The 56665-nt window shown below is 38.3% G+C and carries 62 protein-coding genes and 2 tRNA genes (2 of these 64 running past the window's edge); 13 read left to right on the forward strand and 51 right to left on the reverse strand.

Annotated features, from left to right (window positions below; translation table 11 throughout):
- The 7 genes from infB to KGF34_RS06465 form a co-directional block, all read right to left on the reverse strand.
- On the reverse strand, positions 1-1643 hold the 5' portion of the coding sequence (gene infB, locus KGF34_RS06435; protein WP_252558471.1) for a translation initiation factor IF-2. The gene continues 772 nt to the left of window position 1, outside the view; only the first 1643 of its 2415 coding nucleotides appear in the window; it begins with the start codon at positions 1641-1643; its stop codon lies beyond the left edge, outside the window.
- A 1-nt stretch (position 1644) separates the two neighbouring features.
- Positions 1645-1962, reverse strand: a complete 318-nt coding sequence (locus KGF34_RS06440; protein ID WP_021970657.1) for a ribosomal L7Ae/L30e/S12e/Gadd45 family protein — start codon at positions 1960-1962, stop codon at positions 1645-1647.
- 15 nt (positions 1963-1977) lie between these two features.
- Positions 1978-2280, reverse strand: a complete 303-nt coding sequence (locus KGF34_RS06445) for a YlxR family protein (protein WP_022234676.1) — start codon at positions 2278-2280, stop codon at positions 1978-1980.
- A gap of 42 nt (positions 2281-2322) precedes the next feature.
- A complete protein-coding gene (gene nusA / locus KGF34_RS06450) occupies positions 2323-3540 on the reverse strand; it encodes a transcription termination factor NusA (protein ID WP_022234675.1) in 1218 nt (405 codons plus the stop codon).
- A gap of 51 nt (positions 3541-3591) precedes the next feature.
- Positions 3592-4074 carry a ribosome maturation factor RimP gene (rimP, locus tag KGF34_RS06455; protein ID WP_021970654.1) on the reverse strand — a complete coding sequence of 161 codons (483 nt, stop codon included), beginning with the start codon at positions 4072-4074 and terminating at the stop codon, positions 3592-3594.
- A gap of 326 nt (positions 4075-4400) precedes the next feature.
- A tRNA-Trp gene (locus KGF34_RS06460) sits at positions 4401-4476 on the reverse strand.
- Between the two features lie 305 nt (positions 4477-4781).
- A complete protein-coding gene (locus tag KGF34_RS06465; protein WP_252558472.1) occupies positions 4782-5213 on the reverse strand; it encodes a hypothetical protein in 432 nt (143 codons plus the stop codon).
- 101 nt (positions 5214-5314) lie between these two features.
- Here KGF34_RS06465 and KGF34_RS06470 point away from each other — a divergent pair, with 101 nt between their 5' ends.
- Both KGF34_RS06470 and KGF34_RS06475 read left to right on the forward strand, forming a co-directional pair.
- Entirely contained in the window at positions 5315-5599 is a 285-nt protein-coding gene (locus KGF34_RS06470; protein WP_252558473.1) for a hypothetical protein, read from the forward strand.
- A gap of 338 nt (positions 5600-5937) precedes the next feature.
- Entirely contained in the window at positions 5938-6081 is a 144-nt protein-coding gene (locus tag KGF34_RS06475; protein ID WP_252558474.1) for a hypothetical protein, read from the forward strand.
- 156 nt (positions 6082-6237) lie between these two features.
- Here the strand turns inward: KGF34_RS06475 and KGF34_RS06480 are convergent, their stop codons facing one another.
- The 10 genes from KGF34_RS06480 to KGF34_RS06525 all read right to left on the reverse strand — a co-directional run bounded on the left by KGF34_RS06480 (position 6238) and on the right by KGF34_RS06525 (position 13856).
- A complete protein-coding gene (locus KGF34_RS06480) occupies positions 6238-7116 on the reverse strand; it encodes a transporter substrate-binding domain-containing protein (protein ID WP_252558475.1) in 879 nt (292 codons plus the stop codon).
- Positions 7117-7145: 29 nt separating this feature from the next.
- The gene (locus KGF34_RS06485) at positions 7146-7895 is read right to left on the reverse strand and encodes an amino acid ABC transporter ATP-binding protein (RefSeq protein WP_271229679.1); all 750 of its coding nucleotides are present in this window, start codon (positions 7893-7895) and stop codon (positions 7146-7148) included.
- Between the two features lie 4 nt (positions 7896-7899).
- Positions 7900-8574, reverse strand: coding sequence for an amino acid ABC transporter permease (locus KGF34_RS06490; RefSeq protein ID WP_252558476.1), 675 nt, complete (start codon positions 8572-8574; stop codon positions 7900-7902).
- On the reverse strand, positions 8555-9214 hold the full coding sequence (locus KGF34_RS06495; protein ID WP_186935404.1) for an amino acid ABC transporter permease: 660 nt from the start codon (positions 9212-9214) through the stop codon (positions 8555-8557). The genes KGF34_RS06490 and KGF34_RS06495 overlap by 20 nt, the downstream gene beginning before the upstream one ends.
- 321 nt (positions 9215-9535) lie before the next feature.
- Positions 9536-10021 carry a GNAT family N-acetyltransferase gene (locus tag KGF34_RS06500; protein ID WP_252558477.1) on the reverse strand — a complete coding sequence of 162 codons (486 nt, stop codon included), beginning with the start codon at positions 10019-10021 and terminating at the stop codon, positions 9536-9538.
- Positions 10018-11208: an aminotransferase class I/II-fold pyridoxal phosphate-dependent enzyme gene (locus KGF34_RS06505; RefSeq protein WP_252558478.1), complete on the reverse strand. Its 1191-nt coding sequence runs from the start codon at positions 11206-11208 to the stop codon at positions 10018-10020. The genes KGF34_RS06500 and KGF34_RS06505 overlap by 4 nt, the downstream gene beginning before the upstream one ends.
- Before the next feature lie 331 nt (positions 11209-11539).
- The gene (locus KGF34_RS06510) at positions 11540-11803 is read right to left on the reverse strand and encodes an HPr family phosphocarrier protein (RefSeq protein WP_022234867.1); all 264 of its coding nucleotides are present in this window, start codon (positions 11801-11803) and stop codon (positions 11540-11542) included.
- Positions 11804-12046: 243 nt separating this feature from the next.
- A complete protein-coding gene (trmD, locus tag KGF34_RS06515; protein WP_022234866.1) occupies positions 12047-12742 on the reverse strand; it encodes a tRNA (guanosine(37)-N1)-methyltransferase TrmD in 696 nt (231 codons plus the stop codon).
- Complete coding sequence (gene rimM, locus KGF34_RS06520) at positions 12732-13247, reverse strand: ribosome maturation factor RimM (protein WP_022234865.1); 516 nt, start codon at positions 13245-13247, stop codon at positions 12732-12734. Before rimM ends, trmD begins: the two co-directional genes overlap by 11 nt.
- A gap of 72 nt (positions 13248-13319) precedes the next feature.
- Positions 13320-13856, reverse strand: coding sequence for a TetR/AcrR family transcriptional regulator (locus KGF34_RS06525; RefSeq protein ID WP_252558479.1), 537 nt, complete (start codon positions 13854-13856; stop codon positions 13320-13322).
- A gap of 231 nt (positions 13857-14087) precedes the next feature.
- Here KGF34_RS06525 and glgB point away from each other — a divergent pair, with 231 nt between their 5' ends.
- Entirely contained in the window at positions 14088-16181 is a 2094-nt protein-coding gene (gene glgB / locus KGF34_RS06530) for a 1,4-alpha-glucan branching protein GlgB (protein ID WP_252558480.1), read from the forward strand.
- 464 nt (positions 16182-16645) lie between these two features.
- Here the strand turns inward: glgB and KGF34_RS06535 are convergent, their stop codons facing one another.
- From KGF34_RS06535 to KGF34_RS06545, 3 genes are all read right to left on the reverse strand, one after another.
- The gene (locus tag KGF34_RS06535; RefSeq protein ID WP_186935408.1) at positions 16646-16798 is read right to left on the reverse strand and encodes a CopG family transcriptional regulator; all 153 of its coding nucleotides are present in this window, start codon (positions 16796-16798) and stop codon (positions 16646-16648) included.
- A gap of 77 nt (positions 16799-16875) precedes the next feature.
- On the reverse strand, positions 16876-17019 hold the full coding sequence (locus KGF34_RS06540; RefSeq protein WP_186935409.1) for a hypothetical protein: 144 nt from the start codon (positions 17017-17019) through the stop codon (positions 16876-16878).
- Between the two features lie 222 nt (positions 17020-17241).
- Positions 17242-17318 (reverse strand) — tRNA-Ile (locus tag KGF34_RS06545).
- A 252-nt stretch (positions 17319-17570) separates the two neighbouring features.
- Between KGF34_RS06545 and KGF34_RS06550 the strand changes: the two genes are divergently transcribed.
- Both KGF34_RS06550 and KGF34_RS06555 read left to right on the forward strand, forming a co-directional pair.
- Positions 17571-18860 (forward strand): DUF1015 domain-containing protein, encoded by a 1290-nt coding sequence (locus KGF34_RS06550; protein ID WP_252558481.1) that lies wholly within the window; start codon positions 17571-17573, stop codon positions 18858-18860.
- A 1-nt stretch (position 18861) separates the two neighbouring features.
- Positions 18862-19338 (forward strand): pyridoxamine 5'-phosphate oxidase family protein, encoded by a 477-nt coding sequence (locus KGF34_RS06555; protein ID WP_252558482.1) that lies wholly within the window; start codon positions 18862-18864, stop codon positions 19336-19338.
- A 316-nt stretch (positions 19339-19654) separates the two neighbouring features.
- Here KGF34_RS06555 and KGF34_RS06560 read toward each other — a convergent pair whose 3' ends face one another.
- From KGF34_RS06560 to lexA, 5 genes are all read right to left on the reverse strand, one after another.
- A complete protein-coding gene (locus KGF34_RS06560; protein WP_186935412.1) occupies positions 19655-20038 on the reverse strand; it encodes a DUF1284 domain-containing protein in 384 nt (127 codons plus the stop codon).
- Positions 20016-20573 (reverse strand): biotin transporter BioY, encoded by a 558-nt coding sequence (locus KGF34_RS06565; RefSeq protein WP_186935413.1) that lies wholly within the window; start codon positions 20571-20573, stop codon positions 20016-20018. The genes KGF34_RS06560 and KGF34_RS06565 overlap by 23 nt, the downstream gene beginning before the upstream one ends.
- 138 nt (positions 20574-20711) lie before the next feature.
- Positions 20712-21170: a C-GCAxxG-C-C family protein gene (locus KGF34_RS06570; RefSeq protein WP_195410969.1), complete on the reverse strand. Its 459-nt coding sequence runs from the start codon at positions 21168-21170 to the stop codon at positions 20712-20714.
- A 338-nt stretch (positions 21171-21508) separates the two neighbouring features.
- On the reverse strand, positions 21509-22333 hold the full coding sequence (locus KGF34_RS06575) for a ParB/RepB/Spo0J family partition protein (RefSeq protein ID WP_252558483.1): 825 nt from the start codon (positions 22331-22333) through the stop codon (positions 21509-21511).
- A gap of 233 nt (positions 22334-22566) precedes the next feature.
- Positions 22567-23190: a transcriptional repressor LexA gene (lexA, locus tag KGF34_RS06580; protein WP_186935415.1), complete on the reverse strand. Its 624-nt coding sequence runs from the start codon at positions 23188-23190 to the stop codon at positions 22567-22569.
- A gap of 258 nt (positions 23191-23448) precedes the next feature.
- On the opposite strand from lexA, the gene KGF34_RS06585 reads away from it, so the two are divergent.
- From KGF34_RS06585 to KGF34_RS06600, 4 genes are read left to right on the forward strand one after another with little or no spacing between them, the layout of a single operon-like run.
- Positions 23449-25434 (forward strand): glycoside hydrolase family 55 protein, encoded by a 1986-nt coding sequence (locus KGF34_RS06585; protein ID WP_252558484.1) that lies wholly within the window; start codon positions 23449-23451, stop codon positions 25432-25434.
- 36 nt (positions 25435-25470) lie between these two features.
- Complete coding sequence (locus KGF34_RS06590) at positions 25471-26013, forward strand: hypothetical protein (RefSeq protein ID WP_289780784.1); 543 nt, start codon at positions 25471-25473, stop codon at positions 26011-26013.
- Positions 26014-26027: 14 nt separating this feature from the next.
- Positions 26028-26297: a hypothetical protein gene (locus KGF34_RS06595; RefSeq protein ID WP_252558486.1), complete on the forward strand. Its 270-nt coding sequence runs from the start codon at positions 26028-26030 to the stop codon at positions 26295-26297.
- 12 nt (positions 26298-26309) lie between these two features.
- Positions 26310-26519, forward strand: a complete 210-nt coding sequence (locus KGF34_RS06600; protein ID WP_022234372.1) for a holin — start codon at positions 26310-26312, stop codon at positions 26517-26519.
- 344 nt (positions 26520-26863) lie between these two features.
- On the opposite strand, the gene KGF34_RS06605 is transcribed toward KGF34_RS06600, so the two are convergent.
- From KGF34_RS06605 to KGF34_RS06615, 3 genes are all read right to left on the reverse strand, one after another.
- Entirely contained in the window at positions 26864-28051 is a 1188-nt protein-coding gene (locus KGF34_RS06605; protein WP_252558487.1) for a site-specific integrase, read from the reverse strand.
- A gap of 82 nt (positions 28052-28133) precedes the next feature.
- The gene (locus KGF34_RS06610; RefSeq protein ID WP_252558488.1) at positions 28134-28310 is read right to left on the reverse strand and encodes a helix-turn-helix domain-containing protein; all 177 of its coding nucleotides are present in this window, start codon (positions 28308-28310) and stop codon (positions 28134-28136) included.
- A 13-nt stretch (positions 28311-28323) separates the two neighbouring features.
- The gene (locus KGF34_RS06615) at positions 28324-29100 is read right to left on the reverse strand and encodes a DUF6017 domain-containing protein (protein WP_117951492.1); all 777 of its coding nucleotides are present in this window, start codon (positions 29098-29100) and stop codon (positions 28324-28326) included.
- 854 nt (positions 29101-29954) lie between these two features.
- On the opposite strand from KGF34_RS06615, the gene hsdR reads away from it, so the two are divergent.
- The 4 genes from hsdR to KGF34_RS06635 all read left to right on the forward strand — a co-directional run bounded on the left by hsdR (position 29955) and on the right by KGF34_RS06635 (position 37071).
- Positions 29955-32321 carry an EcoAI/FtnUII family type I restriction enzme subunit R gene (gene hsdR, locus KGF34_RS06620; RefSeq protein ID WP_252558489.1) on the forward strand — a complete coding sequence of 789 codons (2367 nt, stop codon included), beginning with the start codon at positions 29955-29957 and terminating at the stop codon, positions 32319-32321.
- Positions 32322-32326: 5 nt separating this feature from the next.
- Entirely contained in the window at positions 32327-33841 is a 1515-nt protein-coding gene (locus KGF34_RS06625; RefSeq protein WP_252558490.1) for a class I SAM-dependent DNA methyltransferase, read from the forward strand.
- On the forward strand, positions 33838-35322 hold the full coding sequence (locus tag KGF34_RS06630; RefSeq protein WP_252558491.1) for a restriction endonuclease subunit S: 1485 nt from the start codon (positions 33838-33840) through the stop codon (positions 35320-35322). The genes KGF34_RS06625 and KGF34_RS06630 overlap by 4 nt, the downstream gene beginning before the upstream one ends.
- 72 nt (positions 35323-35394) lie before the next feature.
- Positions 35395-37071, forward strand: coding sequence for a DUF262 domain-containing protein (locus tag KGF34_RS06635; RefSeq protein WP_252558492.1), 1677 nt, complete (start codon positions 35395-35397; stop codon positions 37069-37071).
- A gap of 426 nt (positions 37072-37497) precedes the next feature.
- Here KGF34_RS06635 and KGF34_RS06640 read toward each other — a convergent pair whose 3' ends face one another.
- The 23 genes from KGF34_RS06640 to KGF34_RS06750 form a co-directional block, all read right to left on the reverse strand.
- Positions 37498-38823, reverse strand: a complete 1326-nt coding sequence (locus KGF34_RS06640) for an AAA family ATPase (RefSeq protein ID WP_252558493.1) — start codon at positions 38821-38823, stop codon at positions 37498-37500.
- A gap of 138 nt (positions 38824-38961) precedes the next feature.
- The gene (locus KGF34_RS06645; protein WP_117951486.1) at positions 38962-39321 is read right to left on the reverse strand and encodes a TnpV protein; all 360 of its coding nucleotides are present in this window, start codon (positions 39319-39321) and stop codon (positions 38962-38964) included.
- Between the two features lie 531 nt (positions 39322-39852).
- The gene (locus KGF34_RS06650) at positions 39853-40647 is read right to left on the reverse strand and encodes a hypothetical protein (RefSeq protein WP_252558494.1); all 795 of its coding nucleotides are present in this window, start codon (positions 40645-40647) and stop codon (positions 39853-39855) included.
- 7 nt (positions 40648-40654) lie between these two features.
- The gene (locus KGF34_RS06655; RefSeq protein ID WP_252558495.1) at positions 40655-41209 is read right to left on the reverse strand and encodes a type II toxin-antitoxin system antitoxin SocA domain-containing protein; all 555 of its coding nucleotides are present in this window, start codon (positions 41207-41209) and stop codon (positions 40655-40657) included.
- A gap of 181 nt (positions 41210-41390) precedes the next feature.
- Positions 41391-41597 carry a holin gene (locus KGF34_RS06660; RefSeq protein WP_252558496.1) on the reverse strand — a complete coding sequence of 69 codons (207 nt, stop codon included), beginning with the start codon at positions 41595-41597 and terminating at the stop codon, positions 41391-41393.
- A gap of 16 nt (positions 41598-41613) precedes the next feature.
- Positions 41614-41850 (reverse strand): hemolysin XhlA family protein, encoded by a 237-nt coding sequence (locus KGF34_RS06665; protein ID WP_252558497.1) that lies wholly within the window; start codon positions 41848-41850, stop codon positions 41614-41616.
- Between the two features lie 15 nt (positions 41851-41865).
- A complete protein-coding gene (locus KGF34_RS06670) occupies positions 41866-42825 on the reverse strand; it encodes an N-acetylmuramoyl-L-alanine amidase (protein WP_252558498.1) in 960 nt (319 codons plus the stop codon).
- Positions 42826-42827: 2 nt separating this feature from the next.
- Positions 42828-43040: a hypothetical protein gene (locus KGF34_RS06675; protein WP_252558499.1), complete on the reverse strand. Its 213-nt coding sequence runs from the start codon at positions 43038-43040 to the stop codon at positions 42828-42830.
- Positions 43041-43053: 13 nt separating this feature from the next.
- On the reverse strand, positions 43054-44121 hold the full coding sequence (locus KGF34_RS06680; protein ID WP_252558500.1) for a hypothetical protein: 1068 nt from the start codon (positions 44119-44121) through the stop codon (positions 43054-43056).
- A complete protein-coding gene (locus KGF34_RS06685) occupies positions 44121-45242 on the reverse strand; it encodes a phage tail spike protein (protein WP_252558501.1) in 1122 nt (373 codons plus the stop codon). The genes KGF34_RS06680 and KGF34_RS06685 overlap by 1 nt, the downstream gene beginning before the upstream one ends.
- Entirely contained in the window at positions 45242-46009 is a 768-nt protein-coding gene (locus KGF34_RS06690) for a hypothetical protein (RefSeq protein ID WP_252558502.1), read from the reverse strand. The genes KGF34_RS06685 and KGF34_RS06690 overlap by 1 nt, the downstream gene beginning before the upstream one ends.
- A 13-nt stretch (positions 46010-46022) precedes the next feature.
- A complete protein-coding gene (locus tag KGF34_RS06695) occupies positions 46023-49478 on the reverse strand; it encodes a phage tail tape measure protein (protein ID WP_252558503.1) in 3456 nt (1151 codons plus the stop codon).
- A complete protein-coding gene (locus tag KGF34_RS06700; protein WP_252558504.1) occupies positions 49462-49743 on the reverse strand; it encodes a hypothetical protein in 282 nt (93 codons plus the stop codon). Before KGF34_RS06700 ends, KGF34_RS06695 begins: the two co-directional genes overlap by 17 nt.
- An 8-nt stretch (positions 49744-49751) precedes the next feature.
- Positions 49752-50081: a hypothetical protein gene (locus KGF34_RS06705; RefSeq protein WP_252558505.1), complete on the reverse strand. Its 330-nt coding sequence runs from the start codon at positions 50079-50081 to the stop codon at positions 49752-49754.
- Positions 50081-50647 carry a major tail protein gene (locus KGF34_RS06710; protein WP_252558506.1) on the reverse strand — a complete coding sequence of 189 codons (567 nt, stop codon included), beginning with the start codon at positions 50645-50647 and terminating at the stop codon, positions 50081-50083. Before KGF34_RS06710 ends, KGF34_RS06705 begins: the two co-directional genes overlap by 1 nt.
- Before the next feature lie 16 nt (positions 50648-50663).
- A complete protein-coding gene (locus tag KGF34_RS06715) occupies positions 50664-51086 on the reverse strand; it encodes a hypothetical protein (protein WP_252558507.1) in 423 nt (140 codons plus the stop codon).
- Complete coding sequence (locus KGF34_RS06720) at positions 51083-51421, reverse strand: hypothetical protein (RefSeq protein WP_252558508.1); 339 nt, start codon at positions 51419-51421, stop codon at positions 51083-51085. Before KGF34_RS06720 ends, KGF34_RS06715 begins: the two co-directional genes overlap by 4 nt.
- Positions 51411-51758, reverse strand: a complete 348-nt coding sequence (locus KGF34_RS06725) for a hypothetical protein (protein WP_252558509.1) — start codon at positions 51756-51758, stop codon at positions 51411-51413. Before KGF34_RS06725 ends, KGF34_RS06720 begins: the two co-directional genes overlap by 11 nt.
- The gene (locus KGF34_RS06730; protein ID WP_252558510.1) at positions 51745-52047 is read right to left on the reverse strand and encodes a hypothetical protein; all 303 of its coding nucleotides are present in this window, start codon (positions 52045-52047) and stop codon (positions 51745-51747) included. Before KGF34_RS06730 ends, KGF34_RS06725 begins: the two co-directional genes overlap by 14 nt.
- A 20-nt stretch (positions 52048-52067) precedes the next feature.
- Positions 52068-53246, reverse strand: a complete 1179-nt coding sequence (locus tag KGF34_RS06735; RefSeq protein ID WP_252558511.1) for a phage major capsid protein — start codon at positions 53244-53246, stop codon at positions 52068-52070.
- Positions 53247-53258: 12 nt separating this feature from the next.
- Positions 53259-54020, reverse strand: a complete 762-nt coding sequence (locus KGF34_RS06740) for a head maturation protease, ClpP-related (protein ID WP_252558512.1) — start codon at positions 54018-54020, stop codon at positions 53259-53261.
- Positions 54017-55180, reverse strand: coding sequence for a phage portal protein (locus KGF34_RS06745; protein WP_252558513.1), 1164 nt, complete (start codon positions 55178-55180; stop codon positions 54017-54019). Before KGF34_RS06745 ends, KGF34_RS06740 begins: the two co-directional genes overlap by 4 nt.
- Positions 55181-55192: 12 nt before the next feature.
- Positions 55193-56665: the 3' portion of a terminase large subunit gene (locus tag KGF34_RS06750; RefSeq protein WP_252558514.1), read on the reverse strand. It continues 174 nt past the right edge of the window; 1473 of the gene's 1647 nt are visible here — the last part of the coding sequence; the start codon falls outside the window, past its right edge — the gene reads right to left on this strand; the stop codon is at positions 55193-55195.

The raw sequence follows: 56665 nt of genomic DNA on the forward strand, positions 1-56665 counted from the left end.
AGACCTGTAATTTCAACAGGAACCGAAGGGCCTGCCTCTTTTACTCTCTCGCCCTTATCGTTTACCATTACTCTTACTCTGCCTACGCAAGTACCTGCAATTACGATGTCACCCTGATGAAGTGTACCGTTCTGTACAAGTACAGTGGCAATAGGACCTCTGCCCTTATCAAGACGAGCCTCAATAACAGTACCCTTTGCGGCTCTGTCAGGGTTAGCCTTAAGCTCTTTCATTTCTGCAATAAGTGTTACCATTTCTAGGAGGTCGTCAAGGCCCTCTTTGGTTTTTGCAGATACAGGAATACAAGGTGTGTCGCCGCCCCACTCCTCAGGAACTAGCTCATACTCTGTGAGCTGCTGCTTTACATTCTCAGGATTTGCGCCGACCTTATCCATTTTGTTGATAGCAACAATTACAGATACGCCTGCGGCTTTAGCATGGTTGATAGCCTCTACTGTCTGCGGCATAATACCGTCATCGGCAGCAACAACAAGGATTGCAATATCTGTTACCTGCGCACCTCTTGCTCTCATAGTAGTGAAAGCCTCGTGACCCGGTGTGTCAAGGAAGGTGATAGGCTTGCCGTTGATTTCTACTCTGTAAGCACCAATGTGCTGAGTAATACCGCCTGCCTCGCCTGCTGTAACATTTGCATGACGGATAGCGTCAAGGATTGAAGTTTTACCATGGTCAACATGACCCATTACAACTACAACCGGCGCTCTCTCTACGAGATTTGTATCGTCATCTTCACTGTCGTCAATAATTCTTTCTTCGATTGTAACCACAACTTCTTTTTCAACCTTTGCGTGGAACTCCATTGCAATGAGTGACGCTGTATCAAAGTCGATTGTGTCGGTTGCTGTTACCATTGTACCCATAAGGAATGCCTTTTTAACAACCTCGGCAACAGTAGCCTTAAGTCTTAAAGCGAGCTCCTGAACAACAATTTCATCAGGAATTTGAATTGTCATCTGCTTTTGCTTACGCTCAAGCGCAATACGCTTCAAACGCTCCTGCTCTGTTTCTCTCTTGCCCTGTCTTCTGCCCTTCTGCTTTTGAGAACGGTTGGTAAACTTCTGCTTTTTAACAGTGTTGTCCGTACTTCTCATCTTTGAAGATGCGTTTGCAAGGTCATCGTACTTCTGGTTGTAACGCTCAACATCAACATTTACGGCACGAGTATCAATTACTCTGCGCTTACGTGTTGAAGTTTCTTCCTCGCTTGTAATTTCAACAGGCTTTGACTCTGCCTTTGGTTCAGCCTTTGTCTGCTTTGCAGGCTTATCCTGAACTTTATTCTGCTTTTTGCCCTCTGCCTTGTTGTCCTTATTGTCAGACTTGCGGTCATTCTTTCTGCCGTTCGGCTTGTTGTCTTTGCTGTCTTTATTATTAGCCTTTTTCTCGGCTTTAACCTCTGTCTTTGCAGGTTCTGCGGTTTTATTTCTTGACGCAAAAAACTTATCAAAATTTGCCACATTGTTTTTCTGTGTTACAGCGTCAAAAACAATATTAAGTTCGCTTTCCTCAAGAGTAGCCATAGCCTTTTTTGTAACACCGCAATTTTTCTCAAGAATATCTGAAATTTCTTTTACACTAACGCCTAAATCCTTGGCAACATCTCTTACTTTGTATTTTATCATATTATTCTCCTCTCTGTTCACCTTCAATAAGCATAGCAAGCTTATCTGCAAAACCTTTGTCCTCCACCGATAAAACTCCGCAAAGTTTGCCGAGTGAAAAACTTATTTCATCTTTGGTTCTGTTTACTTCAAGTACACGAACATTTTGCTTATGCGCCTGCAATAAAACAGGCTTTAAGCTGTTTTGTGAAAAATCATTTGCATATAAAATCAGTTTTGCCTTGCTCTTTGCCATTGAGTCAATGCAGGGGTCAGCTCCGATTACAAGCTTTCCTGCACGACGGCACAATCCGAGCAACGACAATATTCTGTCATTCATATCCGACTGCCTCCCTTAGCTGTCCGCTTTCAAGCTGTTTTCAAGCTGTTCATAAACTTCGTCGGGGATTTTGCAGGAAAACGCTCTTTCAAACCGTCTTGCCTTTCTCGCTTTTTCAAAACATTTTATGTCGTGGCAAATATACGCTCCTCTTCCCGACTTTTTACCCGTAAGGTCAAGACTTATCTCGCCCTTTGCGGTTACATTGCCGTTCTCGTCCTTGGTATCGGGAGCTTTTACTACTCTGATAAGCTCACGCTTTTCTTTCATTTCGCCACAACCTGTGCATTTTCTAAGCGGCTGTTTTTTCTGTGTCATAAAATCCCTCCCTGCATTTATATATTTATATTTTATATAAAATTATTCTTCGTTTGTATTCTCGTCAGCCTCAACATCAGCCTCGGCAGTTTTCTCGCCGTCAAGGTCAAGTGCCTCTGTATTCTCTTCTGCTGTATCGTCAAGCTCAAGTGTATCTTCTGCTGTTGTATCCTCGGCAACTTCGAGTTTTTCGTCCTCTTCATCTTCTCCGAAGAAACCGCTTTCGGGACGAATGTCAATCTTCCAGCCTGTAAGTCTTGCGGCAAGGCGGGCATTCTGACCCTTGTTGCCGATAGCAAGAGAAAGCTGACCGTCCGGAACAGTTACTCTGCAGTTCTTGTTCTCAAGGTCTGTAATTTCAACGCTCAATACCTTTGCAGGAGAAAGTGCGGCTGAAATGTACTTCTGCGGGTCATCGCTGTATTCGATAATATCAATCTTCTCACCGCCAAGCTCGTCAACAATGCTGTTTACACGAGCGCCCTTTGTACCGATACAAGCACCTACAGCGTCAATGTCGGGATTTTTGCTGACAACAGCCATTTTGGTTCTTGAACCTGCCTCACGGGAAACCGATTTGATTTCAACAACACCGTCGAAAATTTCAGGTACTTCCTGCTCAAAAAGTCTTTTAACAAGGTCTTGATGTGATCTTGAAATTATAGCACGAGGACCTTTTTCGCTTGTCTTTACATCAGCGATATAAACCTTGATGTGGTCGCCCTCCTTGAGGTTATCGTGACCGATTTGCTCGCTCTTAGGGAGCATAGCCTCGCTCTTGCCTATTCTGATAACTGCCGCACCGCTCTTAGGGTCAATTCTTTCAACAGTAGCTGTAACGAGTTCGCCGAGCTTGCTCTTGAACTCTGAAAGCGTCTGACCTTTTTCGCCTGTACGGATACCCTGACGAATAGTATTTCTCGCAGCGCCGATTGCAATTCTGCCTAAGTCCTTAGGGTCGAGCGGAATAGCAACCTTATCGTCAATATTGATTGCTTTTCTCTTAAGGACCTTCTGTGCGTCCTCAAGCGAAATCTCGTAATCAGGGTCAAAAACTTCTTCAACAACAGTTTTCATAAGTCTTACATCAAAGACATTTCTGTCCGGAAGAATTTTGAAAACCACTTCGTCGTTACCGCCGTAGTAATTTTTGCAGGCAACCTCAATACCTTTTTCGATGTTTTCAATCATATAGTCCATTGGAATGCCTTTTTCTTTTTCAAGCATTTCAAGAGCAGCAAAAAGTTCCTTAGTATTCATTTTTCTGATCATCCTTTTCTCTTATCTTAAAATTGTTTTAATAAACTGAAGTTACATATCAAAGTCGTCAAGTTTAATCCAAGACGCATCTTTTTTATTGATAGTTATATGGTTCTCTCCGTCGTGGTCGGAGATTGTTACCTCGCCGTTATCGTAAGCGTCAAGCACGCCGCCGAATTCTCTGCCTATGCCCTCGATAGGACGGAGCATTTTGACTTTGATGTCAGCGCCGATAAACTGCATAAAATGCTCGTCACGCACAAGCTCACGCTCAAGCCCCGGAGAGCATACCTCAAGGCAATATGCACTCTCAATAGGGTCAAGCTCGTCAAGCGGCTTGTCAATAGCACGGGATACATTCTCGCAATCGGTAATATCAATGCCGTCAGGCTTGTCGATATAAACTCTTAAAAACCAGTCGGCGCCCTCTTTAACATAACGCACATCCCAAAGCGAAAGTCCGAAATCCTTAACAATAGGCTCGCAAAGCTCCCAAACCTTAGTCACGGTAAGACCGCCTTTTTTCTTTGCCATAAATACCTCCTTATGAGCGTTTGCAACAAAGCATAACGCAGTTGCAAATTATTTTCGCCGTAAGCAACCGTAAAGCAATCAAGCGCAGGTTAGTTTAATGTTGCAAGTTATAACCGACCGATTACAAGTGTATAAGCCGATACAATACAATAAACATACACCACTCAATAACACCGCAGTTGCAAACAGAAAGGAGTGGGCTTACTTCCCACTCCTTACTTTACAATACTTATTGTATTTAATTATAACACCATTAATATGAGATTGCAAGGGATTTTTGAAAATTCTTTTAAATAAAAAACGGTCTTTACTCAGACCGTTTCCTTTGGCAGGGGCAGAAGGACTTGAACCCTCGGCACGCGGTTTTGGAGACCGCTGCTCTACCAACTGAGCTATACCCCTATATCTGTTTAATTTTCAAGACAAGATGTATTATATCAAACTTTGCGTAATTTGTCAAGGAATTTTTGAAAAATAAATCATTTTAATGTTGTTAGACATAAAAACACATATTTAAACAAATATAATAACATTATTACACTTCATAAAGAAAATTTGGTCTTTGCTTAATGTATTGCAATAAAATATATTAAAATTCTTGCAGACAACTATATAGGGTTATTAAATTCAAAACTTGACAGCAACAGCTTTACACGCCTTGGTACAAAAGAACCTCGCCAAATTAAATGATTTTGGCGAGGCTTTTATTAATCAATACTCTTAATTGTTTTTAATACCCATTTAAAATAAACACCGCAATTTACAAAAAGAAACTTATTATCTGTAACATCAATTGCAAGTTCTTCAATAGAATTTGCACGATAACCATACATACCAAACTCAATGTCTGACAAACCTTCGCCTATCACCAAACGATTAAAGAAATTGTGTGTATCTTTATTTATATTGACAAGTTCTTTAATATAAGCTGTGGCTTTGCGAGTTTTTCCAAGCTTATAATATAAAGTTGACAAAGGCAATAAAAATTGCGTCGATTTTTGGCAGTCATACCTTTCAAACAACTTAACCGCATATTTTTCATCTTCAAAATATGCGTAAATATGCATTAAAATAAATCTTGCACCTAAATTATCATCATTGTTCAAATCAAAAATTTCCAAGCAAGCTTCTTTTGCCATACCGATTTTTCCGCAATCCAATAACAACCGCATACGATTATAGAGCAATCTCGTCTCAAACAGTAAAAAACTCAACAGTTAAATCAAATGCCACAACCGATATGATACAACAGAACAATTGGGATCAATACGATAACAAAAAATGGGAAAGCGGCAACGAAGTGCCTGTAGCGGCAGTAGTAGTAGGCAACCGTGGCGCAGAGGGGGCTATATCTTATCCGTATGACGCAACTTTAACATCAACCAATTCAAGCTTTATTATCGCAAACAAACTCCCTGTTTATGCGGCAGGTTATAACGGACACACAGCTACAATAAACGGAATTGACTCTGCTGATGTAATTCAGAGCACAGGCTTTGGCGGTAATGTTGTAATCAACTCATAATCTGTTTATATTTACTCCTTTCCTAAATCAGTAAAATATAAAACAATAACCTCAGTTTCGGCTGCGGCTGTTGTTTTGTGATTTGACAAATCAATTTTATCAAAAACTAAGGGAAATTGCGGTTTAGTGCACAGGTTAAGCTAAATGATTTTAAAATTTAGGTCAAGCCTTTTTAAAGGCTTGCGGGTTTGGGCAGCGCCCATAATATCTTCCTATATTGCAATTAATCGGGCGCAAACAGCCACGCTGTTTGCGTGCTAAAACTAAGTTTGTTAAAAACAGGCGGTAGCCATTATAAACAGAAAAGCTAACAACATAGTCAACGCAATGCGTTGACTATGAAGAGAAGTGTATTTTCTTTTGTCGCCCTCGCAAAGGCTTTCGCCTATTTGTTCAAGCCGCCAAACAGCAAGCTGTTTGGCTATCGATATTTTGCGTTAGCAAAAAGTATTGTGGGCTTTGCCCACACCCACGGCCTTTGAAAAGGTCGACCAAACTTTTATAATTACTTGTCGAAACAATTTGCTAAACCATAATTTACTCCAACTTTTGATAAAAACTTTTAATAAAGGACCAATAAAACAACGGCAGCCGGATTAAATTCCGATTGCCGTTGTTTTATTGAATATTAAGTTAAATTATTTAGCTGTATCGTTTGTTGAAGAAGCAAGCTCGCCGCCCTCGATTACAAGCTGATCTTCGTAATCCTTACCATAGGTTTCGAGGAGTGTTGCCTCGTAATCTTTGTGGAAGAAGTTTTCTTTACCGAGTGCTTTAATTTCATCGTTAATCCAGTTAAGGAGTGTATCGTTGCCCTTTGTTACGGCAGGAGCAATTGTATCTGCCGAACCGAGTTCAGGAATACCTACAACAAAGTCACTGTTCTGGTTTGCGTATGCGATAACCTCTGTATTGTCATTTGCCCAAGCTGCGCCGCTGCCATTTTCAAGAGCTGTCTTTGCCTGTGCATATGCGTCATACTTCTGAAGTTTGATGTTCGGATAGTTCTTTGTGAGGTAAGTTTCGGCAGTTGTACCTGAAATTACAATCATACTGTCGCTTTCGTTCCAATTGTCAAGGCTTGTTATTGTTTTGCTCTTCGGAGATACAACACCGAGTGAAACGCTCATATAAGGAAGTGCAAAGTCAACCTCTTCTTTTCTCTCGTCTGTAACTGTAAAGTTTGCAAGAATGAGGTCTACCTTACCTGTCTGGAGGTATTCGATTCTGTTTGCAGCCTCAGTTGAAACAAAGTTTACTTTTACGCCGAGGTCCTCGCCAAGTCGGTTTGCAAAGTAAACATCGTAGCCCTGATACTCGCCGTTTTCGTCAACATAACCGAATGGGTTTTTGTCGGAAAATACGCCGATATTGATTGTACCCGATGATTTGATTTCATCAAGTGTTCTAAAGCCGTTAGCGGTTGAATTGTCGTTTGAACTTGAGCAACCTGCAAACACCGCTGTAACAACTAACACTGCAAGGATTGCAGAAATGATTTTTGTAATTCTTTTCATAATAATCTCTCCTCTTTCTTAAAGAAAATTTATTTTATTGAGTCAAACTCAAAAATATCAAGGAATTTTTTAGCTCTCTCGGTCTTTGGATTTGTGAAGAACTCTTCGGGTTTACCCTCTTCCACAATGTGACCGCCGTCAAAAAATACTATTCTGTCGGCAACCGCACGGGCAAACTGCATTTCGTGGGTAACAATAAGCATTGTTCTTCCCTGCTTTGCAAGTCCGAGCATTACATCAAGCACTTCCCTTACCATTTCGGGGTCAAGTGCGGCTGTAACCTCATCAAAAAGCAAAATGTCCGGGTGCATACACAAGGCTCTTACAATTGCAACTCTCTGTTTCTGACCGCCCGAAAGCTGTCGTGGATAGCTGTTGCTCTTTTCGCTTAATCCGACTTTTTCGAGCAGCTCTTCCGCCTCTTTTTTTACTTCTTCTTTACTTCTTTTCTGCACTTTTGTAGGTGCAAGCAAAATATTATCCATAACGGTAAGGTGGGGGAAAAGCTCGTAATTCTGAAACACCATACCAATTTTTTGACGAATTTCCGCTATATTTTTGCTTTTGCGGTCGATTAACTCGCCCTCAAAAGAAATTGTACCCTCCTGTATAGGCTCAAGGCCGTTTATACATCGTAAAAAGGTACTCTTGCCACAGCCGCTCGGGCCGATAATTACCACAACTTCACCCTGACGGACTGTCATATTAATGCTTTGAAGTACGGTGTTATCATCGTAACGCTTTGTAAGATTTTCTATTTTTAACAGTTCCTGCGACATTTCCTCAACTCCATTTCTTTTCAAGATGTTTTGCAACCATACTTATTGAGAAGCAAACTATAAAGTACATAATGAATACTACAAGGTACACACCGAACGCTGCGTTCGGGCTTGTGGCACGGTTTGCCTCAATAATCTGTTGTGCAACCTTTATAACCTCTACAACGCCAATCATAAGGATAAGGCTTGTAGTCTTTATCATTCTTGTAACAAGGTTGATTGAAAGCGGCAAAAGTCTGCGTACCGTCTGCGGAATTATTATAAATAAATAGGTTTGTGCTTTGCTGAGTCCGAGCGCAAGACTGCTTTCCGACTGGTGTTTCGGAATACTGATAATTGAGCCTCGCACCAAGTCGCCCATCTCTGCCGTACCCCAAAGCGTAAACACTATTACCGAGGCAACCTCGCCCGAAAGGTTAATTCCCATAGTTCTTGTTGCACCGAAGAACACTATAAAAAGCAACACAAGCTGCGGCATTATTCTGATAATTTCAAGATAAATTTTTGTTATAACTTTTATTACTTTGTTTGGTATAGTCATTACAATGCCAAGCAAAATGCCAAGCGGTATGCTAAGACCGACTGAAATAAGACTGATTTCAAGTGCAGTCCACAAGCCGCCCAAAAGGCGTATAAAGTTTGTTCCCTTAAAAAGAACATCAATCCCCAAATCCGGCATATCTCAGTTTCCTTTCCAGCACACTTCCAAGTATTGAAACAGGCAGTAGTATAATAAGATAGAACACAACAAGCATAAACAGACACTCTGTTGTTTTGTAGTAAAGACCGATTAAGTCCTTTGCAACAAACATAAGGTCCATAAGGCTTACTGCGCTGAATACACTTGTTTCTTTAAGCAAGAATATTACATTTGCCACAAACGGCGGTACACTTGTTGAAAAAGCCTGCGGCAGTATTACATATCTCATAATCTGCGGATGCTTCATACCAAGACTTAAAGCACTTTCGGTTTGAATTTTATCTACAGATTCAAGTCCGCTCCTGAAAGTTTCCGACATATAGCTTCCGCCCAGGAAAGCAAGACCGATATAGCCTGCCATTTCAGAGCTTACCTGCACGCCAACCTTTGGCAGCGCATAGTAAATAAAAAACAACTGAATAAGCAACGGAGTGTTACGGGATATTTCAATATATACCGTTGCAATCTGCCTTAGCACGGGCACTTTGTAATACTGAACCAATGAACAGAAAAGACCGATTATAATAGAAACGGCGATTCCGATAAGTCCGATTTTTAAAGTGAGCAAAGCTGCCTCTTGGTACAAAGGAAGATATTTAAAAATAAATTCCCAATTCATTTTTTCACCTTTTTCCTAATCTCTTAACATTTTATGCACAGAATAATAAAAAGCATTAAAAAAGACCGAAGAACATATGCACTCCGGTCAGTAAAACTTTATCTGGTCAAAACTTTTCGTCGGAGAGCATGGGAAATAAACACATACACATTGTGCACATGCAACAGCAACACATAGAGCTTTTTACATATGAAACAAGCTTTGTCATAAGGTTGCTCTCCTCTCTTGAAGTCCTATAAACCTAATAGGTTTTATATGTTCTGATAATACCATATTAATTGATAAAAGTCAATACATCTGCGCCAATCCGTTAAAAACTCATCAGAAATTCTTGTGATAAATATCTACGTCCAAGAGCCTGTCAAATTTGAATCCTGCGTTTTTAATTCTTCCGCCAAATTCAAATCCGAACTGTTTATGTAAATAAATGCTGTGCTCGTTCTCACTTGTGATGAGCGAAACCACAGTCAAGAACCGATTATTCTTTTGCGCCTCTTGAAGTGCATACTCAATAAGTTGAGTGCCGATGTGCCTGTTTTGACAATCGTTTTTTACATATACCGAAAGTTCGGCTGTAATGTCGTATGCATCTCTTTTGCTGTAGCGGGAAAGTGCAACATAACCGATTACATTGCCGTTTTCCTCATACACAGAGAGCAAATACTTGCCTGTATGCTCATTTAACATATCAACAAAGTATTTGTCATCTTTGGGATTTATGTCATAGGTTGCGGTAGTGTTTAAAACCGCATAATTGTAAATTTCTTTGACAGCCGGCAAATCAAGCACCGTGGCTTTTCTTATCATAATAAATTTTCCTTCTTAAATGCCTGTTCAAGGTCTGCAATAATATCTTCTGCATCTTCAATGCCGACGCTGAATCTGAAAAAGCCGTTGTGGAATTCTTCGGGATAAAGATACTGTCTTTCGTCATTTTCTCCGAGGAAAACGATAAGGCTTTCATCGTGACCGAGAGAAACTGCCGAAGTTATGACATTCAAATAGCTTACAAATCTGTTATATGTATCGTGGTCAGCCTTGAGTCCGAACGAAAGCACACCGCCGAAACCGTTTGTCATCTGCTTTTTGGCGATATCGTGGTTCGGGTGGTCTTTAAGTCCCGGATAAGCCACAAAACTTACACCCTTTACAGTCTTTAAATATTTAGCGACTTTGAGTGCATTTTCATTGTGCTGTTTCATTCTAAGCGGTAAAGTAACCGCACCACGCATAATAAGCCAAGCATTGAACGGGCTGATTGTTGCACCGAGGTTAATCTGCGACTGTGCTCTGATGATGTCGAGGTATTCTTTTTTACCGATAATAGCACCGCCCATTGCGTCACCGTGACCGTTGATATATTTTGTAAGGCTTTCAATCGAAAAGTCTGCGCCAAGCTCAACGGGTCTTTGGTTGTACGGAGAAGCAAATGTATTGTCAACAGATAACAGTGCATTGTTTTCGTGCGCAATGTCTGCAATCGCCTTGATGTCCGAAATTGTAAGTGTGGGGTTGCCCGGAGTTTCTATATGAATAAGTTTTGTGTTCGGGCGGATTGCCTTTCTTACATTTTCGGGGTCGGAGGTATCAACAATTGTTGTTTCCACACCGAATTTATTGTTTAAAAGCTCGTTTAAAAGTCTGTAAACCGCAATATAAGTAACGCTTGAGAAAATTACATGGTCACCGCTTTTGAGTAAAGCAAAGAACAGTCCCGACAAAGCGGCAACACCGCTTGCAAGCACCACGCAATCTTCGCCGCCCTCAAGAGAGGCAACTTTTTCCTGAAGATACTGCTGGTTTGAGCCTCCGTTTCTTGTATAAAGGTTTTTACCTGCACTGCTCCAGTTAAGGTCACTTGGGTCATAGGGCAATTCATAGCTGTTTGCCATAGTTATAGGCCTCTTAATTGCTCCTGTTTCGCCGTCAACACCGTTGCCTGTATGCACGGCTCTTGTCTGAAAGCCTAAATCTTTTACATTCTTTTCGCTCATATTATCACCCTTCTGATTTTAAATTTCCGCATTGTGTGCGGATATATAATAATATTACTTTAAAAAGCGGGAATTTTCCTAAAACTTAGTATTCCTACCGATAAAGTAGGTTTATTGTAACACCACCGTTTCCGTTTGTCAATAGGTTTTAAAAATCTTTTTGAAAATAATGTAAATCGGATTTGTTTTTTGTGTTTTTGGAATATTTAAAACTATGGTTTAACAAATTGTTTCGACAAGCAATTATAAAAGCTTGGTCAACCTTTAAAAAGGCAAAACAAAAAGGGCGGAAAACCGCCCTTAAATTCTGAAAGAGTATAAATTATTTAACTTATTCAGCAAAACCTGACTCAACGAGAGCAACAAGACCGTCAACAGCCTCTGTTTCGTCTGAACCGTCAGCAATAACCTTGATGGTTGTACCGCCGATAATACCAAGTGACAATACGCCGAGAAGGCTCTTTGCATTAACTCGTCTTTCTTCCTTTTCTACCCATACAGTTGACTTGTATTCGTTAGCCTTCTGAATGAAAAATGTAGCTGGGCGAGCATGTAAGCCTGCCTTGTTCTGTACTAATACTTCCTTAACATACATTTTAAAATCCCTCTCTTGCCATATAATTTAACCCGTTTTGTAATCCGACTGCATTTTGCAATCTTTTAATAAATATTATAGTATTTTTTCAAAAAAAGGTCAATAAGTTAATTAATTTTTGGTTTAATACTCACTTACAACCAAAAATTTCGGTCTGTTGTTGTGCAACTTTACTAAAACTGAAATTAAATTATATTAAGTATTGCTAAATATTATTTTGCAGCACTAAATTATTGTTAATTCTTATTGCTGTTCTTTTATCTTTTCAAGCAAGTCCGGGCGCTTTGCACGGGTTACCTCAAGACTTTTTTCTTTCTGCCACTTTGCTATGTTTGCATGATGACCGCTCAAAAGCACTTCGGGCACTTCTTTGCCCCTCCATACCGACGGTTTTGTGTATTGAGGATACTCAAGCAAACCGTTAAAATGGCTTTCCTCGGTAAAACATTCATTATTTGAAAGTACACCCGGTACCATTCTTGAAAGTGCGTCCGTGAATACCATTGCAGGAAGTTCGCCGCCTGTAAGCACATAGTCGCCGATTGAAATTTCCTCGTCTATAAATTCATCAAGCAAACGCTGGTCGACGCCCTCGTAATGACCGCACAATATGCAGACATTCTCAATCTCAGCTATTTCCTTAAGTCTTTGCTGCGTAAGAGTTTTTCCCTGCGGTGACATATAAACAAAATGCGGTCTTTTGCCGATTTTATCGCATATATCCTCAAAGCAAAGCGCTATAGGCTCGGCTTTCATCAACATTCCCATTCCGCCGCCGTACGGGGTATCGTCAACTCGTCTGTGCTTGTCAAAAGCATAGTCACGCAGTTGATGACAATGTATTTCAAGCGCACCGCTTTTTTGTGCTCTGCCGATTATACTGTCACCCAAAACAGGAGTAAACATCTCGGGGAATAAGGTTATTATATCAATCCTCATCGTCAAATATTCCTTTCATCGGGCGAATAAGAACATATCCGTCATCAACATTGGTTTCTGTAATAACCTCGTCAATAACGGGTGCAAGATATTTTTTGCCGTTGTCATCTGTTATCTCATAAACATCATTAGCACCTGTGCGCAAAACATCTGTAATTTTGCCGTAAACAGTTGCATTGTCGGCGTCTTTTACCTCAAGGCCGAGCAAATCCTGAACAAAGTTTACACCCTCGTCAAGGACGATCTCCTCTCGGTCGATATAAATTGTCTTGCCTCTCATTTTATCCGCCTGCTCAATTGTATCTATTCCGTCAACCTTGCAAAGCACAATATTTTTGTGAGGGCGTGACTTAACTTTTATGCTCTCTCTGCCCTGCTCGTCAAGATAAAGTTTTTTAAAGCAGCACAAAAATTCGGGACTGTCGCACCACGGGTCAATTCTTAATTCGCCTTTTATGCCGTGAGTGCCTACAATTTTTCCGCTGTCAAGAAATCTTTTTTTCATATATACACCATCCGTAATTTTTTCTTTCATTTGACTACATATTTTAACATAATTTTCGGCTGTGGGCAACTATTATATATGACTGTGCATACTGATAAATATTTCGCTTATAAGGTCGGCGATATATTCTTCGCTCTCTGCCATTCCGCCTCTTACCCACTTTTTTAAAATACTTGACGCACCGCTTTCGAGAAATGTAAACATATACTCAAGTTTGGTCTGCGGAATATCCTTTTTGCCAAATGCCGCACAATACTCTTTTTTGAGCTCCGCATACATTTCGTCAAGTAATTTAGTCTGGATATTGTTATTGAAAACCACTTTGTAAAAATCCGAATACTTCTTTACAAAGCGCACAATCCAAAGGAAATTCACCTTGCCGTTCTGCGTAAATTTAAAATTATAATCCTTTAATTCTTCAACATAGCTGATTTCTATTTGAGAAATCATATCGTAAACATCGGCGAAATGGTGATAAAAGGTAACTCTGTTCACTCCCGCCTGCTTACAGAGAGAGGTTACTGTAATTTTGCTCAAAGGCATTTGCTCAAGCATATCAAAAAGTGTCTGCTTGAGTGCCTTTGTGGTATTTTTTACTCTTTTATCCATAAAATTTCACCTTAAATTTTTTTGAAAAAATAAACAAATTTTAATAATTTGTAAAATAATTTACATAAAAATTAAAATTAACTCTTGTATATTTGTGTAGAATATATTATACTATAAACATATAATTAAATCAAGGGAAACACTGTAAAAGCATACTGCGGATTTATTTTTTGTAAAAACGAGCAATATGCGCCCTTTTCCCAAATTTCTTAAAGAAAAGAGGATATATAAATGGCTTTTAGTTTAAATGACAAAAGAACTCCGCTTGAACAGTTTTTGCAGGGCGAATCTGTTACAGCTTATGAATTTATGGGCTCTCATTTTGTAAACTGGGGCGACAGAGACGGCGTTGTGTTCAGAGTATGGGCACCAAACGCACTTTCCGTATCCGTTGTAGGTGATTTCAACGATTGGAACCCCGATGCAAACTATATGTATAAAATCGACAATTCAGGCGTATGGGAATTGTTTATTGAGGGTGTATGGGAATATGCTTGCTATAAATATTGCGTAGAAACTCCGTCAATGCAAAAGGTAATGAAAACCGACCCATATGCATTCCATTGCCAGACAAGACCTGATAACGCATCTCGTGTATATGAAATTCACGGTTATGAATGGAACGACAGCGAGTGGCTTGAGCACAAGAAAGCTCACCCGCACAAGAACGCTCCTATCAATGTATATGAAATGCACGCAGGTTCTTGGAGAAAATACGAGGACGGCAATGTATTCAGCTATAGAAAGCTCGCCGAGGAGCTTATTCCTTATGTAAAAGAAATGGGCTACACTCACATTGAGTTTATGCCTCTTACAGAATATCCGTTTGACGGCAGCTGGGGCTATCAGGTAACAGGTTACTTTGCGGCAACTTCCCGTTACGGTACTCCTAAAGACCTTATGTATTTTGTTGACAAATGTCATCAGGAAGGTATCGGCGTTATTCTTGACTGGGTACCTGCTCACTTCCCCAAGGACGAGCACGGTCTTGGCAGATTTGACGGTACAGGCTGTTATGAATACGAGGATTGGAGAATCGGCGAACACAAGGAATGGGGTACATATATCTTTAACTATGCACGTTACGAAGTAGCAAGTTTCTTGCTTTCATCCGCAATGTTCTGGCTTGACCAATATCATATTGACGGCATCAGAGTTGACGCCGTTGCATCTATGCTCTACCTCGACTACAACCGTAAAGACGGCGAATGGCTTGCAAATATCTACGGCGGCAGAGAAAATCTTGTTGCTGTTGATTTCTTACAGAAGCTTAACACTGTTGTGCATATGTTCCACCCGGAAGCTATGATGATTGCCGAAGAGAGCACAGCATGGCCGAATGTTACCGGTTTCCCGCCAAAGGATATGGGACTTGGATTTGACTACAAGTGGAATATGGGTTGGATGAACGATATGCTCTCATACATCAGCCTTGACCCGCTTTACAGAAATTATCACCACGATACTCTTACATTCAGTATGGTTTACGCATTCAGCGAAAGCTTTATGCTCCCTATCTCTCATGATGAAGTTGTTTACGGCAAAGGCTCGCTTATCAACAAAATGCCGGGTCTGTATGACAACAAGTTTGCGGGCGTAAGAGGATTCCTTGCTTATATGCTTGCTCATCCCGGTAAAAAACTTATGTTTATGGGCAGTGAGCTCGGACAGTTTGACGAGTGGAATTCTACCGAACAGCTCCAGTGGAACTTGCTCGGCTACGAAAAGCACCGTCAGCTTAATCACTTCTTTGCAACAGCAAATAAATTCTATTGCGATACACCTGCAATGCACGAAAACGACTACGACTGGAACGGTTTTCAGTGGATTGCTCTCGACGATTATAAGCATAGCATTATTTCTTTCAGAAGAATTGCTTATGACGGAAGCGAAGTTATTGTTGTATGTAACTTCCAGCCAATGCTCCGTGAGAACTACAAAATCGGTGTTCCGAAGTTTGGTATCTATAAAGAAGTTCTCAACTCCGAGGCAGAGGAATTCGGCGGCTGCGGTATCGTAAACGAGGGCGAATTAAAGGCACAGGATGCAGCCGATCACGATCTTCCGTACTCAATCAACATTACGCTTGCACCGCTTTCCGTAATCTACATTGAGCTTGACAAGGAACTTCCTGCACCCGAAAAGCCAAAGGAGAAAAAGACTACAAACCGCAAGGCTGCCGCTCTTAAGAAAGCAAAGGCTGAAAAAGCCGCAAAAGCTGAAAGCAAGGCAGAAGAAAAAGTCGATGAAAAGCCTGTAGTTGAAGAAAAGGAAGAAACTAAGGAAACTAAAGCTGAAGAAAAAATTGAAACAGTTGAAGAATAACAACTGATTAGGTGAATTTTTCAGTTTTTAAATTAATTTTATATTAAGGTCATTTTTGTCCGACCTCTTTATAATCGGAAATGCAGACAGGGATCTTCCCTATCTGCATTTCTTTTTGGGCTCTTTATCAAAAGTTAGGATGAATTATGGTTTGGCGGAGTGTCGGTCGGGCATTGAAATTTAGCTAACGCTAAATTATCCTCCCAAAAACAAAAAAGTTTACTCAATTTTTCAAAAATTGCGGGTTTTGGCAGCGCCCATAAAATCTTCCGATATAACAATTTATCAGGCGCAAACAGCAGGCTGTTTGGTTATCCTTAGATTGCATAAACGGAAAGTATTTGTGGGCTTTGCCCACACCCACGACCTTTGAAAAGGTCGACCAAACTTTTATAATTGATTGGCAAATCAATTTGATAAACCATAATTTATTATTGTTACCCAGATATTCAGAATAGTACCTTTTAATTTTGTGCAAAAAATGATGATAAAATCTCTCTTATTGCAGCCGCTTTTGAAAGAGTGCATTTGACTGCGTATTTTTCAATTTGAGAATTTAATTCATCATCAACCCTAACTTTTATATCATGAGTAAGATTTTCACTCGGTCTACCCATTTTGGGGTTATCTGTTTTTTTAATATAAGCCGTAAATATAACTTCCTTTCTCTTGATATTAAATATAAGGCTCTGATTTAATCGTCAGAGCTTGTTCTTTTTGCCTCGGCAATTACTTCATCAATTAACTCTTTTGCTTTATCAATATTATCACTGTCAAGCAACGCTTTGATAGATAGCAATAAAGTAAGTATCTCAAGTCTTGTCATATCTTCTTTCATTTTAATCTCCTTTCTGACGCTTGCAGTCTATTCGTCTTTGTTCACCTCTATTGAGTGTAATTATATCATGTTCTTTCAGAACTCAAAAGTCAAGCGTTTTTTTAAATTTATTTCAATGCATTTTTCTGTAGTACACTGTTTTTCCTTGTATTTCTGTGTATCACGATATAAAAACAACCGCATTAAAAAGCTGAAAAACAGTTTTCTAATGCGGTTTTTGCTTGGTGCGCCAACAGGGACTCGAACCCCGGACCGACCGGTTATGAGCCGGTAGCTCTAACCAACTGAGCTATTGGCGCGTATTTATTTTACGCAAGTGATATTATATCATATTATATCTGTATTGTCAATCTTTTCATTTAATTTTATAAGAATTTTTGTTTCTGTATTATTCAAAAAGTATATAAAAGCACTGCTTTTTGCAACAAATTTATTGAAATTCCTACATATTCGTGGTACAATATATATGATAGTATTATTTTTTCTTATAATTCTTATAATTTTATATTCCTTGTTCGGGAATTTTATTAATTCAATTGGAGGTAACGGCTATGGCAGTTATTAAAGCATTCAAAGGTATGAGATACAACACCGCAAAGGCAGGCGAAATTTCCTCTCTTTGCTGTCCTCCGTACGACATAATCAGCGAGCAAGAAAGACTTGCTTTTATTAAAGAAAACGAATACAACATTATTCGTCTTGAATTGCCAAAAGAGGGTGAAAATCCTTACGCTTGCGCAAGAGATATTTTAAAAATGTGGCAGGATAAAGGCATTTTGAAAATTGAGGATAAGCCTGCTATCTATATTTACGAGGAAGAATTTTCCGTTGGCAACACACGCAAAAGCATAAAGGGCATTATTGCGAGAGTTCAGCTTGAAGAATTTTCAAAAGGCATTATCTTACCGCACGAATTTACCCTTTCAAAGGCTAAAGAAGACCGTTTAAATCTTATGAAAGCAACAAACTGCAATTTCAGTCAGATTTACGCTCTCTATATGGACGAAAAACATACAACTCTCGCTACCATTGATGAGCAGTCAAAGGCAAAAGCCGACCTTGAATTTACAGACGAAACGGGTGTTACACATCGCCTTTGGATTGAAACCGACGAAGAAATCATTGCGAAGCTTGTTGCCGATTTTGCAGACAGAAAACTATATATTGCCGACGGTCACCACAGATACGAAACCGCTCTCAATTACAGAAATTATTGCAGAGAAAACGGCATTTCAAAGCCGGGCGATCCGCAGGACTTCCAGATGATTTACCTCGTAGATATGGAGCATCCGGGACTTGTGGTATTCCCTACCCACCGCCTTGTGAGAGATTTACCGAACTTCGACAAAGAGGCGGTACTCGAAAAGTGCTCCGAATTCTTCTACATAGACGAAAAAGAAGGCACGGACACCATGGAGGAAGATTTGAAAAAACTCTATGACGAGGGCAAAAAAGCATTCGGTTTCTATTGCGGCAAGGGCGAATGGTTCTTGCTGACACTCAAAAATATCGACTTTATGAGCCAAATGCTCCCCAATGTAAGCAAGGCGTCACAGTCGCTTGATGTTTCTGTTCTCCATACACTTATTCTTGAAAAAATCTTTGGAATTGACAAGGAAAATATGGCAAAACAGATTAACCTTACATACACAAAATTCTTTACAGAGGCAATTGACGGAGTTGACAAAGGCGAGTTTCAATGCTCATTTGTACTCAACCCTACAAGAGTTACCGAAATTCGTGATGTTGCCGCCGCAGGAGAAAAAATGCCGCAGAAATCCACATATTTCTATCCAAAAATGATTACAGGTATGGTAATGAACAATCTTGGAGTTGATTAATATGAAAGACTATGAAATCCGCAGAAAAGACAGAGCAGTTGACGAAAATGCCGCCTTAGAAATTCTGAAATCGGGCAGCTTCGGTGTGCTTTCTACCATCGGCGCAGACGGCTATCCGTACGGTGTACCCGTAAACTACGCTTACGATGACGGCAAAATCTACTTTCACTGTGCCAAAAATGTCGGTCACAAACAGGATAACCTAAGATTTTCGGGCAAAGTTTCGTTTACTGTCGTTACAAAATCAGATGTTATTTCCGAAAAATTCACAACAGGTTATGAAAGTGCCATTGCCTTTGGTTATGCGTCAAAAACAGTTACCGAAAAAGAAAAAGCACTGCGGCTTCTGGTGCAAAAATACTCTCCCGAATTTGCGGAAGACGGTGAAAACCATATAAAAGGCGCATTTGAACGCACAGATGTTTTTGTGATAGAAATTGAAAAACTTACCGCAAAAGCTAATAAAAAGACGGTTTAATAAAATTTAGGTCAAGCCTTTTTAAAGGCTTGCGGGTTTGGGCAGCGACCATAATATCTTCCGATATTGCAATTTATCAGGCGCAAACAGTCACGCTGTTTGCGTGCTTGCACTTAGTTTGAAAAAACAGGCGACAGCCATTAAAACAGAATTATTTATTTTTGAAAAGGTTGACCAAACTTTTATAATTGATTGACGAAGCATTCTTTTAAACAATGATAATCTTTTACTCTCAACTCAACAAAAATTAACAAACAGCAAAAATCCCTGTTCAGCGCTGAACAGGGATTTTTTATATGGGGATGTTGTAAGCTTATTAAATATCGTAACATTTCCACTGACAATTTTTGCAGACTTCACTAAGTTTTCCTTGTGAAATTATCCTGCTTTTTGCCATATCTTTAAGCGCAAGCCACTCGATTTCGTCACCGATTTTTAAATTATATTCTTTCAGACAAGCATTGTCAAAACTTGCCACTTTATCATTATCGGCACAAAGCTGTGATTTATTATTCGGGCATTTACTGCAAAGAACATCATTACAACTGCCCGTTAAGGTAATCAGCGGATTTTCTTTATTCAGATATTCAATTACATTTGTCATATTCTGCACAAAATCACTGCTGTAGCCTTTTCCTACGAAAAATTGTATGCAAAGGCTGTGGTGCGGTCGCAGATTAAAGCTTGATAACTTTGTCAAGACGATTTACCAATACAGCTGAAAATGCAATTTTGAGTGCGTCAGCAATAAGATAAGGAACTACGCACAGTAAAAGTGACTCAACAAGTCCCATTTTCATTTGGAACATAAACCATACTGTGCCGAATGCATAACAAACAGCAAGGCCCAAAATCATAGAAACAATTTCAACCCAAAGTTTTTTGCCGAGTTTTTCTGTCATAAGACCTACAATTAAAGCTGTAAAAATAAAGCCGATAATATATCCGCCTGTCGGTCCGAAAAGTACACCTATACCTCCGCTGAAACCTGCAAACACAGGAACACCGGCAAGACCGAGAAGTACATAAACTATAACACTGAGTGTACCTCTTTTCCAACCGAGTAATGACGCTGCAATAAATACACCGAGAGTTTGAAGTGTAAACGGAACTTCTCCGAACGGAATCTGAATTTGCGCACAAACTGTCATTACAGCGGCAAAGAGTGCCACAAATACTAAATCAAGCAAAGCGGCTTTGCTTTTTGATGTTGCCTTTGATTTTACCTCTAACATTGTTCTTTCTCCTTATCGTCAACCTATTTGGTTTATTAAGTTGACAATATTATAACTCGGTTTTACCGAATTGTCAACCTGCAATTGAATTTTGGTTGACAATTCACAAAATCATATATTTTATATAATAACAGTTGTTTAAATGAGGTTTTCTTTCTTAAGATATTCTTCAAGAATATCTGCCGCATACTTGCAAAGCTCCGGACAAGGACGCTTTTTATAGTATTCGTTGGTGCGTTCTGACGGCACATAGCTTTCTTTATTGGCTTTTTGAAGACCCAAAAGCTCTCTGCAAATAATCGAGCCGTTGTCTTCTTTAAACTTTGCGGCAAGCTCCTGAACCGATTTATAAACATTTTTCTTTGTGGTATTGTCTTTAGAATTGTCATTACCCATTGCAAGACCTATCACCATAAACATACCTGTAACAGTACCGCAAACTTCTCTCATTCTGCCCATACCGCCGCCGAACGGTTCGGAAATTTTTAATGCTGTTTCTTTTTCAAGTCCAAAATCCTCGCAAAATGCAAGCAAAACCGCTTGAGAACAATTGTAACCGTTCATAAAATTTTGCTTTGCAATATCTCCCTTAGACATACAAATCATTCCTTTTCATTATAATGTAATTTTATTTTAACACCGACTTATAATAATGTCAAAATTTTCAGAAACTTGTCCGTTACAATTATGAAAGCTTGGTCGCCCCTTTCAAAAGTTGTGGGTGTGGACAAAGCCAACGATACTGTCTGCTAACAAAATTTTTCTGTAGCCGAACAGCCTGCTGTTCGGCGGCTTGAACGAAACGGCAAAAAATTATTAATTGCGAACGCAAACAACCGTACAGTTTTTTACACTGTACGGCTGTTTGCAAGGGGTTTAGATAAGGAAATGGGTATGAGTGGAACGGATGCTTTCGCACCCTCTTGTTAGTAAATTTAAGCGGATTTATTATCGCTTGCACTTTTTTTAGGGATTTTAATTGTGTATTCGATATAGTTAGGGTTTTCACTTTTAACTGTCTTAGCGTCAATGCCTGCAAGCCGCATAGTATCTACCGCTTTGTTGATGGTGTTTACAAAAATACGCACATCTTTTATCACCGCTTTACTGCTTCCCATACTTTTAATATGCTTTGGGCAGTCATTCAAGACTTCGCCTACAAGATTGTCGGTCTGTTGAGTGTTAAGATTAAGAGCTATTACCTTGCTTAGGACTTCTCGCCTTTTGCCCTCGTCTTCTATTCGGAGTAATGCCCTGGCATGGCGCTCCGTAAGACCTGCGCTGATAATAAGCTCCTGTTCTTCGTATGTAAGGCGCAAAAGTCTTAGCTTGTTGGCAATGGTAGATTGCGTTTTGCCAAGCCTTTGAGCCGCCTCCTCTTGAGTAAGGCCAAATCTTCGGATAAGTCTTGAAATCCCGCGAGCTTCCTCGAACACGCCGAGGTCGCTACGCTGTAGATTTTCAAGGAGAGCAAAGATCGCAGACTCTTTGTCAGAACACTTAACGATTATGCAGGGGACTTTTTTTAGTCCTGCCATAACCGACGCACGAAGACGGCGTTCACCGGCAATCAGCTCATATTCACTTTGACTTGCCCTTCTGACAGTCAGCGGCTGCAAGATACCGTTTTCTGTTATGGACTGCGATAATGATGTAAGAGAGGCTTCGTCAAATTGTTTTCGAGGCTGAGCCTTGTTAGGTCGTATTCTTATTATTGGTATTTCAGTGATTTTGTTATCATTGTTAAATAAAAAAGTCAACCTTACCATCCCGTGTCTTTTAAGCATCAGGGGTTTGTCCCTGTGACATTATAATATCACATTACCAAAAAATGGTATGTCGAATTGTGTAGGCATAATTAATTTTGTTTTACAATATTGCGTTGATTTTACCGTTTTGTTGTCAAAGTATTTGGTTTTCTTTCTTATAATTAATAAATTTTTTTAATCAGTGATTACCGATTATTTTTGTTGATATAATCGAGTATAAAATATTACAACACATTACTGTAAAAGCCTACTGCTTTGCCCAGAATACGGACTTTGTTCATCTCATCTTTTTGATAATAAAGCGATTTGAAGGTAGGATTTTCGGGTCTGAGTTCTATGCTGAATTCTGTTTTATATACACGCTTTAAAGTAGCCTCATCGTCAATGAGTACCGCTGCTATCTCTCCGTTTTCTACCTCCGGCTGTTCCCTTATAAATACTATATCTCCGTCAAATATGCGAGCATTAATCATACTATCGCCTTTACATCTTAGTGCAAATGTACCTTTGGTTTTTTCAGGCATATTTATATAGTCTTCAATGTTCTCCTGCGCAAGTATAGGCTCACCGCAGGCAATTGTACCAACTAAAGGAACTTTTACCATTTCCGGCATAGATTCAATATTTTTTACATTGCTTAAATCATATTCCGCCCACCCCATTATATAAGACGGAGATGTAGATAAACAGTCGGCTATCAATTCTATTTTATCAAACGGTATATTGGTTATTATATTATTTTCGTATTTATATAATGTTTGTTTACTTATTTTGCAGGCATTTGCAAGCTCCGTTTGAGAAATCGCATTTTGTTGTCTGATTTTTTTTATACGCTCACCAACAGTCATAATATCACCTTTTTGTGTTTAAATTAATCATTTCCATAATTATATAGCCGCAAAAGTAACTTGTCAAGAAAAAATCTTATGCAACACTGTTTAAAATATCTTGACAAGTTACAAAACGCTTGCTATAATAAAAGTAACTTGAAAAGTTACGAGATAATTATAATACTTTATTCAGATAATTTAAATAAATTATCTGCTAATTTTTTGAAAGCAAAGTAACTTTTTAAGTTATACAATAATCTATTTGGAGGTATAAATATGACTAACAACAATCTTGAAAATTACGAAAAGCACTGCAATGTAGGAACTGTAAACTCAGTAACTGACTTGCTGACTTACATTGACAGTGACACACTTTACACGGGAGAAATAGGAAACGGCGAAAATAACAAAATTTCGTTCATTATGACAATCGTTAATAACATACGCTTTATTCTGACATCCGACGGTACTCTTTGCAAGTATAACGATTTGACTTCTACAAAAGCTGTAACATTTTCATACTCATCGTATTTCTCAATTCCACAGTTCTACGGAGCTGTAGGTGACGGCGTAAACGACGATACCGACGCACTGCAAAAAGCAATAAAAGAAAATAAGGTAGTATATATTCCCGCAGGTATTTATAAAATCGGTAAATTAACAATTGAAAAACCTAACCTTAAAATCTTTGGTGCGGGTATTAACAAAACCATAATCAAACACAATGATGATAAAGACAGTGAAACGAATGAATATAAATATAAAAATGACGATTGTATAATTCATATCACCGGTTCATCAAACTGCACTCTAAGCTCTTTTTCAGTTAAGGGTAAAATTTCAGAAGATGATTACAAATATCACGGTATTAAAATAAGCAACAGTAATTCTTCCGATAACACAATTGAAAACATCAATGTTTCCAATTGCCCTTTGTCCGGAATAAAATTGGAAACTACATGTATCGGCTGTCATCTTTCTAATATTCGTACATACGAAAACGGCGAGTGCGGTTTGTACAACGGAGGATACGGAAATAAAATTGTAAATCTTGATACACATCAGAACCGCAAACACGGTATTAAAATTAATATTGGCGGCTTTAACGGCACAAATATAAAATCATGGGGTAACAGAGGCGACGGTGTAAATATGGATAATACTTTAAGTAATGCCTCTTGTATTAATTTAAGTAATGTGTCTGTACAGCAAAACGGCAGACACGGACTTATGATGACTAATTGCAAAAGTTGTGTAATTACAGGTTTTCAAAGCCTTGCCAATAACTTTATTTCAGGTTCAAGACTTAAAAACGGAGAAAAGCCGTTAAATAATGCCGCCGGTATTCTTTTAACTGATAATAATCACAACAATTATATTCAAGGCAATATAACAAGCTGCTATGATTATTGGAACTCATTTGAAGAGAGTTCTATCAGAATTGCCGGCAAAAACAACATTAACAATATTATTGATGTATCTGTTTGTGATTCTCTCAAAGGTCCGGATATGTACAATGTTTGTTTTTTGCCGTATGTTTATACATATACAGACAAAAACAAAGAAAATAAAGAAGATAAATTTTACAATTATACAAATTTAAACGAGTATAACACTCTTAAGCAGAAATATGACAATCCGCTTAATATAATTAAAATTAACGGCGAAACAGTAACAGATAAATCTATGACTGACATAAAAATGATTTCTCCTGTCATCAACAACTATATGAAAAACAGCGATGGGTTAAATTACCTTACAGTAACAGATAATCTCTCCGAAAATCCGGATATTTTAAAACTTAATCTTAACGATTATTCGGAATTACCGACATATACCGTTGACGACCTAAAAGGTATCAATAACATAGATTTTGCAAAAGTTGCTTACAGACGAGGCTACAAAATTAATTTAAAAAATAATACAAATGAAGTATTATATCTGAAACTTACCGCAAAAGTAAGTGAATACAAAGCATTCGGAATCTTCCCTACCGTACAGGTTTCTTATAAAAACGAAGCGGGCAAACTTGTTTACGAATATTTAGATTCATCGTTGGACTACGGTAAAACGAATATAATCTTTAACACAAGCTATATTACAAAAAATATTGCTTTTGACATAAGCAAATATAAGGATAAGGATATAACCGTATATCCGCTACTTTGCATAACAAAGCTATCGGCTACCAATATATCCGGTAATGCCATTCAGGACACCGCTGCTATCGACATCAAAGAGTTTAGTTATAAACTTTGTTAAGGAGGCATAAATACGACAAAAATATCTTGTGTTGACATTTCTGAATTTCAGAAAGATATTAATTTCAACAAAATGAAAAATGACGGTATAAAAGCAGTCATTATAAGGACAGGCTATGGCAGAGAATCAAGTCAGAAAGACAGTATGTTTGAAAGCCATTACAAAAACGCAAAAAGTGAAAATATGATAATTCTTGAGTGCATTAACAACAAATCTCTTGATATGCCGATTTATTATGATTTGGAAGATAATTCGCAAGTTAAACTCGGCAAAACAAAACTTACAGAGATTACAGAACTATTTTGTGAAACAATCAAAAAAAGCGGTTACAATATTAATGATTACAAAGACGGTTATGCAGGTGACGGCAGTAAAATTGATGCAATTAAAGTATATTACACAACTCCTGAAAATGTTGTAAACAGTATTGGCAAGTATCTTGTTGCAAAATACCGTGTATCAGAAATTAACAAAGAGTATTTTGATTGGCAGCACGATATTCAAACATCAAACGGACAAGAAGGCTACGCAGGTGCATATGACTGTTACATAGACAGATTACAGCTTATTCTGTCTTAATTGGCGGTGTTAATATGGCAACGGAAATTATTACATCGCTCATTGTTGCTTGCGGCAGTATTATTTGTCAGCTAATTATCAATGTTTCAAATCGGAAAAAGCAAGAGAGCGAAAATGAAAAAACAAAATCGCTTATTGTTTATCGTATAGATAAACTTGAGCAAAAGCAAGATAAATACAATCATTTGCAAGAGCGAGTGTTTAATCTTGAAAAAAATTCAGCCGTTACAGATGAAGAAATCAAAGTTGCAAATCTCAGAATTGCAGACCTTGAGAAAAAATAATGAGGTAATAATATGAAAAAAATTACAAATTGGAAATCGTGGGCAAAATGTGCAGGCGTAAGAGCAGTAAAAACCGTTGCTCAAACTGCAATTTCGGTTATCGGTGTATCTGCAGTGTTAAGCGATGTGAATTGGGTTGCGGTCGCCTCGGCAAGTGTACTTTCGGGAGTTCTTTCGCTGTTGACAAGTGTTGCAGGTTTGCCGGAAATATCAGAAGAATAAGAATACATAAAATTAGCCCTTTAACTACTGTTTTTGCAGTTAAAGGGCACTTAATTACTTGCAAAGCTCATCAAGCGTAACATCTTTTATATTATAGTAAAAAGCTCCAGGATACAAGCCGTATTCTGAAGTTTTTACTTGCCTAACATTTGCCTAACATTTTTAGAATTTTATATGATTTTTAACGGGTTTTTGCGGTGATTTTCAAAAACAACAAACCGCACTAAAACGCCTGAAAATGGCTTAATAGTGCGGTTTTTCTATGGTCGAGGTGACCTTTATAAGTGGCTTAAATGCTGACTTAGTCGCAATTGACTGCGGTTTTGACAGCGATTTTTTCATTTTCAGGCGATTTGCAGGTTGTTTGCTTTCATATATTCGTCAGCAATCGCAAGGTGCTCGTTTTTAAACTTTTCAAATACAGAGCAGTAAACATTCAGCGTGATGTTTATGTCCGTGTGTCCTAAAAGCTTTTGAAGCACCTTTGCAGGCATTCCGCTTTCAATACACCTCGTTGCGTATGTATGCCTGAGTGAATGTAAATCTACCCTGCCGTACACCGAGCTGTCAAGAATGTCGTAATTCTTAATCACATTTGAGTAAACATAGTTGACTTGGTTTGAAGTGACAAGCCCGCCGTTGCTTGAAGTGAACAGCAAACCTCTTTTTCTGCCGCCTAAACATTCTTTCAAAAAGTCTGCAACATCATCGCTGATAAAAAGCGTTCTCATACCTGCGGCGGTTTTGGTATCGTTGATTACGGTGTTTCCAAATTCGCCTCTCGATACGGTTTTACTGACATTTATTGTTTTGTCGGTTAGATTGATATCCTCTGCCGTGAGGGCACAACACTCGCCGATTCGCATTCCCGTAAACATTGACAAAAGCATTATGTCGCCGTAGTGTATGTCCTCGGTTTTCAGCACATTCAAAAGCCTTATCTGCTCGTCAACCGTCAAGGCTCTGACAGGAATTTGCTTTTTTCTCGATTTCGGGCACTTGATGTCGCTCAAAGGATTGCTCTCAATGAGTTTTTTGCTAATTGCTTTTACAAATACTGCTCCCAAAAGCTGATACATCTTATTTATGCTCGACTGGGAATAATCAAGCTTTACCTTGAAAAAACCGACTATATCGTCCTCGGTGACTTCCGTAAGCTGCTTATCAGAAATATCGGAAAGCATTTTCAGAGTTTCCATTTTGCGGTCATAGGTTGACTGCCTGATTTCATTTAGGGCAAGCTGTTCCTCTATCATCTTTTCGGCAAGCTGATGAATTGTTTTTATCTCAACCTTGTTACGGTTGCGCTTTTCGAGGTTGCCTGCGAGAGCCTGAATTTGCAGCTCACGCATTTTGTCCTTGACGATTTTCTTTGTTTTTCCGTAAACGGTGCGGCGTTCCTTTTCACCGTCGATTGTCAAATAAACCTGACCTGCAAAGCGATGACGGCTTTCTACAAAATATATTGAGCCGTTGCCGTAGGTTTGTTTTTTCTTTGTGTCTTTAGCGTTTATTGTAATCCGTCCTTTCAAAACCTAAAGACAGCTTATCGTTATCCGACTGTATTTATAATACTCCAAAAGCGATAAGCCGTCAACAGATTTTCGCCTTATTTTATACTCTGCGCTTGCTGCTCCATTCTATAAAAGCCTGCTCACTGACCTTGAAGTTTTTGCCGACTCTCACCAACGGGAAATCAGCCCTCATCATAATGTTTCGGGCAGCCGGCAGACTGCATCCGAGTGCCTCGGCAACTTCTTTTGTGCCTAAAAATTTTATTTTTTCATCCATTTTGATTTCCTCCCTAATTACCGTACAAGCAGTCGGTTTCCATAGTGTCAATTGAGTTGTAGAGAGTCGTAAGCAGATAGGCTCTCATATTTTTGATTTTGCTTTTATTCTTTTCAAGCGAGCTTATTACATATTCGATATGCTCGGCGGTTACCATTGACAGTCGTTTGCGAACAGACTGTATGGGGATTTGCCGTTTGTTAATCCGAACAGTATCACTTGCGTAACAGTAAGTGTCTGTCATAAGTCTGACAATTTCGTCGAGCACACTGCCGTAATCACGCTCCGCCAGTACATCATATTCAATTTGGAATTTTATTTCATTCTCAACCTCGTCATAGTCGATTGATAGATTGGTATTACTCCTATCGGTATTATTAATTTCAGTTTTATTTCCTGCTGATTTTCCGCAGTCAGGTACACTTAATTTTTGCACTCTGCAAAGCGTATTTTCCGCACTCTTGAATGAGGCTTCTTCGCTGTCAATAAAGTTATCAACATAAATAATGTCAGGCTTGCCTTTGCCCTGCCTTAGCCTATGTATAAGCTTGAAACGTTCAAGCTCACGAAAAAGCTTCGTAGCCTTGTCATGACTGCATTTCAGCTTTTGACAGACTTCATTGTTTGTGAAGTACACAATGGCTCTGCCGTTTGAGTCAGTCATACTGTTCTGCTCCGAAAGCATTCTGCGGTCAAGCAACAGCGAGTAGAGCAGCTTTGCACCGCACGACAAGTCTATATATGCATCATCAAAGAGAGCCTTTGGCAGTTTGATAAATTTGGATTTCATATGTTACCTTCCTTTTCTTATTTTTTCCGGGGTTTTAGGGGTATCCACTAACGAGCTTTTACTGTTTTATCCGCTTGTGGATACAAACAGTCTGCTCGCTAAGATTTGTCATAGGTTTCCTTGGTTTACTTTTTTCTTTCTCTCTTTCGAGTACTGACACATTGAAAATAAGCGTTTTTCATTGTTTAGATTCACTTCCTTAGAAAATAATTTGTTAATGAATTTTCTCGAATTTGATAAAGAAAATTAAAAATATATTTCTTTATCCCCTTCACTTGTATGGACAAAATCAGTATTTTGGAGGGGGTGTATTTTCAAAAAATTTCAAAATACCCTCTCACTTATTTGGACAAACACAGGCGTTTTGTCAGGGTATTTTTGAAAAGTTTTTTATTTTTTTGTGCTATAAAAAATGAATTTTCCGTTTTCGTTTGATATTCAAATAAATATATCCCTCTACTTATTTGGAGTGGGCGAGCCTGAAATTCAACCCATGTTCTAAAAAAATTTTCTCAAAAATGAATTAAAAAAAATAACACCTGCCTTACAGCAAGTGTTGAGTTAAAAGTTTTATGCAGTTTTGCACTATCGGTAAAATATATAATTCTTTGGCTACCCGAAAAAAGGCATATCGTGATTTGCAGGACAAAAAACAAATTATAGATTTTTATTACGGAGTTGTTAAGACATACAGCTCCTTTTTTTAAAATTATGTTAGTGATATTTCTGTTCTTTTTAGTATAAATCGCCAATAATCATTGATTTATATGTCGAAATGTGTTATATTATAATAGTATAATTATATTTGCCAAAGTGATATAATGCTTAAAATGTAATACGAGGGAGGGCTGACAATGATTTTAGATAAAAAGCAGATGACTGAGGAAGACATAAAGCTACAATATATAACTCCTGCAGTACAAGCAAAATGGGGACTCGACCGTATTACGATGGAAACCAAAATAACAGACGGTCGCATCAATCTGAAAGGAAATATTGTAACCCGTGAAAAACCAAAGAAGGCTGATTATGTTCTTTACTTAACAAAAAATAAACCTATTGCGATTGTTGAAGCCAAAGATAATAATCATTTTATATCTTACGGTTTGCAGCAAGCGATTACCTATGCCAAAATGCAGGATATTCCGTTTGCATACAGTTCAAACGGTGACGGATTTCAGGAACACGACCTTCTGACTGGTTTGGAACGTACACTGCCTATGGACGAATTTCCGACTGTGGATGAACTTACTGCCAGATGGGAAAGCGAAACAAACGGCGGCAAAGGCATATCTGATAACGAAAGAAAAATAATCAATCAGCCTTACTACTCAAGCCAGAACACATATGATCCGAGATATTATCAGCGTAACGCTATTAACCGTACCGTTGAAGCAATCGCAAACGGACAAGAGCGTTTACTGCTCGTTATGGCAACGGGTACAGGCAAAACCTATACGGCATTTCAGATTGTTTACCGCCTTTTAAAAAGCAGACTCAAAAAGAAAGTTCTGTATTTGGCTGACCGCAATATTCTCGTGGATCAGTCGATTCAGCAGGATTTCTCTCCTCTTGAAAAAGTAATACATAAGATAAATTTTGCAAAAGACGATCCCGTTACCATAACTTCTCACGAGGTATATTTTTCTCTTTATCAACAGCTTGCAGGCAACGAAGAAAACGAAGATGAAGAAAGCGGTGAAGAAACAGTTGCTCGATTTGCAAAGTTATTTAATCAGGATTTCTTTGACCTAATTATTGTTGATGAGTGCCATCGAGGTTCTGCAAAAAAGGACAGCAACTGGCGCAAAATTCTTGATTATTTCTTCTCTGCTACACAAATCGGTATGACTGCAACTCCGAAGGAAACCAAATATATTTCAAACATTGATTACTTTGGAGAGCCTGTATATACATACAGTTTGCGAGAGGGTATTGAAGACGGCTTTCTTGCTCCGTTCAGGGTTATAAATATAACAACCGACATTTCAGACGGCTGGCGGCCTTACAAGGGACAGCTTGATAAATTCGGAAATGAAATTGAAGATCGCATTTATACTAACAGCGACTTTGATTACAATATTATTCTTGAAGACCGCACATACGAGGTTGCAAGGGAGATAACCGAATATCTCAAGAGTACCGACAGAATGCAGAAAACCATCGTATTTTGTGCTACTGAAGATCACGCAGAGCGTATGCGTATTGCGCTGAATAATCTCAACGCCGATATGGTCAAAGAAAATCCCGACTATGTTGTTCGTATCACAGGCTCCGATACTTACGGCAAAAGCAAGCTTGACTACTTTATTTCCGTATCTGCACCCTATCCGGTAATTGCAACAACCTCAAAGCTTCTTTCCACAGGAGCGGATTGCAAGATGACAAAGCTGATTGTTCTCGATGAAATGATTAACTCTATGACAGAATTCAAGCAGATAATCGGTCGTGGCACTCGTCTGCGTGAAAAGGAAGGTAAAAATCATTTTGTCGTAATGGACTTCCGCAATGTGACAAGACTGTTTTCCGATCCCGATTGGGACGGCCCTATTGAGATTGTAGAAGGCTTTGACCCTAATCACAAGCCGACACCGAAACCCGATACACCCGGTAATGGCAGTGATTCTGTTTCGCCACCCCCTACTGTTGACAAATATGTTGTTGATGAAAACGGCTGTGATGTTCATATCATCGGAAAGCGGGTGGAAGTTTATGACGCCCTGGGCAAGCTTCTCCGTCAGGAAAGCATTGTTGACTATACAAAGTCTAATATTCTCGGCAAATATGCTTCTCTTGACAACTTTATTTCAAAGTGGACTTCCGAAGAAAAGAAAGAAGCTATTCGGGGACTGTTGAAAGAACAAGGCATAGACCTTGAGCAAATGAAAGCGGAGCAAGGTATGACCGATGTGGATGATTTTGACTTCATTTGCCATGTCGCCTTTAATCAAAAGCCGCTTACACGCAAAGAGCGTGCGAATAATGTAAAAAAGCGTGATTTTCTGAGCAAATACAGCGGTGTTGCAAGAGAAGTGCTGGAAGCCCTCCTCGATAAATATATGAACACAGGTATTTACGAAATTGAGAAAACCGAGATTTTACAGCTTGATCCGTTTAAGAAATTCGGAAAGCCCTCAAAAATCGCCACCTATTTTGGCGGAAAAGCAGGCTACATTCAAGCTGTAAAAGCATTGGAAGAAGAACTATATAAGGCAGGTTAATTTTAATGAGCAATCTATCGGGATTTGTAAAAAGACTTCGTGACATTATGCGCAATGACGCAGGTATCAACGGTGATGCCCAGCGTATTGAGCAGATTGCATGGATGCTCTTTTTAAAAGTATATGACGCAAAAGAACAGGACTGGGATATGGATGAAGAAAACTATGTATCCATCATTCCCGAAGAATGTCGTTGGTCAGCTTGGGCGGCAGACGACCGTTCCGGCTCTGCCATGACTGGAGATACATTACTTAATTTTGTAAACAACACGCTGTTTCCGACTCTCAAAAATCTGCCTGTTACCGCATCTACTCCCATAAAAAAGGCTATTGTGCAAACCACCTTTGCCGACGCAAACAACTATATGAAAGACGGTGTATTACTCCGTCAGGTTATCAATGTCATTGATGAACTGGATCTCAGCGATTATGAGGAAAGCCACGCTTTCGGCGAGATTTATGAATCCATTCTGAAAGAACTGCAAAGCGCTGGTTCTGCCGGTGAATTTTACACACCCCGTGCTGTAACCGATTTTATGTCAAAGATGATTCAGCCGAAAATCGGCGAAAAAATGGCGGATTTTGCCTGCGGCACCGGCGGATTTATCACAAGCTGGCTGAAAGAACTGGACAAGCAAGTCACAACCACCGAGGATAAAGAAAAATACAATAATTCTATCTACGGTATCGAGAAAAAGCAGTTTCCGTATATGCTCTGCATTACAAATATGCTTTTGCACGATCTTGATGTTCCGCAGGTTTTCCACTCGAACTCCTTGCTCCACGATGTATTGGACTACACCGAGGACGATCAGTTTGACGTTATTCTGATGAATCCTCCTTACGGCGGCTCGGAAAAGGCAGAAGTAAAAAATCATTTTCCCTCTGACCTTGCAAGCAGTGAAACCGCCGACCTCTTTATGTCGGTGATTATGTACCGCCTTAAAAAGAACGGTCGTGCCGCTGTTATCCTGCCTGACGGCTTTCTGTTCGGCACAGATAATGCGAAGATAAATATTAAAAAGAAACTGCTATCCGAATTTAATCTGCATACCGTTGTGCGTATGCCGAGCAGTGTTTTTGCTCCATATACATCTATCACTACCAACATTCTGTTCTTTGACCGCACCAAGCCTACCGAAGAAACCTGGTTTTACCGTCTTGATATGCCCGAGGGATATAAGCATTTCTCAAAAACCAAACCGATGAAGCTGGAGCATTTTGAGCCTGTTATCAAGTGGTGGAACAACCGTCAGAAAATCAGCATAGACGGTTTTGACAAAGCTAAAAAATATACTGCTTACAAAACAGAAAATGGTGATATTGAGTTAAGAGATTCTAATGGTTTAGCAATTACGAATTATAACCTTGACCTTTGTGGTTATCCCCATATTGAAGAAGAAATACTTGATCCAATGGATCTTATTCAGCGTTATCAGGAGGAACGGGCGTCGCTGAACGCAGAAATTGACCGTGTGCTGGCTGACATAACCGCCATTCTCGGAGGTGGTCGGGAATGACACCGCAGGAATTGAAAGCGAGTATTTTACAATTGGCTATTCAGGGAAAGTTGGTAGAACAACGCCCCGAAGAAGGCACAGGCGAAGAACTGTATAAGCAGATTCAGGCAGAAAAGCAGAAACTTATTAAAGCGGGCAAAATCAAAAAAGGAAAGCCCTTGCCGGAGATTACGGAGAATGAAATTCCGTTTGATATTCCTGTAGATTGGATATGGATTAAGCTCGGTGAGATAGTGTCTGTCTTAGGTGGCAAACGAATTCCAGCGGGCAGAACGCTAACAGCAGACAACACAGGATATAAATATATCCGTGTTTCTGACATGAAGAACGGTAGCGTGTTGGCAGAGAATCTGCTATACGTTCCGACCGACATATATCCGTCTATTTCCCGCTATGTAATACACAAAGAGGATGTGTATATTACAGTTGCAGGAACGATAGGCAGAGTTGGAAAAATTCCTCCGGAAATCGATGGAGCCAATCTTACAGAAAACGCAGATAGACTTGTTTTTTCCATTATCGATCAAGATTGGCTGATAAAGTGTTTGGAGTCGTCTTTGGTACAACAGCAAATTATAGACGCAACAACCAAGGTTGGACAGCCAAAACTGGCAATTAAAAGGATTCAAGAACTTTTGATTCCGCTCCCACCCCTTACCGAGCAAAAGCGCATTGTAGCGAAGATTGAGGAACTGTTGCCGTATATTGACCGCTATGAAAAGGCATGGAACAGGCTGGAGGACTTAAACAAGCGTTTCCCTGCGGATATGCAGAAATCAATTCTTCAAATGGCTATTCAGGGAAAACTGGTTGAACAGCGCCCCGAAGAAGGCACCGCCGAAGAACTGTATAAGCAGATTCAGGCAGAAAAGCAGAAACTTATTAAAGCGGGCAAAATCAAAAAAGAAAAACCCCTGCCGGAAATTACAGAGGATGAGATTCCGTTTGATATTCCGGAGAGCTGGAAGTGGGTGCGTGTTGCGCAAATTGTTACACTCAACCCTAAAAATGATATAGATAACAATATTGATACTTCGTTTGTTCCTATGTCCTGTGTGTCAGATGGATTTAGGAATACTCATACTTTTGAAGTTAAAAAATGGGGAGCAATAAAAAAGGGCTTTACACATTTTGCTAATGGAGATATTGGCATAGCAAAAATCACACCGTGCTTTCAAAATAGAAAATCAGTTGTGTTTCGAGATTTGATTAACGGATATGGAGCAGGAACAACAGAATTATCGATTGTTAGAGTTATCAACAATACTGTTCTTAGAGAGTACTTGCTGTGGTTCTTTAAAACTGAATACTTTATTGCCAACGGTGTCAAGTCATTCACTGGAACAGCTGGTCAGCAGCGTATCCATAAGGACTATTTAGCAACCAGTTTACTACCTCTCCCACACCTTGCCGAGCAAAAGCGCATCGTTGCCAAGCTGGAAGAAATCCTGCCGCTATGCGAAAAGCTAAAACAATGTTAATAAAACACGAGTTATTTTTTAGCACCAGTATCTCTCGAAATAAATCATATTTAAAAACAAAGGAGTATAAAAATGTCTTTTGAAGCAAAAGAAAAATCAGTAGATAAATTACTAAATGACGCTATTTACTGTATACCAAGGAATCAGCGTAGATATGTCTGGAACACACAAAACTGGGCAGACATATATGACGATGTTGAATTAGTAGTGGATGGTATTTCACAATCCCACTTTATAGGAAGTATTGTTCTAAAAGATGAAGGAAAAGATGAAGGTTTACAAAAATACACAATAATTGACGGTCAGCAAAGAATTTTAACACTCACAATTTTTCTTGCTTCTATTATGTTTATGCTAAAAAAAAGAGGAATGTTAGACGATTTTAATGGTACATTAAAGTATCTCATTGCAAAAGATATAAAAGCAAAAGATAGAGAAATTGTTTATCCTGAATATCATCTATCTTTGCCAAAAATAGTAAATAAATTGAAAGATTGTTCACAGAAAGATTTATCCTCATATAGTATTACGGCATTTGCCAACCTGTGCACCGTTTCCCAAGCAAAAGACAAATCCATAATAAATGCTTTCAAATTTTTTGCAGGAAAGCTTCAAAATTTAGATGATGAAAAATTGCTCGCTACACGAGATGCATTGATCGGAATAGGATATGTTAATATTATTTCTTCTACAGATGAGGATTCCTATACTATATTTGAAATACTTAATGCCCGTGGTTTAGATCTGGAAGATCACGAACTGCTAAAAAACTACATAATGAGATATCTTCAGCCTAAAGAAAGAAGAGATGATGCCAAACACATTTGGGAAGAGATTGAAAATAATTTAGGCAGTAGCATTGATGACTTCTTAAGACACTATGCTCTTCATAAATACAATTACAATAACGATAAAAAGCAATCAATAAGTGTATATAAATCATTGCAAAATGCTACCCGTGGTAGGAATGTTGACAAACTATTAGATGATATAAAATTAAAATCTGATTACTATACTGCGTTCATTAACCAAACTAATTGCTTGCCTAAGGAAAAAGAAGTATTTATGTTTTTCAAAACAAAACGAGTTGTGGTTTTTCGTCCACTCCTATTAAGTTTAAGACATCTATTATCTTTAGAAATAATAAGCGAAAATAGATACCTCGAGATTTTAAATTTTATATACAACTTTTATATTTGTTATAAAATAATCGGGCAAGAAAATTCAAATATGCTAAGCGATACAGTTTACAAATATGCTTATGTATTAGAAACAAATTTCTCAGATGATAATCTTGAGGAATTTCTCAAAAATATGCGTAGTAAATTACCAACTTTAGAAGCTTTTACTAATAGCTTTAAAAACATTGGCTATTCACACTGTTGGCCAATATATAGTGATTCAAAATGCAAAGATCGTTGTCAACTTGTTTTGAATTTAATTGAGAAATACATTTCAAACCGTGATGTTAATTTGGAAGTTACTATAGAACACATTTTACCTGATTCTAATGGAATAGAAAATGCACAAATAGGAAATTTATTTTTATTGGAAGAGAATTTAAACAGACGGTGTAAAAATAAGTCTCTTGAGGACAAATACAATATTTATAACGAATCGGCTCTAATGTGTCCAAAAGGTTTTGTGCAAAGATATAAGGGAAAGACTTTCAATCCCGTAAGTAGAACTGAATTTTTATCAAAACTAATATATAATAACATATTAGGAATACCAGATGAGCAAAACTAATGATTGTTTTGTAAAACGATATTCTATTATTCAGATTATTTCAAAATAGTAAAAGGCACGTGAGTTTGTTCGCTGTGTCTGTTGTTGTTTCAAGCATTTAATCATAACCTTAATCTGCTGAGACAGTACATTTTCCTTGAGAAGTCAGTTTTTGCAAAAAAGCATATTGGATAATCGAACACTGTTGGTGCGATATAGAAAGCGTTTCTTCAAACTAACACTACCTCTTAATTTTCCACTTCGGTTACTTGTTTTTGAATATTGGTGGTCATCCGCTTTTTCGCCATTGGTGCAGAGATATATTTATGAGCTATAATTGTATTGTACTATGTATGCTATATTCATTTATTCAAATAATGTTTGCATTATAAAACCTCCTTGGGTGCGGTTACTGCATCACAAAGGAGGTTTTTGTTACTTTGAATTTTAAAAATTCAAATCTTTTGTATTAGGTGTGTTTTGAAAAAACATAATGTAATAAATTGGCAGATATGTTATCTTTCCGTTGTGCGTGACGGTTCTTTCATTGGAGAGGACATAAGCCTTTTTGATATGATAATCCTCATTCTGAACAAAGGTGTTCAGCGCACTGTGAACAGTGTAATCCTTGCCGGACTTTACCTCTATAGGCACGGCGGACAGGCTGTTGTAATCATCAATAAGATAGTCAACCTCACCCTTACTGCGGTTATCGTAATAGAACAGCTTATAGCCGTGAGCAATTAGCTCGCTAGCGACAACGCTTTCATAGACTGAACCGAGATTAACGCTCTTTTCATCATCTAAAACAGCACGGATATTGTTTCCGTACAAAATTCCCGTGAGAATTCCCACATCGTTCAGATACAGCTTCAGCAGGTTTTTTCCGGTGGATTCAATCAGCGGAAAAACCGGATTGGAGATTGCCTGAACATTCAGAGCAATACCGGCACTTATGAGGTACTCAAATTCATCGCTGTAATCGCCGAATGTTTTGCCTCTTTTATTTTCAATGTTTTGCGCCACCACACGCTTTTTCTTGTTTTCCATATTGGACGGAATAAGGTCATAAATGCGCCGGATTTTCAGTTTTTTCTCCTCGTCATACTTGGAAGCGTCAGCGGCATAATAGTCGTGAATTTCGCTTTGAATGTCACGGACAAGCTGAATGTTATGGTCATTCAGATACGAGTTCACAGCGTCCGGAAGACCGCCCACAAGCAAATACTTTCGGAACAAGTCCATCATTTTATTGTGTGTAGGCTCATCAAGTGATTCTTCACACTCAAACTTTTTACGCATTGCCGATATGGCAAATTCATTAAGTCCGTTTGCATAGAGGAATTCTTCAAAATCCAGCGGAAACATCCGTACCTTGCGGATGCTACCCATAGGGATTGAGGTCGTCTGCGACAATGTGACACCCAGCAGTGAGCCGCTTGCAATAAAGGTAAACTTTCCGTCTTGAGAAAGAAATTTCAAAAGCGTGAGCAGATGAGGATACGCCTGAATTTCATCAATAAAAATCAGCGTATTTTCTTCCTGTTTCATCTTATTACCCGCAAGCATACTGACCTGAAGATAAAAATCGTCAACAGTCTTTACCTCGGCGAAAAGGCGTTCACCCAGCGAATCCTCCACCATATTCAGCTCAATAAAGTTTTCAAACAACTTTTGCCCCACATAACGGATGATGTATGTTTTGCCGACCTGACGAGCTCCGTCAATCAGCAAAATCTTCTTGGTATCGCTTTTCAGATGTTCTTCTATCAACGTTTCAATCTTTCGGAATAACACGCAATCACCTCAAATCTGACTTTTCAATAGAATTATAGCACAATATCAATGACTTTTCAATAGAAGTAAGTCGATAATTTTATGACATTTCAAATTATGACGATTTATATTGGCTTATTTGTAAATCAATTCTTTGTTGACAATTTCCAATGCTCTGTTGCGGATTGAGTTCATCCTGCGTATCCATTCTGCTTGGTTTTCAGCTTTTAGCTGTTCGGTCACATTTTCTTTTTCGGATAGTTGCTTTATAAGCGTTGTAAACAGTTCATTCGCCTGATTATCAATATCGGATAGATACTCCACAAGTTTGCCTGAAGTCAGCAGATTATAATATCTTATCTTGTGGTATCGGAGCAAATAATTTTTATGCCGCAGTCCGAAAACGCCGATTTCGCATTTCGATTGTTGGGGGAGTTTTAGGTCTGGTAAAAGATAGTCGCCTTGTTGAGAGTAAGTAATTTTAGTATTTGTCATAATGTTGACCTCCAAAAATATTTTTTCAGTCGGACAAACGATAAGCGAATTTAGGCTGTTTTTAGTATTTTGCGTGCAATTTTTAAAAATGACTGCACTTTTGAAATTTTGAGTGTTCATTAAGCCGCTTACTGACTGCGTTTTTGACAGCACTTTTGACTGCGATTGACAGCAATTTTGACAGCACTTTATCTTAATTCAAGTGTTTTCAAATTTACTCAAATTAACTGAGCAACAGCTCATAACCCCAGTGTTTAAGCCATTTTAGAGTACTTTAAGAAAATTTGGCAAAAAATAAACGGTGGTTGAAAAACCACCGTTTTTGGTCGAGGTGACAGGACTTGAACCTGCGGCATCTTGGTCCCAAACCACAAAATCAATCTTTAAAATATCTGATAAATACTGAGTTTCTATTAATCTTGAGCCACCTGCTGAGCCACCTGAGCTTTAATATATTATAATCTAAACTCAAGTAGGACGATTTATATACCATAAAAATCCATTTTGAAGTTATTTGTAACAAGATTTTAATTAGCAACTACCTTTAAGTATATAATTAACAACAATACATATAACGAAAACAAGTGATAGAATTAAATTATACCAAAACAAATATGGATATTTGTGTAAGATTTTCATCTTATGCTTACATTCCTTACAGTTTTGACAATCTTTATATTTACAATTTATTGCCAAACTGCGTCCAGAAATTCTTGACACAGCAAACATAAGCAAGAAAATACTGTCGAATAATATAATACCGATAACACATAAATAGCTTATTTCTTTATAAAAACTTACATCATCTAAATTTGCAAAGCTCTGTGCTAAAAGTTGAAAATCAATTGAAAAACCAATCACTAAACCCGCAAATATGCCAAGTATTGTAATAACCTCTGCATGTATACTATTTATTTTATTATCAATTTCTTTCATTTCTTGCTGTTTAGTATTTACTTCGTTAAGTGTATTTTTCAACTTATCACTTATACTGGTTTCCAAATATTTTACTTTTTTCATTCGCGAGAGGCGCAATGATTCTAAGCTGACATGGTCTAAAAGTTTGTTAAGTTTCATAGTAACTACTGACGATCGATTAATTTCGGCGGAGTATTCAAATAAAACTGATAAACTTTGTTCTAACATATCACTTTCATCGCATTCTAATTCTTCGAGATATTTAGATATTTCATAATATGAATGTCTATAATCGGGATTACGATATAATTTTTCAAAATCATCATAAACAGTTTTTATACTTTTACTGTTATTAATATCCTCGATAGGTTCTTCAACCAATTTATCAAAAATATAATCTAATTCCACTATACTTTTATGCTCCTATATTTAACGGATCGTGATCAGAAAAATATTTACTAATACTCTCAATTGTAATTTCTTCATGCAATTTTGAATTTTTCCAAGGATCCTCACTATGTGTCATTCTTACTAATTCATAGGCTGTTTTATCGGCACAATGATTAAGTACATCTAAAATTAATTTTGCTTGTGCAGATTTGTCTTTCAAGAAACAATTAGTTCTATCATCTTCTTTCAAGACAATGTTTTTTGCACGGCACTCGTTGTATTCAAAGTAAATTTCTTCAATAACTGGACCATAAGGCCAATTATAAATTTTTGAATCAAAAGCAATACTATTAGTTACTCTCATAGCATATCCTTGAATATAATATAAGATTTTTTGCAGTTTAAGATTAGATATTTGTTTGTTGGCATTATTATAATACGAAATAATCCCAATAGCCAGTTCTTTTACATCCATTTTTGTTACCTCTATACAGTATCTTTCACAAATGCATAAAATTTTGTTTTTGTAATTATAACACTTTTGATATCCATTTTTCAATAATTCTTCCAATTTTTCCATAAGTTTATCACCTTTTAACATTTAGTTAATATTTTTTTATGCACTTCAACCATTACATAGTATGTCTAAAAATAATATATAATTCATAAATTAATTTTATCAAACATATGTTCTACTGTCAAGCAAAAAAATTAGCCCTCAAGTACCAGAACGGTATTTGAGGGGCTAAACTTATGTATTATTACTCTGACACTTCCGGCAAGCCTGCAACACTTGTTAAGATTGAAAGCAGTCCTGCCACTGCGCTTGCTGATACAACCGCAACCCAGTTGATTTCGCTTATGACCGCTGCTGTTCCGATAGTAGCAACTGCCGTCTGCGCTGTTGTTCTTACTGCTCTCACTCCTGCAGCCTTTGCCCAAGACTTCCAATTTGTGATTTTTCGCATTATATCACCTCCGCTTTTATTTATTTTCGAGGTCTGCTATTCTGTGATTTGCGACCTTGATTTCTTCGTCAACAACAGCCTCGTGCTGTTCGATTTTATAAACTCGTTCTATTACGCTGTTATGCTTGTCTACTTTTTTCTCAAGCTGTTCAATTTTGTACGCTGTTAGCTTACTGCTTGCAATTATGCCCAAAATTGAGCCTAAAGCACTACCGCCCAAGCCAATTAAAGCTACAATGATTTCTGTTGCCATTTTCTCACCGCCTCGTTAAGTCAAAGTAATCTGCACTCTGTCAATGGCTTTGCAGAACGAACCTGCATAGCCGTCCTGCGTACTGTCTTTTTCGTCATCGTGCTGCCAATCGTAATAGTCTTCTTTAACTGCAGAAACTCTGTATGTAGCCTTATAGTAGCTGCCGTGTGCGGATTTAACATCAGCAGGAGTTGTATAATAAATCTGTACAGCATCAATATCCATTCCGAGAATACCGGCATAGCCGTTTACATCATCATTAAGATTAAAACCTGTAACCCAGCTAAGCCAGTGACCGTCTTTAATATGCACTCTGTACTTAATCTTACCTTTTGTTACTTTGATTGCAAGACCGCTGATTGCCTCGCCGGCAATGCCTGCGAAGTCTGATAAACCTTTTACAGTTGGTAACCACCTACCGCCTGCAAATACGCAATATTCAATCGTAGGTTTATCATCTTTTTCAACTTTAGAGTCTTCTTTGCTTTCAGAGTTACTCTCAAGTTTATTTAAAAACTGTTCTTTCCACAGCTTGTCCTTTGCTGATGAACCGCACCAAAAGCCAGGGCAGATTTTACCGTTAGCATCATAATGGCGAATTACTTTGTCTTTTTTGATGTTATACTTTTTCATAAGTCGTTGAGCAAGTAAGATTACATTTTCAAGTGTCTTGCCTGTGCATTCTGTTGTTGAACCTGCAATTTCAATTCCGATTGAACGGCAATTAATATCCCAGTCGCCTGCATGCCAAGCAATATTTTTGTCAGCGACAGATCGTACAACCGTTGTATCATCGACAAAATAATGTGCAGATGTTTCAACTACATTATTCTTAAAGTAGTTACCGTTGTTTTCTGCTGTGTCGCCGTTGTTGCCGGTGTAATGAATAACAAGTGTATCAATTTCCGAAGATTTTCTGTTGCTCTCTGTGAAATTACCTTTATTGCACCATATTTCTTTAAATTTATATGACATATCTATACCTCCCATACTGCCATAATAGCGTTGTAATATTCCTCTGAAAGTTGTTCCTTTAAAATTGCTCTGTCACTCTCGCAGTTTGTATATGCGTTGCGGACATTTTCGCCGACCTGCACATCTTCGCCGCCGAGATTGATAAACTTCTGTCTTAACACGCTCACGCTGTCCTTTGTAAGCATATCGAGTGTAATTCTTTCTTTGATTTCCATAGTAATTCGCTCCTTATTTGATTATGTATGTAATAATGAAATTGATTTTTTCACCCTCGACAAATTTGTCAGTTGAGTTGATGTAAAGCCAAGAGCCGTCAAGTCTGATATTTTTTAAATTACTTGCTGTTGAATACACAGCAAAGCTCGACAACCTACTTTCGTTTTTTGCCGGGAAAGGTAAGCCTGCCATCTGAATATACGATTTATCCGCAACAAGTTTTGTAATGTTTACCGATACAGTAACCACTCTGCCGTTTTTCACATAGTTAAAACTGCCCTCGTTGCCGTCATAAATCGCCTGTCCGGGTGTAAGACTGCCCGTACCGCTCTCAACATTTGAGCTGTCATATTTTGTCGCAAGTGCCTTGTTCACATCACTTTTAAGTGTACTGATACTGCCGTAAACCGTTCCGCTTGTAACATAGTTCGGACTAGCTTGCGTGGGTTCTGAATCAAACGGCTTTTTGTCAAGCTTATAGCTAAGCGCCTTGGACACATATGTTTTTGTATATGCGTCCTCAATGCCATACCCTGCCAAGGTTGTCGCCTTATCCGCTTTAAGATTAATCTTCATTGTCACTGTTTCGTCAATGTCTGTTATTTCATTATCAATGCCAGTAAGTCTATTGCTCAAATTCTCATATGTTCCACGAGCGTCATACACTTCTTTAACTGTTTCCGCGATAGTTCCATATGTTTTCTCTGAAATTTTAGCGCTATCAGCGATAGAAGATGTCACTTGGATCTTGAGCGGCACAGGTGTATTTACAATCACTGTTCCGTCTTTTACAATGTTAAGTTCTATGCTGAGATATCCATATCTGCCATTGAAATTCTCAAGTGGAATAGTAACTATATTGTTTGTGACTGTGCAATCAACTGCATTATTGACTAAAACATCATCAATAACAAAAATCGCAGTAACTGTGCAACCGCTTAAATCGAGTTTTTCTCCACTTGCAATTATCGTTACATCAAGATATCTTGTCTTTTTGTCATTAATATTGACAATACCTGCAATTCGCTGCTCGTTGCGACTGTTGATGTCAATTGTAGCAGGAATATGTTTAAGTTTCATTATCTTCTAAATCTCCTTTTGATTTTTAAAAAATCAGACATCTTGAGATTAACTTCTCCTATGCCGATTTCTGTGTATTTTTCGCTAATGCTGTCATATACTGTTTTTGCGATTTTGCTTTCAATTTCTGAACCGTCTTTATGAACAATTGTCACTTTGTCGCATAGACTACAATTTTTCAGCGCCTCAAGTTCAGATTCAAGAGTGACTGTTATATTTACATATTCGGCTACTTGCTCTGTATCTTGTAAATATTCTTTAACTGCGTCTTCAAGCATAGTTCTTACTTCATTGTAGTTATAGCCTGTCTGTGGATCGACTTTAGTTCTTGTTATTTTACTTGAACAATCGTACAGATATGTTTTCTTTAAAGTCGCATTTAGATTTGTAAGGTAAGGTTCAGTAGCTGTAACTGTTACTTTTTTGCCGTCTGTTGTTTCGCATTCTGCGTATGGCATGATGTGCGTGTAATATTCATTAATCGAATTAACTTGTTTAAATTCAGATATATTAGAGCCAAATGCAATACGGTGAGTATCTGTGCCTCGATTTAGCAATAAATTGATGTTGAAGTTATCACAGAGCAATTCTGCTTTAAATACTGCCGTCAATCCGTTTTCCTCGTTAAGTAAAATATTCTCAAATGTTTCTGCCGAGTTAAACCCGAGTGAAAATTCTTTTTTGACTCCAATATTAGATGAGAAATTAAACCAACTGTATGGTGCATCTGAGTACCATACTTCATATTGAAGATTTGACATAATTGCTGATGGGGAATCCACTTCTGAATAGTTATAATACATCGGAACTGTACCGTTTTGGAAGAATAATCGTGATATGTGACTTCCTGAAATTGTCATATCTCCGTATTTATCAACTTCGATTTTCTCGATGTAAAAGAGTTGAGGATTGTCATGCGAGTTTGCTTTTGCTTTTATGTACGCTCCGTTTTTAATCTTATCAATCAATCTGTCAGTGCCTTTGATTTTTGCTTGAAATGTATACGCTCCGTTTCGTTCTTCTGTAACTTTAAATTCTGTGCATTCTGTAATAAAGCCATAGCCGTTATAGTCGAAAGCATTTGTTGAATTTTGAGCGTTATCATACAGCAGAGGAAACATTATAATCGCCTCCATCTTGGAATGATATTAATTTTACTGAACGCATTTTCCTTTTCTGAAATTACTTTAATTTTATTCCAGCCCGAAGTAAAAACAGGAAAGCTTGTGCAAGATATGTATGCGTTCATATCTGTTATGCCACAAAATGCAGATTGCATTTCAGAATCAAGTTCAATTAAATTTTCATTGCCAACAAAAGCAGCCTTTATTTTGATTTGTGCGTTATTAACATCAAGTGTTAAATCTTGTGAGTGATAAATACGAAAATACGGCTCTGCAGAGAACTTTTCGGGGTTATAAACATAGAATTCAGTTTCTTTTTGAGAGTTTGCCGCTGCACTAAAAGATATTGTTTTTTGCCCTTCATCACTGTACCAAAACGGCTGTCTTGTAAAATTAAGAATAGTTGATACACATTTGTCTGCCTTATATTCTATTTTATCTATGCTTTTGCATATAGCTTTTGCATAATATCCCGTGTTATATGTATCTCGTAATTCTTTGTATTTGCCGTCAAAATTTGCAAATTCTTCTGCAAGCATACGAATCAAACTTTGAGTATCGTTGTAAACAAGCCAAGGCAAGCTGTTTATTTCATACGACACATCAATATTTTCATAGAAACCATTATCGGCGATTATTCCTCCGTCTTTGCCGTATATGTCAACTATCTCAAATTTTCTGTTTGATATATGATAAAAAGGTGCATTGGCTATGCAAAATCCGAGTTTGCGCAGGCTTGTGCCGTTGTATTCTAAGTTGTGCATATAATCCGCCTCCTTAACATTCTTGGTTCAGAGTATCTATAACTGCGTGAGAAACACGCTCGTTGAAATCGTCAATATCTAAATCATTATTTATGTTGACATTTCCATAATAGTTCAGAGCAACTCTTGGAGCATTTGTGATAACTTTATTTGTTGTACTTGATGCGGTATGGTCTAAACTTTTAATGTTATTGAACTTATCGTTCAGCACATTAATATAGCCGACTGTTTCGCTAAAATCAAAGCTGCCAAGCATATCTCTTGCAATACTTTCTGTGCTTAACCTCACCTTGCTTTTGTTACCGCTAATACCAATCGCTAAGCCCTCTGTAAAATAATTACCGATTTTTTTAGCTTCCTTTGAAGGCGAATTAATACCAAGAATTTTCTTGACCGCTCCCAACGCTAAGCCACCGATACCGCAAGCGGTGTCCCATATATTTTTGATAGCGTCGCCGTTGGAAATGCCATTGATGAAACCTTGAACAAAATTATTGCCTGTGTTAAACAGAGAAACACTTTTAGCGCCGCTGCGTGCTTTTTTGCCTACTCTTGTGCCTGCATCTCGTGCTTTTTCACTGCTTTTATCAATTCCAGATGTATAATCATCTACATTTTTGCTGCCTATTTTAACTCTTTCAGATTGCTCGCTCGCAAAACCTGATGAACCCTTTTTTGCCGCTTTTTGCGATGATTGATATACGACCGTTGCGCCTTTTTCTACACCTTCGGCTACATTACTTGTTGCTTTTTCTCCTGTTTCAAGTGAACTTTGACAATATTTAGCATACTCATCTTCTGCAGCTTCAAGAAGCAGTTGCATATTTGTAAGATCATCAGCTGTGTAGTAGTCTGTTTTTCCTTCTGCGAGCGCTTGCTGAATTTCGGCAAAGCGAGAACGGTAATCTATACACTGCTGCTTTAATATTTCTCCTGTGCCGGCTTTTGCACTTATGAAATCGTTTTGAATTTTTCTTAGTGCGTCAGATGTGTCCTTTTCATTGTCATTTAAAATAGCAGTTTGCAGATTTTCATAATTTTCAATTGTTGATAAGTATGCAGTGTACGTTCTTTTTTGAGTGTCTAAAGTGGTTTTTGCTTCTTCTTCATACTCTTTTGCTTTTGAAAGTTCTTTCTCTAAATCTTCAATTTCATTCACAACATCGGCGATTTTGTATGACCAGTTCAATATTTCAGACTGGTCTTTTCCATCGTCAGCTGCTTGCTGTCGCTTGTTTTCATACTTTTTTAGCAATCTTTCTTTTTCAGCAATTAAGTCTTCCAGAGCTTTTGTATTATTAGCTTTCGTTTTATACTCTCTTTCTGCTTGCTCAACACTTTTTAGCTGACCTGTTTTACCTTGAACAGCCTCGTTGTAGCTTGAATCATAAGCTGACAATATGTTGTTGGCTTTCTTTTTGTCGATAACTTCTTGAATAGTATCTCTAAGGTTTTTATAATTATCGATAACGCCATCATTTAGCTTAATCTCTGTGCCTGTTAAATCACTAAGCTTTGTTGTAATGAATTTTGCCCTGTCTTCGTAACCACTATTAACTTTTCCGTTTTCGTCAACGATTTTTTTCAACTCTTCCCAGAGATTATCGTAATACTGATTTTCGCTTGTTGCTGTGCTTACTTTTTCATTACGCTTATCTATAAAAGTTTGATAACTGTCTGTGAGTTCTTTGTTTTTTTCTTTTGCCACATCTATTTTTTCTTGCCATTCGTCTAACTCTTGTGAATTGTCCCGGCTTGCTTCGCTCCAAGCATAGATAGTGCCTATGAGTGTTGTCGCTATTGATACTACAGCACCGATAGCATTAGCTTTTTGTGCAAGATTTAAGCCCTCTTGAGCTAAAGCAGCCCCTTCAGTAGCTGTTTTTAACACTTTATAAGAATTAACGAGCTGTGATGTAGCTGTATATAATGCGGAAATTTTCTTGCCTCCCCAAATACCTGCTGTAAGTGAGCCAACTGTTTTCAAAATCGGAATAATTTTATCGGTATTCTTGGAAGTGAAATCACAAAGCTTTTTTACTTCGGGAAAAAGAGATTTGCCGACAGGATTTATAACATCTGTTTTTATTGTTCTTCCGAGGCTTTCCCAGTCCGACTCGACATCATCGTATTTAATGTCTTTGATTTTTTGCATTGAACCTTCAACATCTTTATAACTGTCGTTAACATCACCGAGAGAAGTTATAACTTTCAGCGCATTATCTTCACCGAGGCTCGACCACACATTTGAGGCTGTTGTTAGCGCCTCTTGGTCTGTTTTTGCGTTCTTTAAATCTTTTATTACAGAATAGAAAACATCCGCTGCGGTTGCCTTACCGTCTTTCCATTTATTGAACAATGTTGCGGTGTCTTCTGAAAAACTGCCGATATTTTCCTCAATTCTGCCGTCAGATAATGATATTGTGAACTCTTTTACAAAGTCATTAACTTTATCCAGATTGTAAGCGCCGTTTTTTGTACCATTTTCGAGAATACTAAAAGTTTGTTCAGCCGAAAAACCTGCTTGTCCCCATATCTGAGAGTATTCCGCAAGGTTGTCTGCAAGCTCTCCGCTATAATTCAAACCGTTTTGAGCACCTTTTACGATTAAGTCGAACGCATCTTCGGCAGAAAGTCCCATATTAGTGACTAATCCGTTTATACCTCTTAATGTTTCATTTATATCAAAACCGTCAAAAGTATCTTGCAGAGTATATAGGTTTTCTGCCATTTCTTTAAGCTTGCTCGGGTCTGTTTCACTCGTAACCTGCTTAATTTTTGCAAGAGTATCGGCGATTTCTTCTTGCGATTCACCAAAGTTATCTTTGTATATGTCATTAATTACACTTTTGTACTTGAGCAGTTCGTCTTTCGTTAAGCCTGTTTGTGCCTGTAATGAATTGAGAGCTTTCTTTTCGCTGTTAGCACTTGTTATTGCAGCTACGGCTGAACCGCCTGCTGCCCCTAATACAGAGCCAATTCCTGCCGCTGTGTCAGAGATAACATCTTTAAGATTTGAAGCTGAGCTTTTTACATCATCAAGCTCTTTTTTAAAGCTGCTTAAATCGGTTTTTTGGCTCTTATCTTCAAGGTTTTTAAATTCGTCAGCTGTATCGGCAAGCTGCTTTTCAAAGTTTTCAAGCTGACTTTTTGCTTTTTCAACTTCACGCTGATATGCTCTGAACTGATCCGCAGATATTTCGCCGTTTTTAGCTTGTTCTTCAACTTGCTCTTTAACTTCATTAAGCTCTTGGAGAGCAGATGTACTGCTTTTAATCTGTTCACGCAAAACATCTTGCTTTTGTGCCAGCAGAACTGTATTATCCGGATCAAATTTAAGCTGATTGTTAATTGTTTTTAGCTCGCTCTGTAATGAACGTGAAGAGGATTGTATATTCTTCAACGCTTTTTGCAAGTCCGTTGTTTCACCTGCAATTTTAACTGTAATGCCTTTAATAGTTGATGCCATATATATCCTCCAATCTTTTGTAATCGCTCATCCATTCAGAATATTGTTGATAAGTAATGTTTCCGCTGTTGTATTTTTCTTCAACGAATGGCAACACTGATTTAAGTTTCAAGTATTTTTCTTCATCAGCGTGTATGTTCTGATTGCTTTTGAGCTTGTAATAAGTGTCAATATAATCTAAAATAAAACCAATTGAAAAAGTTTTCGTGTCAGCGACAGTCAGACCGCATTTGACGGCATAGGATAAAATTTCCTGTGCCGTCATTTGTACTTTCAGACTGCTGCCGCTGTTGCTTTTTTTGAGCTTGTTTTCAGTGATTCTACAATGAGGTCCACAAGGGGCTGTGCTGTTGATATTACTTCTCCAATGCTATACTGCTTTGAAAATTCTTTGATTGGTTTTATTGTATCGTCTGCAGATTTAGCCGCTGCCCATAAAATGCGCACAGTTGAGCTGTACTGTACTTTATTTGGATTAGCTGTCAACATATCTACATCTTTGAGAAAGCTGTGCCCTTTAAAATTATCTTCATAAATAAGCATAGTATATGCTGTTACTTCAACTTCGAGCTTTCTGTCGCCGATTGTAAGCGTTTTGTCCATTATTCTGCTCCCTTAACTGTCGGTATTACAACTGCTGTCGGCAATGTGTCTTCGTACGAAGTATATCTTACAAAATCATTGTCCGGGCGTGGTTTTGAAGTGATTGTAAATGTCGGAAACTGCGGATCAAAGTTACCCTCTGATGTCTTATCGTTGCGTGTGGCTCTTGTAGATGCAACGCAGTCAAAGTATGTGTCAATTTCATAGAGTTTGTCGCTGTCATAACGCTCTTTAGCAACAAGCAAAGCAAAGCGAGGCAATACGCTGATTCCGCCTTTTTCGATAAATCCACCTTCGGTTGCCTCAGCATTGCCGTACCAGTCCTTTTCAATATCATCAACGATAGCAATAAGCTCAAGACTGATGTTGTAGCCTGCATTGTTATTTGCAACTATAACAGGCAAACCGTCTGCATATACGGTAGTTGATTCACCACTTGGCTCTGCACCGACTGTTCTGCCGCCTGCTTTGTCGGACTTAAACCATTTAACCTCGCCATATGTAATTTTGCCTTCTGTTGTTTCTGTAAGCATAGCATAGCCTACTTTTGCGATTGTTTTGTTCATAAGATAATCTCCTTCGTTATTTTCTTTTAATTCCTCCACCCATTGCCTTTGAAGAGAGAATTAGTTTTTTAACTTCATTTTCAAATTCTTTGTGAATTTGCTCGCTTGCAGGAGCAATGTGCACTTTTGGCATTACAGTTCCGCCTTTTCTGCTTGCGTGAGGTTTTTCGAGCAAGTGTGTAAGCCTGTATTCTTTGCCTGAGGCAAAGACTGTCTTTTCATAGTAAGCATTAAGTTCGTTTGTAACTTTTACTTTGAACGATCTGCGATATTTTTTTCTTTTGCCAACAGGTGCCGCTTTTTTAATTGCTTCTTTAAGCTCATCTGCTTTAGTATTAACAAGTTGTATTACGCCAATTTGTATGTCTGCCGTATACCCTGCAACTTCACGAGATATAGTTTCGCCAATTCTGTCGATACCGCATTTTTTGTTGCTCATATTTTGTAATCAACTCTTACTTCATAATATGATACACACATTTTTTCTGCCGCAATCCACGCTCGGTTAGTCTTTTTCCAAACAAGATTATTGCTATTAAGCCATTCTGCAAATTTTTCTTCGCTTGCATGGTCTGTTCTGTCTGTATATAGCTCAATATCAATCTTGCTATATAAAGTAAAAATAACTTTTCCGTCTGCATATACATTTTTATCTTCATCTTTGAAATAGGCAATAAATGGAGTTTCAACTGGTTTGCTAAAATCAGCTTCGGCAACTTTGAAGTTGCAAGTTTCAAGTAAGCCGACGAATTCGTCATAATTTTTAAAAGTCATTTGCTTTCTCCTTGTATAAGCCTCGGCAGGACAAAGATAAAATAGTGCAAGGTGGATTTTTACATCTGTCATGTTGTACCTGCTCAATTTTGTATCTTGTGCAGTCAATTACCAAAGCCATATCCGGCTGAATTTTCTCATCACAATGTATATGTATCACTTTAGAAAGTTCAATATCATTTTGCTTTGCACCATAGTAACGAGTAACCCCGACTTTTTCGTTGCCAAAGCGATACTTTCGTGCTGTGTTAGCGATAATAGTATCGTTTTCGTCTGTATCAAAAACAAAAGCTACACCGTCATTAAATGTCAAAAACTTAATATCACTTTGAGTCATAAGCTTTTACCTCATATTCTTGCCTTAACATCAAAATATCCGCTGCAAAGTTGTTGTCAAACTGTTCTGTTGCGTTGCTGTAAGCATATCGGCAGTAGTCAAACAACAAACTTCTTGCTCTTGTAGAGCGTATGAAATCCTCATCAGTTAAGGCAGGATGGAAAGAGCGGAGGTGTTGCTTGCCATTTTCAATTATGATATTAATTTTTGATTTTGCGCTATCGTCAGTTTTGATGTGTTCGCTGTCAAAATCAAGCATATTAATCACATCATCAATTAACTGTGCCATAATTCAACACCTCCTGCTTATTATGTTGATGATTTAGAATTGAGAGTAACCTCGATAGCGAGCGGTTCAAGAGCGCTGATATCAAGCTTTAAGAAATCAGTTTCATCATACGAGAAACCTGTTGCGAATGTTTTAATTGTGTATACACGATTGTCCTCGAGAAACTGGTTCTGATCAGAGTATTCGAGTTTACCGCCCTTGCCTGTCGATACGCAGGCTTTGTATTTAGAAAGCTGGCCAAGAGCAGCAGTACCTACTGCAATCATTTCAGACTGAAATACTCGTGTAGGATAAGGGAAAATGTTGTTTTTATAGCTACCGTCAGTAGCGAGAACTGTAGTTGCAGGAATAACCTTCGTGAGGTAATCAACAGGATTGACAATTAAGTCAACAAACGGCACTGACTTAGTTTTGCCACCTTTGCCTTTTGCAATCTTACCAATTAGAGGCATATATGACTTAATGTCAAGTTTTGTAACTTTAGTCGCTGTCTTGTCAGGAAATGCACCTGCGGTTACTGCGCCGTTAATATTCTTGAGAATACCCACAGGCTTGTTTTTGCCGTCACCATTGATAAAACCGTCTTCAAGTCCGTAAGCAAGAGCGTCAGCAAGAATTCTGCGAACATAAGCGTCAATGTATGTAGCTCCGAGTTCAAGCATATCCTTTGGAACAGGAATAAATGCTGTAAGCTTTGATGCCGAGAAGTCTTTTTCTTCGATAGTGCCAGCAAGTTCCTGTGCAATCTGAGAATTAAGAGCGCCCCAAGCCGCCATCTGCTTTGTATCAGTTGCAAAAATTGCTTTCACTGAGCCGTAAGTGTTTTCAATATTGATAGCATCAAGAAGTGGATGCTCATTTGAAATGTCTTCAAGAACTGTATCAATTACAGTCTGCGGAATAGTTACATCAAGACCTGCAAGGCTCTGCTTAACATCGACCGACTTAGATGCAGTTTTAATGTTGTTGTAAAAGGTCTGCTCAGCTGATGTGAGCTGGCGGAACCCTCTTTTTGCAAGGATAGCGTTGTCGGCGGTCGCACCTACTTCCGCTGCTGTGTCGATAATAGCCTGCTGAAGACTTGTAGCGTACTGCTCAAACGCAGATGTCATCTTAGCTTCGTCTTTGTCTGCGAACGCTTCCTTCAACTGCTTTGCAAAATTTGTTTTTGCATTGTTGATAAAATCAAGATTTTTCATTTTTAATCTCCTTTATAAATAGTTTTTGTTTTTGAAAAATGTTTCAAAAAAATCAAAGCTGTCTTTTTCGTGCTGAGTGAGGTTTGGTTCCTGTAGCTTTTTACCAAGCATTTTTGTGAGTTCTGCCGCTGCTTGTTTTGCTTTAGGATTTTTTCTCTGTTCAGCCTGTTCGATAACTTCTTTTGAATCCGTTAAGTCAACAGGGTCGAGAATTTCATCACACAAGCCGAGTTCGAGTGCCTCCTGTGCAGTAAGGAATGTTTCAGCGTCAAGTAGTGGCTCGAGCACATCTCTCGTAAGCTTATCGCCTGCGTGTACAAGATATGAATTTGTGCTTGCTTCGCTGATTTTATCAAGCTGTTCGGCGTATTCTCTATGTTCCTTAGCGTTACCGTAGCAAGCACCGATAGCGTGATGAATCATCATTGTTGTATTAGACGGCATTATGATTTTATCCGCTGCCATAGCTACTACACTTGCAATTGAACACGCCATACCGTCAATATACGCAGTAACAGGTACATTCTGCCTTTTTAACAGATTGTAAATAGCAACACCTTCGTCAACATAACCACCAACTGAATTGATGTACAGTTCGATACTGCTAATAGCCCCCGCTTTATCAACTGCTTTGCGGATATACTCTGCACTTGTAGTTGAACCGTAGTAATAGCCCCAACAGTCTAAATACCCCGGTTCAATTTCACCGTACAAATAGATTTGCAAGACATTTTCATCCGCAATCTGCCTGATTTTGTAGTTTCTTTCTTTCACTGAGTTTCACCACCTTTCAATGTTTCATCTGCTGTCTGATAGTTCTTTGTAATGTAATATTTCTGTGCCCATTCTTCTTCGCAAGGCAGCATATTACAATACTTTTGAGCCTTGGCAGGGGAAAGAACACCGCTTGCTATTGATTTGTCAAGATTATTTGCATTGCTTATCGCATCTATATGCTTAACGGTTGTTGTATCAATAAGCATATAATTGCCTTTTAAAAATTCGGAATTTCCAAATTTCTTTTTTGTAATTTCTTGTTCGAGCATTTGAGCAAGAGGATCTATTGCATTTGAGATAGCACAATCCATAGCGTCTGAAAGCATAGATGCCTCGCCACTAAGGATAGCCGGCGGAATGTGTAAAGCGTTTCCAACAGTTGCATATGCCTCTGCTCTTAGCTTTTGAATATCGGTAATTTCACTGTTTGTAGTTTTCCCTGCCTCTGTTGCAGGCTCTGTATACTTCATTCCTTTGAAAATAGGTAGTACAGCATTTTTTGACTCATAATATTTTTTGAACTGCTTTCCGAGAATTTCAGAAAATGTTTCGTTAAAATCTTTATCGCCAAAGTTGAAGTTTTCAAAAGTTACTATACCTTTATGCCCTGCGGCTTTATTGTAGCGCTCTTGAGCAGACATCATAAGCTGCTCGTATGTAGTGCACATTTCGGCTAATAAGCCTCTGAGAGCAAAGCTGTTGTACTTTAAATAAATTACTTCACTTTCACTAAAAGTACGCTGATATGTAAAATTTCGGCAAGTTACACTTGTAAAAATATCATCAAAAACAGCATATTCCGTTTTGCAATAGCTATCTGCAATAAGCAACTGATTATCAGCAGTTGAAATAATTAACAATTCGTTGTCAAAGATTAATTTTGAAATTGCCTGCGTTAAAAACTCGACTTTCGTCTGATGTTTGTTCGGTGCATAATTCCATAGATAGTATTCAAGCCCTTTGTACTCCTTGTTATCAATTACAGTAACAAATTCGCACTTGGCAATGCTTTTGGCTATAAAATCAATTGCAGTAAACAGTGCAAGTTCTGTTAGCCTAAACCGCTGCTCGGCGGCAGAATAACTATCATCAAAGCTGTTGTCATTTTCTTGAGGGGCTGCTTTAATTTTTCTGCGGAAAAAACTAAAAATATTCAAAATATCACCACCTTATATGCTGATAGCTTTAAAAAATTTCTTAAAATTGTCTGTTGAAATAGGCTGGCTTTGTCTGAGCAAATCTAATTGTGTATATGCTGCTACAAAAGCCATAAAGCCGTCTGTTTTTCTCGACTTTGGCTCGATTTTGCCGTAGCTGATATTGCCATTTTTATCCTCTGTTGCAGATGTATTGTTCGTGTACCAACGCATTAACGCCGAATCACCCCATACGATTTTATGGTTTGCAAAATCAGACGCTATCAGCGGAGCTACCAGCATTTTATCTGACGGCCGAACGAGTTTTAAGTTATTAAGACCCTTGCGGTCACACTCAAATCCACACTCCAATAGAGGACTTTTGAGCAAAGTGTATCGGTAGTTATCCAACGCTCCTGCTATGATGTTGTAGTGCTTTTTCTGTTCTTTGAGCCATTCTGCAACAATTTGTGGCGATATTTCTGCACCATCAACTCGTTGTAGGTCAGGCTGTTTATCATACGGAAATTTAATTCTGCTGAGGTCAGCGGATTGTGAGCAATACCACGACATCGGTTTCCAAACAATTTCGTTATCAATCATAAACAGCAAACCTGCTCCGAGAAAATCTGTTGTTTTAGTATAGTCAAGACCAAATACACAAGTTTTGCCTTCCAAATCGGGTAGCGGTCTGTTTGTGGCTTTTATGTTTTCCCACGCTGTAACCGGGTGCATTTCTGTACCTTTGGGGATATTCATACGCTTAGTCATAAAAGATGAATTGTTTACTTTGTCACGCTTCCAATCCTCAAATTCCTTTTGAATTTCTCTTAACAAATTTGGAAAATATTGCAACGACGGATTTGCTTTGTACCAATTTTCTTGCTCATATACCTCTTTTTCGTTGTCTAACCTGCATATGAAATAAAGAGTGCCGTTGTCAGGTGCATCACCATTCAGCACTTCAAGACCTGCGGCAAGCTCGTTGTCAAGTGGCCCGTCCCGAACATCTCCCATAGTTGTAATTGTTGTTCTGCGTGGCATAGCTTTTTTACCTAAGCCTGTTGTGAAAACATCAATGAGCTTATAATTTTCATATGCGTGCTTTTCGTCAAAATCTACTTTGCCGGGTCTGCCTCCGTCTTTCGTTTTGCTGTTTGAAGTTCTGTATCTGATTGTTGAATTAGTCTTTATGTTCGTAATCTCTGTTTTATTCCACTTAAAATGCCGCTGCATTTTTGTAGAATTGTTTTCCAAAATCTCGTAGATGTCATTAAAAGTTGTGCTTGCTTGCTCTTCTGATGTTGCACAAATGTCAATGTCATAATTGCGTATGCCGTTGACAGGCGTGAGCAGAGAAAAATCTTCAAATGCAAGATAGCCGTTTTTTCCTGCACCTCGCCCGACCACACAAACTAAATCGGGAAATCTTAATACGCCCGGTGCGGAATATGTGCAATTGTGCAGAATAAAACAAAACTTTTCCCATGCAAATAATTCGTATGG

Source organism: Ruminococcus sp. FMBCY1 (assembly GCF_023921805.1).
Lineage (GTDB): Bacteria > Bacillota > Clostridia > Oscillospirales > Acutalibacteraceae > Ruminococcoides > Ruminococcoides intestinale_A.

What these genes read in the sequence shown, in the direction of transcription:
- rimP (WP_021970654.1), bottom strand. Translation starts at nt 4,074, where the DNA reads ATGGCAAAGAAAAAAGGCGGTCTTACCGTGACTAAGGTTTGGGAGCTT.
- KGF34_RS06615 (WP_117951492.1), bottom strand. Translation starts at nt 29,100, where the DNA reads ATGAAATCCAAATTTATCAAACTGCCAAAGGCTCTCTTTGATGATGCA.
- KGF34_RS06485 (WP_271229679.1), bottom strand. Translation starts at nt 7,895, where the DNA reads ATGTCGCAGGAACTGTTAAAAATAGAAAATCTTACAAAGCGTTACGAT.
- glgB (WP_252558480.1), top strand. Translation starts at nt 14,088, where the DNA reads ATGGCTTTTAGTTTAAATGACAAAAGAACTCCGCTTGAACAGTTTTTG.
- KGF34_RS06710 (WP_252558506.1), bottom strand. Translation starts at nt 50,647, where the DNA reads ATGAACAAAACAATCGCAAAAGTAGGCTATGCTATGCTTACAGAAACA.
- KGF34_RS06465 (WP_252558472.1), bottom strand. Translation starts at nt 5,213, where the DNA reads ATGGCAAAAGAAGCTTGCTTGGAAATTTTTGATTTGAACAATGATGAT.
- KGF34_RS06445 (WP_022234676.1), bottom strand. Translation starts at nt 2,280, where the DNA reads ATGACACAGAAAAAACAGCCGCTTAGAAAATGCACAGGTTGTGGCGAA.
- KGF34_RS06540 (WP_186935409.1), bottom strand. Translation starts at nt 17,019, where the DNA reads ATGAAAGAAGATATGACAAGACTTGAGATACTTACTTTATTGCTATCT.
- KGF34_RS06550 (WP_252558481.1), top strand. Translation starts at nt 17,571, where the DNA reads ATGGCAGTTATTAAAGCATTCAAAGGTATGAGATACAACACCGCAAAG.
- rimM (WP_022234865.1), bottom strand. Translation starts at nt 13,247, where the DNA reads ATGAAAAAAAGATTTCTTGACAGCGGAAAAATTGTAGGCACTCACGGC.
- KGF34_RS06655 (WP_252558495.1), bottom strand. Translation starts at nt 41,209, where the DNA reads ATGGAAAAATTGGAAGAATTATTGAAAAATGGATATCAAAAGTGTTAT.
- KGF34_RS06680 (WP_252558500.1), bottom strand. Translation starts at nt 44,121, where the DNA reads ATGAAACTTAAACATATTCCTGCTACAATTGACATCAACAGTCGCAAC.
- KGF34_RS06475 (WP_252558474.1), top strand. Translation starts at nt 5,938, where the DNA reads ATGAAGAGAAGTGTATTTTCTTTTGTCGCCCTCGCAAAGGCTTTCGCC.
- KGF34_RS06505 (WP_252558478.1), bottom strand. Translation starts at nt 11,208, where the DNA reads ATGAGCGAAAAGAATGTAAAAGATTTAGGCTTTCAGACAAGAGCCGTG.
- KGF34_RS06720 (WP_252558508.1), bottom strand. Translation starts at nt 51,421, where the DNA reads ATGACTTTTAAAAATTATGACGAATTCGTCGGCTTACTTGAAACTTGC.
- nusA (WP_022234675.1), bottom strand. Translation starts at nt 3,540, where the DNA reads ATGAATACTAAGGAACTTTTTGCTGCTCTTGAAATGCTTGAAAAAGAA.
- KGF34_RS06490 (WP_252558476.1), bottom strand. Translation starts at nt 8,574, where the DNA reads ATGCCGGATTTGGGGATTGATGTTCTTTTTAAGGGAACAAACTTTATA.
- KGF34_RS06525 (WP_252558479.1), bottom strand. Translation starts at nt 13,856, where the DNA reads ATGGATAAAAGAGTAAAAAATACCACAAAGGCACTCAAGCAGACACTT.
- KGF34_RS06715 (WP_252558507.1), bottom strand. Translation starts at nt 51,086, where the DNA reads ATGAGCAACAAAAAATGCGGTATCGACAGAATTGGCGAAACTATATCT.
- KGF34_RS06570 (WP_195410969.1), bottom strand. Translation starts at nt 21,170, where the DNA reads ATGTCTAAGGGAGATATTGCAAAGCAAAATTTTATGAACGGTTACAAT.
- KGF34_RS06510 (WP_022234867.1), bottom strand. Translation starts at nt 11,803, where the DNA reads ATGTATGTTAAGGAAGTATTAGTACAGAACAAGGCAGGCTTACATGCT.
- KGF34_RS06595 (WP_252558486.1), top strand. Translation starts at nt 26,028, where the DNA reads ATGGCAACGGAAATTATTACATCGCTCATTGTTGCTTGCGGCAGTATT.
- KGF34_RS06675 (WP_252558499.1), bottom strand. Translation starts at nt 43,040, where the DNA reads ATGGAAATCAAAGAAAGAATTACACTCGATATGCTTACAAAGGACAGC.
- KGF34_RS06625 (WP_252558490.1), top strand. Translation starts at nt 32,327, where the DNA reads ATGAGCAATCTATCGGGATTTGTAAAAAGACTTCGTGACATTATGCGC.
- KGF34_RS06470 (WP_252558473.1), top strand. Translation starts at nt 5,315, where the DNA reads ATGATACAACAGAACAATTGGGATCAATACGATAACAAAAAATGGGAA.
- KGF34_RS06700 (WP_252558504.1), bottom strand. Translation starts at nt 49,743, where the DNA reads ATGACGGCACAGGAAATTTTATCCTATGCCGTCAAATGCGGTCTGACT.
- KGF34_RS06660 (WP_252558496.1), bottom strand. Translation starts at nt 41,597, where the DNA reads ATGCGAAAAATCACAAATTGGAAGTCTTGGGCAAAGGCTGCAGGAGTG.
- KGF34_RS06630 (WP_252558491.1), top strand. Translation starts at nt 33,838, where the DNA reads ATGACACCGCAGGAATTGAAAGCGAGTATTTTACAATTGGCTATTCAG.
- KGF34_RS06635 (WP_252558492.1), top strand. Translation starts at nt 35,395, where the DNA reads ATGTCTTTTGAAGCAAAAGAAAAATCAGTAGATAAATTACTAAATGAC.
- KGF34_RS06585 (WP_252558484.1), top strand. Translation starts at nt 23,449, where the DNA reads ATGACTAACAACAATCTTGAAAATTACGAAAAGCACTGCAATGTAGGA.
- KGF34_RS06725 (WP_252558509.1), bottom strand. Translation starts at nt 51,758, where the DNA reads ATGACTCAAAGTGATATTAAGTTTTTGACATTTAATGACGGTGTAGCT.
- KGF34_RS06610 (WP_252558488.1), bottom strand. Translation starts at nt 28,310, where the DNA reads ATGGATGAAAAAATAAAATTTTTAGGCACAAAAGAAGTTGCCGAGGCA.
- KGF34_RS06695 (WP_252558503.1), bottom strand. Translation starts at nt 49,478, where the DNA reads ATGGCATCAACTATTAAAGGCATTACAGTTAAAATTGCAGGTGAAACA.
- KGF34_RS06705 (WP_252558505.1), bottom strand. Translation starts at nt 50,081, where the DNA reads ATGGACAAAACGCTTACAATCGGCGACAGAAAGCTCGAAGTTGAAGTA.
- KGF34_RS06735 (WP_252558511.1), bottom strand. Translation starts at nt 53,246, where the DNA reads ATGAAAAATCTTGATTTTATCAACAATGCAAAAACAAATTTTGCAAAG.
- KGF34_RS06685 (WP_252558501.1), bottom strand. Translation starts at nt 45,242, where the DNA reads ATGTTTCCTCTGCTGTATGATAACGCTCAAAATTCAACAAATGCTTTC.
- lexA (WP_186935415.1), bottom strand. Translation starts at nt 23,190, where the DNA reads ATGACTGTTGGTGAGCGTATAAAAAAAATCAGACAACAAAATGCGATT.
- KGF34_RS06555 (WP_252558482.1), top strand. Translation starts at nt 18,862, where the DNA reads ATGAAAGACTATGAAATCCGCAGAAAAGACAGAGCAGTTGACGAAAAT.
- KGF34_RS06670 (WP_252558498.1), bottom strand. Translation starts at nt 42,825, where the DNA reads ATGTCATATAAATTTAAAGAAATATGGTGCAATAAAGGTAATTTCACA.
- trmD (WP_022234866.1), bottom strand. Translation starts at nt 12,742, where the DNA reads ATGAGGATTGATATAATAACCTTATTCCCCGAGATGTTTACTCCTGTT.
- KGF34_RS06665 (WP_252558497.1), bottom strand. Translation starts at nt 41,850, where the DNA reads ATGGCAACAGAAATCATTGTAGCTTTAATTGGCTTGGGCGGTAGTGCT.
- hsdR (WP_252558489.1), top strand. Translation starts at nt 29,955, where the DNA reads ATGATTTTAGATAAAAAGCAGATGACTGAGGAAGACATAAAGCTACAA.
- KGF34_RS06600 (WP_022234372.1), top strand. Translation starts at nt 26,310, where the DNA reads ATGAAAAAAATTACAAATTGGAAATCGTGGGCAAAATGTGCAGGCGTA.
- KGF34_RS06690 (WP_252558502.1), bottom strand. Translation starts at nt 46,009, where the DNA reads ATGCACAACTTAGAATACAACGGCACAAGCCTGCGCAAACTCGGATTT.
- KGF34_RS06440 (WP_021970657.1), bottom strand. Translation starts at nt 1,962, where the DNA reads ATGAATGACAGAATATTGTCGTTGCTCGGATTGTGCCGTCGTGCAGGA.
- KGF34_RS06480 (WP_252558475.1), bottom strand. Translation starts at nt 7,116, where the DNA reads ATGAAAAGAATTACAAAAATCATTTCTGCAATCCTTGCAGTGTTAGTT.
- KGF34_RS06565 (WP_186935413.1), bottom strand. Translation starts at nt 20,573, where the DNA reads ATGTTAGAGGTAAAATCAAAGGCAACATCAAAAAGCAAAGCCGCTTTG.
- KGF34_RS06495 (WP_186935404.1), bottom strand. Translation starts at nt 9,214, where the DNA reads ATGAATTGGGAATTTATTTTTAAATATCTTCCTTTGTACCAAGAGGCA.
- KGF34_RS06645 (WP_117951486.1), bottom strand. Translation starts at nt 39,321, where the DNA reads ATGACAAATACTAAAATTACTTACTCTCAACAAGGCGACTATCTTTTA.
- KGF34_RS06535 (WP_186935408.1), bottom strand. Translation starts at nt 16,798, where the DNA reads ATGGGTAGACCGAGTGAAAATCTTACTCATGATATAAAAGTTAGGGTT.
- KGF34_RS06500 (WP_252558477.1), bottom strand. Translation starts at nt 10,021, where the DNA reads ATGATAAGAAAAGCCACGGTGCTTGATTTGCCGGCTGTCAAAGAAATT.
- KGF34_RS06730 (WP_252558510.1), bottom strand. Translation starts at nt 52,047, where the DNA reads ATGGCACAGTTAATTGATGATGTGATTAATATGCTTGATTTTGACAGC.